Consider the following 57,516-nt stretch of genomic DNA (forward strand, 5'->3'; position numbering starts at 1 on the left):
TCCATCTTTCCCTTTCTTGCAGCCGTTGCGCTTACCACAAGTTCAGGCAGGCTTGTGCCAAGAGCAATAACCGTTGCTGCAATGATACCTGTGGCTATATGAAGTAGTTGCGATAGTTTGATAACATTTATAATGGTGTATTTTGCACCAAAATTCAGAAGCACAATACTTGCAATTAAAATCAGCGGATCTTTTATGGTTGGTGTGGTGTTTTCTATGTCAACCTCTTTTTTAACCTTTAAGGCATAGGTTATATAAACAGTTAGAGAAATAAGACTGAAAAATCCTTCAATTAAACCAAACCTGTTGCCCAAAAAAGCAAAGTAGATAAACAGCGTTGTAAAAAGCAGAACGGGATAATCTATCAATAAAGCGTCATACTCGATATAATTCTTTTTTGCAAAAATAAAAGTAACGCCCAAAACAAGCAGTATATTTGTAATATTTGAGCCTGCTACATCTGCTATCACGATTTCTGAGTGGTGTTTTAAAACGGCGGCTATGCTTGTTACAAGCTCTGGAAGGCTTGTGCCGATGCTCAAAATTATTGCGCCAATAATAAACGGTGAAAGCCCTAACCATAAACCTATCCGCTCTGCTGAGATGGTAAAATAGTCTGCTGATTTTACAACGACAGCTAAAGAGATAAAAAAGATAACAGCATTTGTTAATATTTCCATGATGGCTATTCTAACACAGCCATCTAACTCTTGACAAGGTGTAAAAAATAAGTATATTGCTATGTGTTCAGCCGAGGTGGTGGAACAGGTAGACACGCCATCTTGAGGGGGTGGTGGGAGTAATCCCGTGCGGGTTCAAGTCCCGCCCTCGGCACCAATGAAAGTAATTAGCCGATAGGGCAATAGCTCTATCGGCTTTTTTTATTGCTTGAAATTTTTAAAAATCGGTATAAAAATAAAAAAGAGGAGAAAATTATAATTTATAAATTTTTTCCTTGACAAAAAATTATATTTGCAGTATATTTAACCTGAAACTTGAGGAGGTGAAGCAATGGGATGCGACAAACCAGTTGAGGCGATTGAGGAAAAAGAACAAAAACAAGAAATTGAAGAGGAGGTAGAGAAAATGGAAAGGACACAGGCAGGCGTACTGGTATTGAGGAAATTACCGGAATTTAAGATGGATGCTTACGATCCAAAAACAGGAAAGTACATTACTGTTTCAAGTGATGATTACAAAGGCAAATGGCTTGTAGTTTGCTTCTATCCAGCCGATTTTACATTTGTATGCCCAACAGAGATTGCAGCAATGAATGCAAAGTATGATGAGTTGCAGAAGATGGGTGTTGAGGTGCTGGCTGTCTCAACAGATACAAAGTTCTCACACAAGAGATTTGCAGAGACCGAGCCTTTGCTTAAGGATCTAAAGCTTGTAATTGGCGCTGACCCAACAGGTGAGGTTTCAAGAAAGTTTGGCGTCTTAATAGAGGAAGAGGGCCTTGCTTTAAGGGGAAGATTTTTGATTAATCCAGACGGCGTTGTTGTTGCAGAAGAGGTTCAGGGACCATCTGTGGGTAGAAATGTCAATGAGTTTATCAGACAGATCCAGGCATGGCAGCATGTTTACAAAACCGGTGAGGTATGTCCGGCTAACTGGAGACCGGGTAAGAAAACGCTTCCTGTTAACACAAAAGCCGAAGAGCTCACAGGAAAAGTTGGTGACTATGTAACTCTTGATGAGCTGCTTTCATAAAGCAAAATGGGGGGGCTTTGCTCCCCTTTTTTTATTTTAACAATTCTTTTAGTTTTTTATTCACTTTTCTAAAGCAGTATTTTTCATATTGAGCATAGTTGTTTGGAAAATTTTTGTAGTATTTTTGATGGTAGTCTTCTGCTTTGTAGAATTCCTTTGCCTTTAAAATTTTTGTTGCAATGGGTTTTTCAAAGATATTGAGCGTTTTTATTTTTTCTATTAGCTCTTCGGCTGTTTTTTTCTGCTCGTTGTTAAGATAAAAAATGGCCGTTTTGTATTGATCTCCCACATCGCAGCCCTGTCCTTTACTATCTGTTGGATCTATAAAACTTAAAAACTCAATAACTAATTGTTTGTAGGGGATAACTTGTTGGTCAAATATAACCTCAACAGCTTCGTAATGCCCTGTATTGAGATTTAATACCTGCTTATATGTGGGGTTTTTGAGTTTTCCTCCTGTATAGCCGCAGGTTGTTTTAATAACACCATCTAAGGAGTAAAAAAACTTTTGAAAACTCCAGAAGCAACCGCCAGCAAATATTGCTTTTTCCATTTAAAAAAGTGGGATTAATTGTTTTTTTGCAAGATTGGCATTTGTGAATTCCTTAAGATGTGTTACTTCCTTTATAATAACGGGTTTAAAAATCTCTGCCATCTTAAAGTTGTTAGCATCATCAAGTGAGTCAAACTCAACCTCAACAAATACTAGACCCTCTAAATTACCCTTAAACTGGTCAAACTCATACCTTAATCCTTCAACCTCGACGATAAATCTTGTTTTTTGTAGTGAGTGGAGATTTTGAGAGCTGGATGTTATGTTTTTATAAACCACCTCCTGAACTTCTGTTTCATATTCCTCTCTAATAAGCCCTTCACCTTTTTTGAGCGTGATAAAGTATTTGTCTCCATATTTTCTGATTCTGCCTGTCTGATTGTCTCTTTCAAAATAATGTTGCTCTATTTCAACAATTATCGGTTTAAGATGGAGATGTTTTGTCAGGTATGGTTTTACCTGTAGGGGTAGAACTAAAAACTTCCTTTCAATCTCATACGCCATATAAAAATTCTATACAAAAAAGAAAGTTTTGTCAAAGAAGGAAGGGGGCTTTAGCCCCCTGATTTTAGTAGCTGTTTTTTGGTCTGTAGATATGCAAGTTGTTTTTGAGTTTAAGATTTTTAATGTTTAGTCTTATTGTGCCAAAATTTCTTATAGCTTTCAGTCTGTTTCTCTGAAGTAATCTTGCTGCTTTAGACATTGAGCCGGAGGTTCTCATTATACGCTTGGCAAGAACGATATTTCTTCCGTAGATAAAGTTTGTAAGCTGCTGAGGCACATAAGGTTTCTTTGGTGGTTTGAACCTGTTGGCTTTTAAATCCTGTGTTGACACTAAATCAAGTTGAATCTGCTTGAATACGATTTTTTTGCACACCAAATTATCATCTTTGCCTTTTCTATCTGCCTCACAAACGATGTAGTCTAAAGTGCCCAGACCGTTTCCAAATGTTTGATCGCCTCTTGGGCCTCTACCAGTCATTTCATCGATATAGCCGTTTGCATAACTTCTTCTTGTCTTAAATCCATATCGGGCAAAATATCCTGCAGCAGGTGGAATATGCCTTACAAGAGGTGTTTTTATGCCTCGACTGCGTCGATTGAATGTGCAGTATTTTAAGTTTGAATCTATTTGAACGCCATATTCTGCCGGATGGTCAAGATCAAATATTACAGCCTCGCCCATCAACGCCCATGCAGACTCACCTTTCATTTTAGCAACAATCGGCATCCTTTTTGAGCGTTTTCTTTTCCACTCAATTCTTGCAAGTGAGATGTAGGCCTTTAGCCTTCTGCCGTCAGGCTTAACATTCATTACAACAACAATTCTTGTTTTGCTGCTTCCCCCGCCACCTTCTGCATCGCCGTGCACGCGTTGCTGTTTTACATATTCTATTGTTGATTTTAATTTCTGCAGGGCTGCATCTGGTAGTATTATTGGTGTTTTGCAGTCGCTTAAGTATTTTTCTGGCATTACTGCATCCCACTCATCGTAGAAATTCCTGTAGTTTTTGTAATATTCTGCAAGTTTCTGACATTTTTTTGTAAAGTTTTTATTGCACATCTTGGTAGCTTTTATAAGCATATTGAATTCTTTTATCCACATTCTTTTATAAGCTTTGATTGTCTGAATATGCATGTTTCTAACCCTGTTTATCGTGCCAAGTGCAAAAAGTTCCTGTGTCGAGCGTGATAGCACCATATTTGCATCCTCTATGCCGCCTTTTAAATCCCACAGAGATGTAATTAAGATTCCAATGTATTCCTCTTTCGATGTTGCCTGTAGAGGGTTTTGAGCAGGAAAGTCTTCAAGCATGCTGTAGGGCATTAAAACATATTTTATGATTCTTTTTCCGCCGCTTTCCTTTAAGAAGTTTTTGTAATAATCTGTAAGTTCATCGATGGTTGTTGGATTTGTCATGGATGAGCCTGTTGAGTAGGTTTTGATCTCTATCTGGTTTGAGCCAAAAGCCCTCTCCATTGTTTTTGCAAGTTGCGTTCCTACCTTTGCATTACCCCATGCTCCTTTTGCTGAAATGTTTGCCTCGTTTGCAAACTTTGTCCAGCTTTTGAGTGTCTGTTTTTTGACTGTAGCAACACCTAAAAACTCTCTACCCTTTACAACACCGATAACAAATGTATCGCCGCATCTTTGTCTGAATTCACCCAATCCACCGGGTTGAGATAATAGTTGTTTATATCTGTCTTTTAGCTGAATTGTTGAGATGTCTATGTAGCTTGGTTTTGTTAGATAGGCTGTTGCATAGAGTGATTGATTGAAGGTGCTTGTTTTTGTGCCACCAATAATGCTGAGTTTATCGTTTGCCTGATATGTCGTTGTAGTCAGGATTTTTAAAGAAGCATTTACGCTTAAGTTAGACTCCTTTGCCATATCGTAATTTGTTTGAACCAGTTTAAAAACCGTGTGTTCATGTTCGTTATCCATCTCCTGAATAGAGTTTCTGTCATAAACCACGCAAGGTGTTTTAAAACTACCTTTCCTTGTGTCGTATCCCCAGCCGTAAGAAACTGGTTGCTCACCCATCGGTTCAACGGTTGGAAAGTTTGCCGATTCTGAGTATGTGGGTTGTGGATTGATTGCTGCTGCTGACAAAATTAGAAAAAAGGACAAAAATAGTAAATAAAACCTGCCATAACGCATACACACCTCCAAAATTTAGTATTATATTATTTTTTACCATAATTTATTATATCTGTCAACAAAAAAGCCCTGCATGAAGCAGGGCTTAAAAAGGTGTGCGGGGAAGGGAGGCTATACCTTAAATATACTTACAGCTTCAGTAATTTTGTTAGACATTTCGTTGACCTTTTCAGAAATTCTTGCAATCTCTTCAACGGCTTTTGCATTTTCTTGAGATGCCTCTACAATTTCGTTGACCTGAGCATCAATTTCTGCTGCCGTTGAAGAGAGTTCTTCTGTTGCAGCAGATACAGAATTGAGCTCCTCAATAACGCCGTTTGCCTTTTCTACAACGGCCTCTACTTTCTTTTTATCCTCCTGAGATTTTTCAGCCTCATTGAGAATCATATCACCTGCTTTTTGAGTTTTTTCAACAGCAATATTGGCATCTGTTTGCATCTTTGCAATCATGTTTCTGATTTCTTCTGTTGCCCTCTGCGTTTTTTCTGCTAATTTTCTGACCTCATCTGCCACAACGGCAAAACCTCTTCCTGCATCACCAGCACGGGCTGCCTCTATGGCAGCATTTAGGGCAAGCAGGTTGGTCTGGTCTGCAATTTCACTAATTACTCCAACGATCTGGCCGATCTGTTTGCTTGCATCGCCAACGGTGTTGATCTGCTCCATTGCCTCCTGAGCCAGTTTGGCGTTGTTTCTCATCCTTTCCACTCTGTCGATAATGTCGTTTAAGATATCACCATTAACCTCACCCATCTCCTCTGCGAGCATATTTACATGCTCTGTTGATTTTGCAACATTGTCTATTGCCTCAACGATATCTTTTACGGCTGTGCCAAGCTCCTCCGTGTTGCGGGCGGTTTGTTCAACTGTGGCAGAAATCTCTGTGGCGGTTGAGGAGAGCGAGTTTGCATGGCTTGATAGTTCATTGGCCTCCGATTTCATCTGACCTATAAGTTTTCTCATTGAGTCAATCACCGTATTGATGCCGCTTTTTAATTTTCCTATCTCGTTTCCTGTAATAACTTCAAACTTTGAGGTAAAATCACCCTCTGCTAATTTTAGCGTCTTTTCATTTGCATTGAGAATCGGGATAATGATGTAGTGTTTTACAACAAAATACAGGCCGATTATCAAACCAAGTATAATGAGCAAACCAATGGTTACAAATATTAAACTATCAACTGTTTCTTTTCCTATTAATAACAGCTGTGAGCTTACTATCTTTGCCTCTGCTTCTGCAATCTGCTGCGATATTTCTCCTATTGCATCAACATAACTATCAAAAGCCTCTATTGTTTTATCCTTGCTGTTTGAGCCGTTTGTCATAACCTTTTTTCCTGTATCGACCATATTTATGAATACATTTTTGAGCTTATTTAGCTCTGAGTGCAGTTGCGGGTTTGCTTTTTCTTTCTCGATAGCTTTGTTTATGTAGCTTTCTGTTTGTTGAACGACACTGTTGAATTGTGCTTTAGCATATTTATCCCTCAAAGCCCTGTTTATGAGTTTTTCTGTTTCTGTTATACCAACAGTTATTTTATGTGTAAGTTTCAATGTTGCAAGGTCAATATTTCTTGTATGGTTTATGTGGTGTTTTACAGATGTAGCGATAAAGAAATTTGATGCAATAAGAATAATAGAAACGATAAATACAACAGCCGTTGAATAAAAAAATAATTTACCTAAACTGACATTTTTCATACGCCCTCCTTAAACAATCTTTAATATCTCATCAAGCGGCATAGGCTTGGCAAAGTAATACCCCTGATACAGATCACATCCAAAACCCTTTAAAATTCTCAACTGCTCATTTGTTTCAACGCCCTCTGCAACAGAGCCAAAATTAAGCTTTTTTGCAAGGTTTATCGTTGTCTGGACAATGGATTTTACCTTCTCATTTTCTGTTATCCTCCTTATAAAACTTATATCTATCTTTATGGCGTCGATGGGCAAGAGGTGTAGATAGCTTAGTGATGAATAACCTGTTCCAAAATCATCGATCATTACTTTAAAACCCCTATCCTTGAGGTTTTTTAGCATATTCATAGCTGAGTCAATATCGTCTGCAAACATACGCTCTGTTACCTCTAATATGAGGTGTTTTCTGTATTCATCGCTAAGCTGCTTTAAAATATCAAAAATCCTGCCCTCTTTCAGGTTTCTCATTGAAAGATTGATACTGATTGGTATAAATTTGCCTGCCTTTTTGTGAACTGAATCTAAATATTGCGGAATTGTGTTTATAAGAAACTCTTCAAACTGCACAAGATAGTGGGATGTTTCAAGCTGATCGATAAAGAAATAGGGCGATAATAAGCCTTTTTGTGGATGGTCGATTCTTGCCAATGATTCAAATTCAGCAATCTCTTCATTGTTGTTGTATATAGGCTGCAAGAAGAATGTAAAGTATTTTTTTGTGAGTGATTCTGAAATGAGGTTTAATGTTTCGTGATCTTTGTGAATAATCTCGTTAAGTTGAGGATTGTAAACTTTAAAGTTGTTAGCCCCCTGTTGTTTGGCTGCTGCCATGGCGGTTGTAGCATGCGAAAGCAGTGTTCTTATGTCTAATCTATTCTCTGTATCAACAGCAGCCCCTATGTTTATATGGGTTTTTATTTTGTAGCTATCCACATCTATGGATTTTGAGAAAAATTCAATTATATTTGCTATGTCGTTTTCTATTTCCTTAAGGCTTGAGTAGAAGTTAAACATGGCAAACTCATCATCTCCAACCCGTCCTACTACAAGGCCTTTTTTTGTTAGTTTTGAGGCTATCTCTTTAAGCAGCCTATCGCAGGTATATACACCATAGATGTTGTTGAGTTTTGAGAAGTCAAATATATCGATGGTTATGATACCTTTTTGCTTGTCTTTGCTTAAGCTCTTTTGTGTTAATTTTTCTGCTTCAAGCTCAAAACCCTTTTCGTTAAGAAGGCCTGTAAGTTGATCGTAGTATTTAAATTTCCTGATTTCTTCCTCTAAATACATCTCTCTTGATATATCCTTTGATATGGCAACAAAGTGGGAAATCCTGCCAGCTTTTTGTATGGGAACAATGGTATGGTAGAGTTGATATAACTCACCGTTTTTATGTCTATTTACTATAACGCCTTTAAATGCTTTACCCAGTGTTATTGTATCCCACATACTTTTGTAGAATTCGTTGTCATATAAACCGGATTTAAAGATAGAGGGTTTGCTGCCTATTAGTTCCTTTTTTGTATAGCCTGAGAGTTGTTCAACAGACTCATTGACATAGGTGATATTGCCATCGAAGTCTGTAATTAAAACCCAATCCTTTTGCTGGATGGCTGTGTAGAAGATATCTTTAAAAAACAGTTTTTCTATATTGCTAAGTGCAAAATTCAAATCGTTTTGCATTTCTTTTAGTACATCTATTATGTAGCTATCAAAAAAAAATGGTATGGATGAATAAATACATAGCATATATTTGCCGCCTGAATCGCTCAGTGGAATATAACAGCTTGATCTAAATCCAAAAGAAAGCATATCTATTTTCCAATCAGAGACCTCTGGGTTTGAGTCTGTGTCGGGGTTTATGTGGATGTCTGATGTCCTGAAGGCCTCAAAAAGCGGTCCGTAGTTGATTGTTTTTATGACATCGGAGGCATTTTTTATGAGATTTTCAACATATTTACCCCTTCCTGCATAGTTTTCAACCTTTACCATATTTGGTTTGATTGAAAGTACAACAACAAGCTCTATGTATTTTTGAGAGATGAGTTTTTTGCTTATATCTTCAAAAAGGCCATCCTTTGTTGTGCTTGTGATGATGGAGTTGTTGATTTTACTTAAGAGTTGATAGAATGTCTTGAAGATTTCTTCTTTGGTGATATCGCTTAAGATTAATAAGTTAACGGGAGTGTTGTTTACAAAACTGCTTTCAACAGTTGCTTTTAGAATCTTTATAGCTTTAGATTTTGTTTTTATCTCTAATGTTATTGAACCATCTTCATCAAGTTGTTTTTCGATGTTGTCTAAACCTTCTTTTGAAAAAATCTCATCGGCTGTTTTTTGTTTTAGTTCTGCTTTTGAGAAATCTAATAGTTTTTCTAATGATTGTGAGATGTCTATTATTTTTCTTGATTTTGTTTCGTAGGATAGGTAGAAAATGTGCTGAAAAACATTGGAACTTAACAAAATTTCCATTCTACGGTCTGCCTCCATCAGCGCCTCCTTTGAGATTAAAATAAAAAAGACACTGTTAAATTTTACTTAACTTTTACACCCGTATTTACATTTTGTCAAACAGTAATTTCTTTATATGTTATATTTTCTCGATTTTTTTTTTTTCATTATAAGAAATAATTTTTAAATTAAATATAATTAAATTATTTATACTTTCATGTTTTGATTTGTTGACTTTTTTTTATGAGGATGTTATTTTTTAACAAAGAAATATTGAAGGAGGTAGCAATGGGAGAATACAACACAAAACCCAATTCAGAGGTTGATATTGAGAATGGTGAACTGCTTTATGATGACGGTGAGCATAAATTTATCTGGCTTGGATGGGGGCAGGCTGAAGAAGGAATGATTCAAACCAACCAATACCTTATTGTGGATAACGGCAGGGGCATCTTGCTTGACCCGGGTGGCATCCACATCTTTCCAAAGGTTGTATCCAATGTGACAAAATATATAGACCTCGATGATATAGATTTTATATTTTTCTCCCATCAAGACCCAGATGTAAGCTCTGGTATTCCTATGTGGTTATCTGTAACAAGTGCCGATATCTATATCTCTGAGCTGTGGGTTAGGTTTTTGCCGCATTTCGGTATTACCGATCTAAGCCGCATAAAAGGTGTTGGTGATGGTGGTGTATCTGTTGCAGGCCTTGATATAATCCCTGCACATTTTATGCATTCACCGGGTAATCATGTGGCTTTCGATAAAAAATCTCAGATTCTGTTTAATTCTGATATCGGTGCAGCTGTTTTTGGCTCTCAAAGGTATCTATTTGTTGATGATGATAACTTTAACTCACATGTATCAATAATGGAAGGGTTTCATAAGCGATATATTGCCTCATCAAATGTATGCAAACACTATATAAACAGGGTAAGGGCTTTAAATCCCAAAATGATTGCACCACAGCATGGGGCTGTTTTTAGAGGCAAGGCAGTGGATATGTTTTTAAACTGGCTGGGTTCTTTGAGATGTGGCGCTGACATAATCGATGAGATAAGCAGGTGATAGCCATGATGGTAAAAGATGCAAAGACCGTTAATGCAATAAGAAAACTATCCAAAGGTGTGGTAAAAAGCTCATTTGTTTCTACGGCAACACTTGAAAGTTTTAAGATTATTGCGCACGACATAGAGTTTTTGGAAGATCAGATGAAGACCTTCTCTGCCTCGCTTGAGGAGATGGAGGGCAACCTCAAGGGTATGGCAAATAATGTTTCAAAGATAAACAGCGACTTTGAGGAGTTTAACCTCAATGTAAATGATGTGGCAGGTAAGGTTGCAACAAGAAACGAAGAGATTGAGGGTAGAACAACCGAGATTGAGGATTTTGTTAAAAGCATTAAGGGTTTGACATCGATTACGGAGGATATCAATAAAGCAGCAAGCAGTATATCCGATATTGCCAAGCAGACAAACCTGCTTGCACTAAATGCTGCAATTGAGGCAGCAAGGGTTGGTGAGAAGGGCAAGGGCTTTGCCGTTGTTGCAGATGAGATTAAAAAACTTGCCAATAAAACGGATAGCATTACCGATAATATTCAGGATGTATTATACGATTTCAACAACAAGCTACTCTCCACAGTGGAAAAGGTTGAGTCTGTTAAAGGTTTTTTAGATCAATTGAGGCAGGATTTTAATGACTTTGCCGATATTTTCTTAAAAATCAATGATAAATCAAATGAAATAGCAGAGTCTTTAAATGAAAACAGCCTTGCCATTAATGAGCATGCAGAGGTGATCGATGATTTGACAGCAAGGATTGTTAAGATTTATGAGCTTCTCAATACCGTTATTAGAATTGTTAATACGCTGCAGGATGCAAATCTCAAAATTGAGCAATTAATACAGTTATAAGGGCATATTATGAAGGTTGCCATTGTTGCGGGTAGTTTGAGCGATCAAGAGATTGTTGATGCTGCAAAAGAGATTTTAGATGAGTTCAATGTTGATTATGAAACATTTATAACATCAGCTCACAGATCGCCTTCTTTAACTATAGAGGTGGCAAAAAAAATTGATGATGAGTTTGAGTGTGCAATTGTTATAGCGGGGCTTTCTGCCGCACTTCCAGGCGTTATTGCAGCATACACTTCTAAACCGATTTTGGGTGTGCCTGTTGCAAGTGATTTGATGGGGCTTGATGCGTTATTTTCTATAGCACAGATGCCGCGTGGCATACCTGTTGCAACATTTGGTATAGGCAAAAAGGGCGCAAAAAACGCCGCTTTGTTTGCCATACGCCTTTTATCGCTGAAGGATAGCAGCCTAAAAGATAAACTTCTTGCAAAAGCCAAAGAAGAGGAAAGAAAACTCAGAGAACTTAATGGTATGTAGCCTTGATATAGAAAGGGCATATTACTCCAGCAGAACTGTCATTGAGGATATTCATTTTAATGTAAATGAGGGTGAATTTTTTGCAATTGTTGGAGAATCCGGCGCAGGCAAAACCACCATTGGCAGGATTTTAAGCGGACTGTGGCGTTTTTATCCTTTAAAATTTGACGGTGTTGTTAAAGTCAAAGAGAGAATTTCTTTAATCCCTCAAAATGTTTCAGATTCGCTTGATCCGCTTTTTAGAGTTGAGTCTCAACTGAAGGAGATAATAAAAGATTTAGATAAAATCAAAGCCGTTTTGCATGATGTGGGGTTTGATGATGTTGAGGGTGTGTTAAAATCCTACCCTCCGGCCTTAAGCGGTGGCATGAAGCAGAGAGTGCTAATTGCTTCATCCTTGCTTGTTTCGAATGTGATTCTTGCAGATGAGTTTACATCAGCGCTTGACAATCTCACAAAATTTAAGATTATAAAAACATTGAAAAAACTCAATGAAAAAAACTCAACAACGGTGATTTTTATTACACACGACCTTGAGCTTTTGCCTTTTAGTGATCGGATGATGGTGATGTTTGACGGTAGAATAGTTGAAATGGGCAAAACAGGAGATATTTTAAATAATCCTTTTCATCCATATACGGCTTTTCTTGTTAACTCGATGCTTGACTTTGATATGAATTACAAACAGACAACGCTTGATGTGTTAAAGATTGATATGAGCTTTGCATGCCCTTTTTATAGATCGTGTAAAAAGGCAAAAAATATATGTAAAAACAAAAAACCACCACTTAAAACCATTAGTGGCAGGAGCGTTAGATGTCATTTTTAAAACATAGAAATGTAGTTGTGGCTGTTGCACTTCTTTTAATTGTTTTGTTAACGAGTTTTAAGTTTGTTAACGATAATGAGGTTGTTGGACTAAAACACCCAGAAAGCATAGCAATCTATAACGGCTATCTTTATGTTTCTAATATCGGATCATCGCCTGCAAATCCAGATTTGGATGGATTTATTACAAGGCTTGATAGATACGGCAATATCCTTGAGTATAAATTTATTGATAAACTCAAAGCACCAAAGGGTTTGTTTGTTTATAAAAACAGTTTGTTTATTGCCGATTTAGACAGGGTGTGTGTTGTGGATCTGATAACAAAAAAGAGAAGCTGTTTTGATATCAAAGGGGCAAAATTTTTGAATGATATCTATGTGATTAATTCCACTGCATTTGTTACCGATACAGCAAACGATGTGGTTTATGCTTTAAATAATGGGAAGGCGACTATTTTTTGCAGGTTTGAAAAAGGTTTTGAGCCAAACGGCATAACCTATTCAAAAAAACTCAACGCTTTTTTGGTTGTTTCATTTTCAAGCCCTGTGATAGATGAGATTTCTGTTGATGGAAAAATTCTGAAAAGCTTTAGGCTTAATGGCTTGAGTGGATTTGACGGCATTTCAATTTACAAGGATAAGATTTTTCTGTCTGATTATAGAACGGGCAGGGTTGTGGTTATGGATTTTTCTTTTGATGGTTTTAAAGTTGTTAAAGATTTTCACACACCTGCAGCTGATATTTTAGTTAGCAATGCAAAACTCTATGCCCCGCTTCTTGAAGATAACAGGCTTGTCATAGGTAAACTTAAATGAGCTTTTCCTTTGAACTTATAAAAACCGACGGTGAGGCACGAGCCGGTGTTATCAAAATTGGTGGCATTGAAATAGAAACGCCTATCTTTATGCCGGTTGGCACAAACGCCTCTGTAAAGGCTATTCTTCCCTGTATGCTTAAGGCTGTTGGTGCAAAGATCATTTTGTCTAACACATATCATCTCTATTTAAGGCCGGGGATTGAAACGATAGAGAAACTTGACGGTCTGCATAAGTTTATGGGGTGGAATAGGGGCATTCTAACTGACAGCGGCGGTTTTCAGGTGTTTAGCTTGAGTGATTTTAGGAGCATAAACCCAGAAGGTGTTTACTTTAAGTCTCATTTAGATGGCTCAAGCCATTTTTTCTCGCCTGAGTATGTTGTGCAGCTGCAATCCCGCTGGGGAAGCGATATTGCAATGGTTCTGGATGAATGCCCGCCTTATACGATGGATAAGGATTATGTTAAAAAATCTCTGGATATAACGCTAAACTGGGCAAAAAGATCTCTAAAAGCAAGAGAGGATTTTCCTCTAACGGCGTTGTTTGGAATAGTGCAGGGTGGCGTATTTGATGACTTAAGAAAAACTGCTGCCTTAGAGATGTCTGAAATGGATTTTGAAGGTTTTGCTATAGGTGGCTTGAGTGTGGGTGAACCGGTTGAGGATATGTATCGGGTTGTGCCGATTGTAAATGAGATTTTGCCGCAGAACAAGCCCAGGTATGCTATGGGTATTGGCAAGCCTGAAAATATAGTGGAACTGATAGGTATGGGTGTGGATATGTTTGATTGTGTTATGCCCACAAGAAACGCCCGAAACGGAACACTTTTTACAAAATACGGGATTGTGAATATTAAAAGGCTTGAATACAGGTTTGATGATAGACCGATTGAGGAGGGTTGTGGCTGCTACACCTGCAGGAATTTCTCAAGGGGATATCTAAGGCATCTGCTTAAGGCAAAGGAGCTATCGTTTTATACACTTGCCTCGATCCATAACCTGTATTACTACATAAACCTTGTAAAAAAAGCAAGAAAGGCTATACTTGAGGGTAGATTTAAAGCATTTAGAGATGAATTTTACAGTTTAAGGGGTAGTCAATGAATGAGTTTGTTGAGCAGCTGAAGAATGAGTTTAAAGAGCGATTGATCAGCGTGGGTTTGCACAACGTAGGTGTTACATCATTTATCAATAAAAACGGCGTATTTATCGTGCTTGATAGGGTTGAGCCTGAGGATCTACTTGCAATCAAAAGAATTTACAAAAAATTTAAGAAAACCTACTCCACGCCGCTTGTGGTAAATGAGCGTTTTTTTAAAGATGCCGCTGATGTATTCTGTATGGAGATGCTGGAGTTTAAAGAAAACGGCGAAATTCTTTATGGCAAAAATGTTTTAGAAGATATAGATGTTAATGATGAAAATTTGAGGCGACAGATAGAGTTTGAGCTTAGAAGCAAACTGTTAAACCTGAAAGGGGCGTTTATCGATTTGCCGCTTGAAAGAAGAATAGTCGACAACATTGCATACCGTTCGATGTATAACTTTCTGTTGATTTTGAGAAACCTTTTAAGACTTAAGGGTAAACTCATAAACGATGCTACATTGATTGAGGTGTTTGAAGAAACCTTTGGCGTGAGTCTTGAGGCTTTTAAGATTTTGAGGGATTCAGAGAAGTTGCCGTTTGAGAGGTTGCTTGAGGTGTTTAAAGGATATTTGAGGGAGGTTGAGCAGCTTGTTGAGATATCTGACAAGATTTTGTCTTAGTATATTTTTGTTATTGTTTGTTGCTATAGCTGCAATTGCTTACGAAATTCCACAGCCTGTTGGTTTTGTAAATGATTTTGCTTCTGTTTTAAAGCCGCAGACCAGAAAGAAGCTTGAGATTTTATTAAGGGAGCTTGAGCAGAAAACATCGGTTGAATTTAGCATTGTGACAATAAAAAAACTGCCGCCTGATAGTGATATATTTGACTATTCTGTTGACATGTTTCAAAAGTGGGGAATTGGCAAGAAAGGTAAGGATAACGGTGTTTTGTTTCTTGTTGATATAGGCGATAGAAAACTAAGAATTGATACAGGCTATGGGATGGAGGGGATCTTGCCTGATGGATTGCTTGGCAGGATCAGGGATAACTATATTTTGCCCTATTTTAAAAAGGGTGAGTATGATAAGGGGATTTTTAATGGCACGATGGCAATTGCAAAGATTATTGCCGATGCCTATCATGTTAAGTTAACCGGTTATCTAAAACCCAAAAAAGTAAAAAGCGGAGGTTTAGATAGTATTGATATTTTTCTATTGATAGCCGTTTTATTTTTTCTTGCACCAACGATTTTACCGTTTATACTTGTTGGTGGCAGGGGTAGCTACAGAAGCGATTGGGATAACACCTTTGGCGGTGGCTTCGGTGGTGGAATGGGTGGCGGATTTGGTGGTTTTGGTGGAGGCACAACAGGAGGAGGAGGCGTTGGTGGTAGCTGGTAGAAAAACAGGAGGTGAAGGTTTATGAAAGGTGTGCTTGCCGCAATTTCCGTATTGCTGTTTTTGGTGATTGTTGTAGGGGTTTACTACTATTCGACCTATAATAAGCTTATAAGACTGCAGGAGGAGGTTGAAGCAGCCTGGAGCGATGTTGATATACAGCTGAAAAGAAGGGCTGATTTAATACCTAATTTGGTTAATGTTGTAAAGGGTTATGCCCAGCATGAGAAGGAGATCTTTGAGTATGTGGCAAAAGCCCGATCTCAACTAATCAATGCAAAAACGCCGCAGGAGGAAATCAAAGCCAGCAACAATTTAGAGGGTGCAATTGGCAGATTGTTGCTTATTGTTGAGCAATATCCGCAACTTAAAGCCAATGAGGAGTTTACAAGGCTAATGGATAATCTTGAGGGCACAGAGAATAGAATCGCTGTTGCAAGAAAGAGATATAACGATATTGTTAAAATTTACAACGCCACGATTCGCTCTATTCCTGCAAATATCATAGCTGACAGGATGGGCTTGAAACCGTATCCATATTTTAAAGTGCAACCAGCTCAAACCAAACCACCCAAGGTTAACTTTGGCAATAGCACATCGATGATAGGGAGTTTTGTATGCGCAGGCTGATTGTAGTTTTGTTGCTTATTTTTTTCTCAGTCGATGCTTTTGCCTATAACTACAATCATTTTAAATTAAAAAACGGCCTTGAGGTTTATTTGAGAAAGGATAGTTCTCTGCCTATTGTCAATGTGACGGTTATCTACAGGGTTGGCTGCGTGGATGAGTATAACTCCATCACAGGGATTTCTCATATGCTTGAGCATATGAATTTTAGAGGGGCAAAACATCATCCTGATGGCTATATCGATAAACTTACGACACGATACGGCGGCATCGATAACGCCCAGACATCGTTTGATTATACGATTTATTTTACGACGATATCAAAGAAGGCTTTGAGTGATGTTTTAAGTTTTTATGCGGATAATATGGAGCATTTAAATCTTGAAAAGAGTAAGTTTTTGAAAGAGCGCAGCGTTGTTTATCAGGAGCGGCTCTGGCGTATAGACAATAACGCAGACGGCTTTTTGTATTTTACGCTTCACAACATCGCCTATAAAGCATCACCTTATAGATGGACACCTATCGGCTTTGCATACGATATAAGGCATTATACAATTGATGAGTTAAGAGGTTATTACAGGCACTACTATGCACCTGATAACGCTGTTTTGGTTGTTAGCGGTGATATAGATATCAAAAAAACTATTGATGAGATTAAAGATATTTTTGGGGGCTTAAAACCAAAGAAGATTGTGCGGCACATAACAAAAGAACCTGTGCAGCTTGGAAGAAGGATTGCATATATTACAAAACCAGCCAAATTTAAAAAAATTGCAATGGCTTTTAAGATTCCACCAATTTATGATAAAGATACACCTGTTTTAGATGTTATAAGCTATATCCTGTTTGATAGCAAAACAGCACTTATGTATGATCAACTTGTTAGAAAAGAGCATATTTTTGCTTCGATAGATGGTGGCAATGAAGGCAGGATTTACGATAAGGGTTTATTTGAGATTTTTGGTGATATATCGGATAAATACAGCTTCAAGGATGCAAGAGAGGCGATTTTGAAGGTTTTGGAGAAGATCAAAAAGGGCAATTTTCCAAATAAGCTTATAGTAATAGCAAAACAGAAGGCAAAGATGGATTATCTTTTATCAAACGAAACATTGGGCAGCAGTAATTACAACGAGGCGTTTTATGCTGCATTTGGTCTGTTGGATTATTATAAAAACTACATGAAGATTATAGATAAAATAGACAAAGCAGAGATTATAAAGGTGGCAAATAAGTATTTTATTCAAACAAAAGAAACCGATGTATATCTCATTCCGCAAAAGGTTAAATTTAATGCAGCTTTGCCAGCCTACAGGGGGAGTTTAAGATGAGAAAAATCGTATTTTTTTTGATGCTATTTTTCTTGATCGGGTTTAGTGCAAAAGCTGAACTTATTGAAGGAACATTAAGCAACGCTTTAACATACCGCATCTATCCAAAAAAGGGTTTGCCGCTTGTTTGTGTGAACATAAAGATTAAGGCTGGTAGCATCTTTGATAAAAAAAGCAAATTTGGTGAGGCTTATCTTACAGCAAAATCACTTGAAAATTGCGATACAAAGCATTTGAGTTATGATGAGTTAAAAGAAAAGTTTGATGAGGCGGGCATTGTCAGTGGAATATCTGTTTCAAAGGGGTTTATAACGATTTCTGCTGTGGTAGAGAAAAGTAAACTCGACAGGATGATGTGTCTTTTGAGTGAAATATTAAAATCGCGTTTTGATAAGAAGAATTTTGAAGAGGTAAAAACAGAGGCGATCAATAGCAAAAAGGCATTGCTTAACGATAAGGATTACCTTGCAATTCATGCAGCTTTTGTAGGGCTGATAAGACAAAAAAGCATATCTCACAGCTCCATTGGCACTATTGAGGGTTTGAAAGCAACGACTGCTAAAGATGCTAAAGCTTTTGCAGATAAATTTTTCAGATCCAACAATATGGTGATTTCTGTCAGTGGAGATGTAGATAAAAATATTGTTGATAAGATACGACTTTACTTTTCCTTTTTGAAGCCTGCAAAAAATATTGTTACATTTGAAAAAACCCAATTTAACGATAGCTCAGTGGTTAAAGATATTGTAAAACCAACCAAGCAGAGCTACATATACATAGCGTTTCCTTCTGTGGGTTGCTGCAAAAAAGAGTATTATGTGGCAAAGATTCTTTCGTATCTGCTTGCAGGAAATTTAGATGCCTTCTTGCCGCATGACATCAGAACACTTCATGGCTACGCATACTCTGTTTTTGCTTTTAACTATCCATTACCGGATGGTGGTGTGTTTGTTATAGGACTGCAAACACAAAATAAATTTACACTTGATGCAATAGATAGGATTTTTAAGGATATAAAAGCCTTTGATAAATATATAACGCCCAAAAAGGTTGAGACAGCAAAAGAGTTTTTTATAAACAGCAAGTATATTTCGCTTCAGACCCCTCAATCTATTGCAGCAGCACTGTCTGATTCATATATGAGAGGCGTTAAAGATCTGCCGTGGATTTATGCAACAAAAATGATAAATAGTGTTAGCTATCAGGATGTTAGGGATTTTGCAAAAAAACTTTTTAAACAGCATGTCAGTATAGGTATTGTTTCTAAAAAGGATTATTCAGATAAAATCAAAGCTATTTTGAAAAAATATGGCTATAGATAAGCTTGTTGATGAGTTTATCTTTCATTTAAAGCTAAAGGGTTTAAGCAAAAACACAATAGCCTCATATATGGCAGACTTAAAGGAGTTTGCTGTCTTTTTTAGCGATATGGATTTTAATAAGGTAAATATCAGTGGTTTTGTGGATGAGCTTTTTTTGAAGGATTACAAACCTGCAACGATAAACAGAAAGCTTTCATCTATCCGCTCTTTCTTGAAGTTTTTGCTAAAAGAGGGCAAAATCGATTTTGAGGTTGAATTAAAAAATATCAGGCACAACAGAAAACCGCCTTATTACATACCCTTTGAGGTTATTGCATCTGTTTGTGATTCAAAAAGGGATGGTTTGATAATAGAGCTTATGTATGCCTGTGGTTTGCGAATTTCTGAGGTTGTATCACTGAGGGTGAAGGATATAATATTTGATGCAGGTTTTATAAAGGTTAAGGGAAAAGGTGGCAAGGAGAGATTTGTGCCGGTGGCTTTAAAAACACTGGAAAAGCTGAAAAGCTATATTTTAAATGAGAGATCCCGTTATAAAGGCGCTTTAGAAACTGACTTTCTGTTTATCTCAAACAGGGGCAGACCTTTTAGCAGGCAAGGGATCTGGAAGATAGTAAAAAGGAAATTCAGGCAGAAAGGCTATGATATCCATCCACACCAATTAAGACATATGTTTGCCACGCATTTGATTGAAAACGGTGCAAACCTAAGAGCCGTGCAGGAGATGCTGGGGCACAGCTCAATTACGACCACCCAGATCTATACACAGATTACCGATAAAGCAATGGAGGATGCTTTCAGAAAATTTAAGGTTTTAGAATGAATATCGGTAGTGTTATTGTTGCTGCAGGCAGTGGCAATAGATTTGGTGCAAAAAAACAGTTTGCTAAAATTAAGGATGATAGAATTGTGCTTGATTATAGCGTTGAATTATTAAAAGGGTTTGGCGATGTGGTTGTTGTGGTTAAAGAAGAGGATGTTGAGTTTGTAAAAAACAGATACGGCGATGGTGTTGGAGTGACAAGAGGCGGAAAAGAGAGAATGGATTCTGTTTATAACGGTATAAATGCTTTAAAAAGCGAGTATGTTTTAATTCATGATGCAGCAAGACCCCTGATAGATAAAGCCATTGTGCAGAGACTGATAGATGCTTTAAAAGATTATGAGGCTGTTATTTGCGCCTATCCTGTTTTTGAAACAATAAAGCATGTGGAAAACGGCTTTGCGTTGTATAGCCTTGACAGAAGCAGGATTTTTATCTCCCAGACGCCTCAGGGTTTTTTAAGAAAAAAGCTTATAGAGGCTATGGAAGAGGCTACTAAAAAGGGTGAGTATTATTCAGATGAGGCTGGATTGTGGGAAAAATATTTCGGCTCCGTAAGGGTAGTGGAAGGTAAAAGAACAAATATTAAAATTACTACAAAAGAGGATATAGAAATAGTCAGATGTCTTTTAGGGTAGGCTTTGGATACGATGTGCATAGGTTTTCTGAAGGATATCCGTTGATTTTGGGTGGTGTATGTATCGATTATGAATACGGCTTAATCGGGCATTCGGATGCAGATTGCCTTGTTCATGCTATATGTGATGCCTTAATTGGAGCTTTGGGAATGGGCGATATTGGTGAGCTTTTTCCCGATTCAGACCCAAAGTATAAAGGTATAAAGAGTTTATTTTTTCTAAAAAGGATAAAAGAAGCTATAGAGGAGGCTGGTTTTTTTGTGGAAAATATTGATGCTACTGTTGTTTTGCAAAAACCCAAAATTTCACCTTACAAAAAGGCCATGGAAAAAAATATAGCAAATGCATTAGAAATAGATTCAAATAGGGTTAATGTAAAGGCCACTACTACAGAATTGCTGGGTTTTGAAGGAAGGGGTGAAGGTGTTAGTGCCTATGCAGTTGTGTTGTTGGAGGACGGTTATGAGCGAGTTTGGTAGGATGTTGATAATTATAGGTGTTTTATTTATCGTTATGGGGCTTGTTGTAGCCTATCTTCCGCAGATAACGAAACTCCCTTTTGGCAAGTTGCCCGGTGATATTGTCATAAAAAGAGGAAACTTCACATTTTACTTTCCACTTGCAACAAGCATTATTTTAAGTATAATCCTAACGGTTATTTTTTATTTACTTGGAAGAAGGTAAGGAGGGTTTATGTTTGATCTAATTCCAGCTGCATATGCTGCAGGCAGTCCACATCAGCCAGGCATGATTGCACAGATTGTTCCACTGCTACTAATTATCGTTGTTTTTTATGTGTTTTTGATTCTGCCCCAGCAAAAACAGAGAAAAAAGCATAAGGAGTTTATAGAATCGCTTAAAAGGGGAGATAAGATTATCACCTCAAGTGGCATTTATGGCACTATTGTAAAGGTTAATGAGGATAATTTTGTTATAGAAATAGCAGATGGAGTTAACATAAAAATTTCAAAAAATAGTGTAATGTCAAAACAGTAGGGGTAGGCTATGAAAACTTCTACTTGGATTAAACTTGTTATTGTATTAATCATCGTTGCAATATTTGGCGCATACACGCTGCCTACAATTGTTGGCAAGAAGAATGCAAAATATATCTCTGAGCTGTTTGGCAATCTTTTGCCCACAGATACAATCAATTTAGGACTGGATCTTAAAGGTGGAATGCATCTTGTTCTGGGTGTTGAAACTGATAAGGCTGTTTTTGCAAAGGTTTCAATGGCGGCAAACAATCTTCAGCAGGCTTTAACAAACGCAAAAATTGCAGCTGATCAGGTGATACCGGGCAGTGATGGCAGCATAAGGATTCATCTTGTCGATAGCAAAGACTTACAAAGAGCCATCAACCTTATTATGTCAAATCTCCCCAATTATCAGATTGTGTCTGATAACAATCCTATAGTAATTAAACTCAAACAGAAGATTGTTCAAAAAATAAAAGAGGAAGCTGTTCAGCAGGCTATAAGTGTAATCAGAAACAGGGTAAATCAGTTTGGTGTGACAGAACCTACAGTTGTTAGAGCTGGAGAGGATCATATAGTCGTCGATCTACCAGGTATTAAAAACGCCAACAGGGCGGTAAGATTACTTGGTGAAACAGCACGGCTTGAATTGCACCTTGTTGATGACTCTGTCAGTGTTGCAGATGCGTTAAATGGCAATTTACCACCAGATGATGAAATTTTATATGAAATCAAAAGGGATCCAACCACTGGAGAAGTCACAAAAATACCGTTTGTAGTAAAAAAGGAGCCTGTTATTACAGGTGATATGATAACAAACGCCTCTGTGAGATTTGGTGGCACACTCAATCAGCCCTATGTGGCATTTGAGCTCAATTCTGAAGGTGCCAGGATATTTGCTAAATTTACAGCAACCCATATAGGTAAGAGATTGGCTATTGTGCTTGATAATGTTATCTATTCAGCACCTGTAATTCAAAGTAGAATAGGTGGCGGTAGGGGTCAGATTACTGGTAATTTTACACTTGAAGAAGCGCACGATTTAGCACTTGTTCTAAGAAGTGGGTCATTGCCAGCCCCCGTTAAAATTTTACAGAAAGTTACAATCGGGCCATCGTTGGGTAAGATATCGATAGAAAAGGGCAAAAAGGCAATGATTTTTGGAGCTCTGGCAGTAATTATCTTTATGATTTTTTACTACAGGTTATCGGGTTTGCTTGCCGATGTTGCAATGGCGTTAAATATTGTGATTATCTTTGGAGCTATGGTTATGCTTAATGCAACATTAACCTTGCCAGGCCTTGCAGGTATTGCTTTAACGGTGGGAATGGCCGTTGATGCCAATGTGCTTATTTATGAGAGGATCAGGGAAGAGCTGTTGATCGGCCGCAGTGTGCATGATGCTGTAAACACAGGATACGATAGGGCGTTTATTACGATTCTTGATGCAAATATTACTACATTGATTATAGCCTTGATTTTGTATCAGTTTGGCTCAGGACCGGTTAAGGGTTTTGCAATTACGATGGCAATAGGATTACTTGCCAATATCTTTACAGCCGTAACATTTACCAAGACTGTATTTGATATTGTGCTTTATAAATTCAGACCACAAAAGTTAAGTATTTAGGAGAATGCCATGATTCAGATTGTCAAACCAAATATTTTCATAGATTTTGTTTCAAAATTTAAGGTAGCTGCGGCACTATCGCTTTTGCTTATCATTATAGGCATTGGAAATTTGGTTATTAAAGGCCCTAAGTTTGGAATAGAGTTTAAAGGAGGCACATCTATTCAGCTTGCCTTTGATAAACCCATCCAGATAACAAAACTAAGAGATGCCATTAAGGATTCAAAGATATTTAAAGATTCAAAGATTCAAAATATTGGATCGTCCAATAAGAGGTTTATTATCTATACCAAGGTCTCAACATCATCCACCACATCAAGCATCGAGGCTGTATTAAAAAAGCTTTTAGATCCCGTATTTGGAAGTCATTATAAAATTTTGGAAGTGGATATGGTTGGCCCAAAGATTGGCAAGGAGTTCAGGGATAAGGGAATTATAGCTATTGTTTTATCGCTGCTTGCTATCTTGATCTATATAACGATTAGATTTCAATACAGGTTTGCTGTGGGAGCCATAGTTGCTTTGATTCACGATGTTTTGATTACCGTTGGATTTTTATCGTTATTTGGATATGAGTTTACATTGGATGTTGTGGCGGCTATTCTTACTATAGTTGGTTATTCTGTAAACGATACAATTGTTATTTTTGATAGAATAAGGGAAAAAGTCAGACAGAACAGGAATCTATCCAACGAAGAAGCTATAAATAGAGGTATAAGTGAAACATTATCCAGAACCGTTTTAACAGCTGGCACTACGCTGTTTGTCGTTATTTCACTATTTCTGTTTGGTGGTCATGCGCTAAAGGGTATGTCTTTTGCTCTGCTTGTGGGTATAATTTCTGGAACTTACTCCTCGATTTTTATTGCATCTCCAATCCTGCTTCTGTTTAAGGGCAAACTGATGCCTGAGAAAAAAGAAGTGGAATCAACAGAGGCATTCAAAAAGAGAATTGAGCAGGAAGTGAGATTTTAGAGGTGATGAGCTGTTAAACTAAAGCAGCTTATAGATATTTTTGAGGATAAAAAACGGGCCTACCGCATTATACTTCACATAACATCTGTATATGGTTTAAAATGGGAGCTTGAGGCTTCCCTTTCTGTTTTTCTAAAGGCTTTTGAAAGGTGTGCCCAGCCTGACAAAGCAATCTCCTACTTTGATGACTTTATAAAGAATTCAACAGCAAAATCCACTGTCTTTGAACTGATTATAAGTTTTCCCGTAATTGCAGATATACTGTTTGGTATTTTCTGCCAATCAAATACACTGTCTCTTTTTTTGATAAACAATCCAGAGCTTTTATTCTGGTTGATAGAGAAAGATACACTTGAGAAGTTGAAAACAAAGGATGTTTACTTAAAAGAAATAAGTGAACTTCTCAAATCAGCCAGAGATGTAAAAAAACAGGAATATCTTTTGAGATATTTCAGAAAAAGGGAGTATCTAAGGATTGCAACAAGAGAAATTATCAATGTGTGCGATTTTGTAGAGATTTTAGAGGAGCTAAGCAATCTTGCTGATGCATTAATTGAGTCTGCTGTTGATATTGCTATCTCAAAGCTAAAACTCAATAGTGAATATAAAAAAGGTTTTTGTGTTATTGGTCTGGGTAAACTGGGAAATAGAGAGCTAAATTTTTCAAGCGATATAGACCTATTGTTTGTTCACAAGGAAAAGAAAAAGTCTGAGATTTACAATAAGCTTGCAGCACATATTGTCTCAATTCTATCCGCAAATAAAGAGGGTGGTTTTGTTTACAGAGTGGATGTCAGGCTAAGACCCGGGGGCAATGCCTATCCGCTGTCGATGAGTATAGACCAGTATGAAAACTACTATGAAACATTTGGTCAGCCATGGGAGCGACTGTCTTTAGTTAAAGCAAGATTTTCTGCAGGGGATGAAAAGGTAGCAAAGGAGTTTAAAGAAAGAATTGAGCCTTTTGTTTATAGAAAATCGATAGATATTGAGTATATAGATCAGATTAGAAGCCTGCTGTTTAAGATTAAAAAGTATACACAAACGCCTGTTGAAAGCATAATCGATCCTGCAAAGATCGATGTTAAAAAAGGCAGGGGGGGCATTAGAGAGATTGAGTTTATTCTTAACTATTTTCAGCTTATTTTTGGTGCTAAATTTGATAGGCTTAAACATATATCAACCGTTGATGGGCTTGTTTTGCTAAAGAGTTTGGGTTTTTTAGAAGAAGGTGAGAAGCTAAAGGATATCTATCTTTTTTTAAGAAGAATTGAGCATAAATTGCAGCTTGAGGATGAAAAACAGACGCAGAAATTACCAACGGATAGAAAACGCCTCAAACAGTTGGCAAAGAAAATGGATACAACAGTTGATGATTTTATAGAAAAATATGAAAATGATACCGAATTTGTGCATGATGTCTTTAAGAAGATTTTTGTGCTTGATAGAGGTTTGCCTGTTTTTTCTGAGATTGATGATTTGGAAGGTTTTTTGTTTGAAAGTGGCGTTGATGATGTAAAAACCACTGCCAATATGATCAAAAGTGGAATAAAGAAGTTTCTGGCAGCAGAGATTAAGGATGAAACAATCCAGGGGATATACGATAGAGCTTTTTTGGTAGCAGTTAAACTCAACAGGTTTGATAGGGTTGCAGGCTTTTTTGAAAAACTCAATCCTGCCTATATTGCCTCTGTATTTGAAAACAAAAAACTCTTTGAGGTTTTTATAAAACTACTAATAATTGATTTTGGTGAATATTTTTTGAAGCATCCGTTTCTTTTAGATTACTTTTTAGCCCCTTTTGATATATCGAATTATTCAGCTGAGGAGAGAAAAGCTGCTGTTGAGCTTGATATTGCTATAAAGCTTATGGATGGTTCATTCAGGCATAATGATTTGAAAAGATATACACAAATTGCCATAGACTATGTCAGGGATACAGTTAGGGAGTTTGATAAAAACTCAGAGCTTGCTGTGATTGGATATGGTAAATTAGCAATGGGTGAGCTTTTTAAAGGTAGCGACCTTGATATAGTATTTTTATGCAAAAAAGATGCGTTTAATTATATCAGCGTTGTTCAAAAGATTATAAAAAAACTCAAGCTTCTATACGATGTTGATCTGAGATTGAGACCGTATGGTGAAAAAGGAATGCTTGTGGTTGATGTTGATTTTCTTAAAAACTACTTTCAAAAAGAAGCCTCAGGCTGGGAAAAGCAGGCAGCGTTGAAGTCGGATATTATCTATAGCGGTTTTGATGGGCAAATTGTGAAAAATTTATATGGAGATTTTATTTTTAGTAATCCCCCTAAAAAGTGCGAGATCTACTCCATGCTAAAAAAAATCATTGAAAATAAGGGTGAGGGTTTTGATATTAAAAGCTCTATTGGTGGGCTTACCAATATAGAATTTTTACTTCAGGCGTTATGCTTTGAAAATAGATGTGCCTTTTATCCTTCAACAAATGTGGATTTGTTAAAAAAGGCTATAGGGTTGAAATTGATAGAAAAAGAATTACTTGATTATTACTTCTATCTATCAAAAATTGCAAATATGTTGCGATTAAGTGGGTTTGATTTAAAGCTTGATAAACAAAAAGCGGAGTTTGTAGAGCAGATTTTTTCTATTGATAGCGTCTATGAAAGGGTTTTGGGTATATTTGAGTATGTTGAGCGTATAAGTGAGGAGTATTTTGTATGCTGATTCTTGCAACTGCATCAATAGCAAGAAGGAAACTCCTAAGAAAATGCAAAAGGAATGTAGTTTTTAAAGTATCGAATGTGGATGAAAAAAGATTTAACAATGAATCAATATATGAGTTTCTTTTGCGTGTAAGCTACTTGAAGGCAAGTGTGTTTTATAAAAATGGGATGGATGTGGTTGGTGCTGACACTGTTTTGATGGTTGATGATAGGATTATCGGAAAACCAAAAAATAAAGAAGATGCAAGAGAGATTTTAAAACTTTTAAGTGGCAGAAAACACCTCTGTCTGACAGGTGTGGCGGTTTTGAAGAACGACAGCTGGATTGGTTTTATTGAAAGGGCTGTTGTAAAGGTGGATAATTTAAGTGATGATTTAATAGAGCAGTATTTAAATACTAATGAATGGATGGGTAGAGCTGGAGGTTATGCCATTCAGGGCAGGGCTAATGAGTTTATGAGAGTTGTTGAGGGTGATATTACAACGGTGATTGGCCTGCCCATGAAGAGGCTGTGCAGGATTATTTGATTAAGTTTTAAAACAACAGTATAATTAAGACTCAAAAAAGAGGTTGGAGGTTTTGGATGCTTGATTTTTTAAGAAAAAACATTAAGAAGTTTGCAATTTTTTTATGGATTGCAGCAATCGCTTTTATTGTTGGTGGTGCTTACCTGTTTATAAGAGGCCCGTTCAGTATGGGCTCAAACACAGCCATAGAGGTAGGTGATATCAAAATCTCGATGCCAGAGTTTCAAAAGACATACGACAGTGTTTATAACTTCTATGTTAATATGCTCAGTCAGCTAAAAGGTGGCAATATCAGCGATGAGGATATAAAACGGTTAAATATAAAGCAAAAAACTATCGACATGCTGGTTGAGCGTGCCCTGCTTCTAAATGAGGCAAAAAAAGAGGGGATTAAGGTAACAGATAAGGATGTGTTAAAGGCCATTGAATCGAATAAATATTTCTGGGTCAATGGTCATTTTTCTAAAGAAAAGTATCTTGCGATTTTGAAGGCTAACAATATCAACCCAAAGGATTATGAGGCATCTTTGAAGATTCAACTTTATATAAACAAGCTTAAAAGCAGGTTATTTAAGAATGTTAAAGTAACTCAAAAAGAGGTTAAAGACTTCTTTGAGAAGAATTACTCAAAAGTGGATCTAAAGTATGTTGTGTTTAATGCAGAAAAATATAAGAAGCTTGTGAAGGTGGATGATAAAAAATTAAAGGCTTTTTATGATAAATTCAAAGAAAAATACAGAGTGCCCACGCAGATTAAATTTAAATATATCGTTGTTCCACTAAGCTATGTTGAGAAAAAGGTTAAAGTCACAGATAACGATACACTTGCCTTTTATAACAACCATCCAGATTATTTTATGGTGCCTTTGAGGATCAAGGTGGCGCATATCTTGATAGCAAAAAAAGACAATGAGTCGGATAGCAAGCTCAAGGCAAAAGCAGAAAAAATATACAACATGATAATCTCAAAGAAGATTACATTTTCAGAGGCTGCAAAAAAATACTCAGATGACACCTATTCAAAGAATGTTGGTGGGGAGCTTGGCTATGTAACAAAAAATATGGTTGTTGATAAATTCTGGGAAAATATTGTTAAGCTTAAAAAAGGAGAGATATCCAAACCGTTTAAAACGCGTTTTGGTTATCACATTGCAAAGGTTGAGTATATTCAAAAGCCGTTTAAAAGGGCGTATAAGGATGTTAAAAAGCAGATTGAGGAGTATATTAAGCAGGCAAGGGCAAAGAAGATCTGGTTTGTTGAGGCTGATAAGATTTATGTAAAAGCAAGGGATTCTAAAAAACCTCTGGATGTGGTTGCAAAAGAGTTTGGCTTGGAAGTCAAAGAATCACCGTATATGTCTTTAAAAAATCCAAAACCACCATTTAGCTCAAAGATAATTCAAAACGCCCTGTTGAGCAACAAAGGGGCATTGCTTGGACCGGATTTGACATTTGCAGGCTATATTATCTACAAAGTAGAAGATAAGAAACCATCCTATATTCCGTTCTTCGATAAAATCAAAGATAAGGTGAGAAAAGATTTTATTAAATACGAAGCCTTAAAGCTTGCAAAAAAGAAAGCAGAAGAGTTTATCTCCTTAAAGGATAATTTTGATCAACTTGCAAAAAAAGCCAATTTAAAGATCCATTTAGTTAAAAACCTGACTAAACTTACACCTAATGATGATTTTCCATGCAGCTACAATCAGGAAACTGTAAATGAAATCTTCAATAATACCAAGAGTTATAAGGGGTTGTGCAAAGCAAAGGATAGCTTTTATGTGTTTGAGATAGCAGATAAGAAGTTTGATAACAAAGAGTTTGATAAGCTCAAAAAGAGCATAAAAAATCAGCTTTTGATGGAGAAAGAGGATAAGATATTAAGAGAGCTTATCTCAAAACTCAAAAAAGAGGTTAAGATAAAGATCAATCCAAAATTATGAAAAAAGATGACATCGATGAAGTTATAAAAAGACTAAGGGAGATCTATCCAGCATTAAGGGAGCCTGTGGTTACAACAATTGCAAAGGATAACGACCCTTTTAAGGTGCTTGTTAGTACAGTTTTAAGCCTCAGGACTAAGGATGAAACAACGTTAAAGGCTTCCTATAGGTTATTTGAAAAGGCCTCAAATGTTGAGGCCTTGGATAAGTTTGATGTTGAAGAGATAGAAAAACTCATATACCCTGTGGGTTTTTATAAAACAAAGGCAAAGAATTTAAAAAAGATAGCATCTATACTTATCAACAAATATGGCGGCAGGGTGCCATGTGAAATGGATGAACTGTTAAAACTACCCAATGTTGGCAGAAAGACGGCAAACCTGGTGCTTGCCAAGGGTTGCAATAAGGATGCGATCTGTGTTGATATTCATGTGCACAGAATCTCTAACAGGCTGGGTCTTGTTAAAACAAAAACTCCTGAAGAAACAGAGTTTGAGCTAATGAAGGTATTGCCCAGAAAATACTGGATTGAGTTTAACGACCTGCTTGTGCCTTTTGGTCAGAATATATGCAGGCCGATCTCTCCATTTTGCTCTAAATGCCCTGTGTATGAATTTTGCGATAGGGTAGGAGTTGAAAAACATAGATGAGCGAGCTTGAGGAGTATATTAAAAGCGGCAGGAAGTTAGCCTGGCTTGCGTATCTGGGTCTTTTAATGATAATACCGGCAATTGCTCAGAAGGATAATCCATACACTGTTTTTCACATAAAGCAGGGGCTTGTTTTGCTTTTTGCAAGTATCATCGATACCCTTTTTGTGTTTATACCATCAATTGGTGCTGATATTGCAACTATAGCATCCTTCTTTTTGTTGATTTTAAACATTATAGGTATTTACAACGCTTTGGCTGGAAAACTCAAGCCGTTACCTGTAATCGGTGGTTTTGCAAATCTTTTTGATTTTTAGCCCTTTATGACGGCAAGCGGCGTAAGCTCTACCACTGGCTCTATTAAATCCAGCTGGTTATTTATAACCTCTGATATATCTTTATAGGCAGAGGGTGCCTCATCTAAGTCTCTTTTTGATTTAAGCGAATGGATAATACCCATTTTATTGAGTTTTTTTATCTCTTCGGTGAGTGAAAGATTTTTTCTTGCTTTATGTCTGCTTAAAACCCTGCCTGCCCCATGAGATGAGCTTTTAAAGCTATCAGGATTGCCTTTTCCTGTAGCGATATAGGATTTTGAGCCCTGCGAGCCCGGGATAATACAGATATCACCCTCAAAGGCTCTAATTGCACCCTTTCTGTGTACCCATACCTTTTTTGAGAAGTGTTTTTCATAGCTTGCATAGTTGTGGATCACATCGTATTCTTTATCCACTATATCCTTTTTTGATAAAACCATCTCAAAAATATCTACAATTCTATTTGCCATCAGTTTTCTGTTTGATTTTGCATACTCTATCGCAAAATGCATCTCCTCAAGGTATGATTGACCTTCTAATGAATTTGTTTCTAAATACGCAAGCTCCCATGATGGTGGAATGGGGTAGCCTGCCTTTTCGTTAATCTTTTTTGCTATGTTATTGTAGTGGTCTGCTATCTGTTTGCCTAAATTTCTACTGCCTGAGTGGATCATTATCCAGATAAACCCATCGCTGCCTTTCTGGATTTCTATAAAGTGGTTTCCTCCACCAAGTGTTCCCAAGGAGTATAATGCGTTGTCATATTCTTTAAAGCAGATAAACGATCTGTTTAATTTTGATTTTTGTTTGGGCATCAGATCCTTATTTTGGGCTGTTTTGTGTTTTTCAAATCCAACGGGAATTGTGCCTTTTATTAGTTTTACAATAGCCTGAAGTGATCTTTTATCTATTTCTGTAAGAATTGTTTTTATTGCATGCATGCCGCATCCTATATCAACACCGACTGCATGAGGGATAACAACATCCTCAAAAGCAGCAACGGCACCGATGGGCATGCCAAAACCCTCGTGGACATCGGGCATAATGGCTATGTGGCTAAAGGCAAATGGCAGATTTGAAAGGTTTATAGCCTGTTTCAGAGCCCCCTCTTCGATTTTTTCAGTCCACAGCTTTATGGGAATTCTACCTTTATTTATAACTAACTTTATCATTCAATAACTCCAAAAGCCTGCTAAATACCTCAATGGGAGTTATAAGTTTCATGCAGGCTAAATCACCCCTTCTGCAGGAGTTTGAACCATGAAGACTGCACGGTCTGCAGGATAGCTGTTTTTCAATAACGATAGATCTACCTCTTGGTGCAAAACCAAACTCCTTAACAGTTGGCCCAAATATGGCAATTACAGGGATATTCAATGCAACGCCTAAATGCATCAGTGCAGAGTCGTTTGAGACAAATGCTATTGTTGATGCCATTTTTTTAGCTGTTTCTGATATGGATAATTTTCCTGCAAAGTTTATAATCTTTGAATTATTGTTTTTTACAAACTCGGCTATTGTTTTTTCCTCTTTTGAGCCAAAAAGCCAGACTTCAAAAGAAAGGTTTTTGACTATGAGGTGGGCAAGTGCACGGTAATACTCTTTAGGCCAGATCTTTGTTTGCCATTTTGCCCCCACGCCCATGCCTATGGCGTGTATCTTTTGTTGTTTATTAACTTCAATACGAGGCAGCGCGTTTTCTGAATTTATTCCTAAAAGCCTAAACTGGTCTTCTATGTTATCCTGGGTTTTTCTTTTAAAGATACCTGCTAATGTTTTATTTACCACAAGCAGACGTCTGTAAAATGAATGCTTATCTGCTGTTTTTTTGATTTTTGCTTCAACTAAATGCGAAAGCGTAAGACTTTTTGGGTTTTTTTGTAGATCTAGGATTATATCTACAGCCTTGATCGCTTCAGCTAAATCTTTAATATTTGAATCCTTTAATAAGAAAAGCTTATCGATGTAGCTTTGATCTTTTAAGATCCCTGCAAACTCCTCTTTTGTGGCAAAGTAGAGTTTTAAAGCAGGATAGTGAGATTTTATAAAATAGGCAAGCGCTGTTGACTGTATTATATCGCCTAATGATGAAAATCTAATCAATAACAGTTTCATAACAACTGCAAAGCTGTATCTATAACAACATGAGGTTTAATGTCTCTCATGCACTTAAAATGCTTTTGCTTGCAGCTTACACTACCATGTTTGCCGCAGGGCCTGCAGGGTAGGTTTTCAATCTGGATAATTTTGCTTTTTGAACTTAGAGGATAGAAGCCAAATTCAGGCACAGTAGGTCCGTATATCTCAATCGTAGGTGTGTTAAATGCACTTGCAATATGCACGGGGGCAGAATCGTTGCTAATTAGAAGCTTTGCCCATGCGATCAGATAGAATAGATCCTTTATACGGGTTTTGCCGGTTAGATCAATAATTCTATCATTGTTGTTTTTTACAAAATCTGCAATGGCTATGTCGTTTTGGGTGCCAATTAAGACAACCCAGTAGCCTTTTTTGGTAAGTTCTTCGGCTACCTCTTTGAAGTATTCTTTGGGCCATCTCTTCGTTGGCCATACAGATGATGGGTTGATAACAATAATCTTATCGCTACTGTTTATGCTGTATGCCTCAAATATCCCCTCGATAAAGCGTTTATTTTCAGCCGACCAGTATAATCTGATTTCGTTTATGTATTCTTTGAAGTTAAGTGGCTCAAGTAATTCTAAATTTTTTTCTACCTCATGGACTCCTGCAGGTTTTTTTATTCTGTGTGTATAAACAAAGCTTAGGTCTGCCTCTTTAAATCCAATTCTTGTTGGAATTTTACTAAAAAAGGCTATTGTGGATGTTCTAAAGCTTGTATGGGGAGCTATCAGGTAATCGAATCTGTAACCCCTGATTGTAGATACGAGTTTTTTTAAACCCAAAAAACCGTTATCCTCGCCATGTTTATCATAAGGAATGATTACATCGACTTTGGGATTTAAGCTGAAAACATCAACATTTGACGGTATTACTACAATCCCAATAAAAGCATCCCTGTCGTTGTGTTTAATTGTTTCTATTAAGGGCTCAGTTAGTATCGCATCCCCCAAAAAGGCAGTTTGAATAATCAAATACCGTTTTGACATCCCAAAAATAATACAAAAACACAGCTATATTTTCAAAATGTTTGGTTGTGCTATTTTGGAATGGCTTTGGATAGCAGAATGGCTTTGTCTGTTTTAATTAATACATCATCTTCAATTCTTATACCGCAAGAGTACAATTCTTCTAAATTTTTCTGATTGATAAATTCTTTTAAATTGGTTGATAGTGCTTGATTTATGAGGTTTTTGTTAAAGTAGATACCAGGCTCAATCGTGACAACATTACCTTCTTTTAGTTTTTTGGCAAGACGCAGACGCTTCAATAGCGGTTTATCTGAACGTTTATATGTTTCATTGTAACCTACTAAATCCTCAGAGAGCCCCTCCATATCGTGAACATCCAGTCCCAGCATATGACCTAAACCGTGAGGATAGAATACAGATATAGCTGAACTTTCAATAATTGCATCTATACTGCCTTTTAAAACGCCAAGCTGTTTTAGCCCATCTGCTAATATCCCTGCAGCCAAAAGATGTAGATCTACAAAAGCCACATCCTCTTTTGCTCTCTTAATGGACTCTTCATTTGCTTTCTTTGCAATATCGTAGATTTCCTTTTTTGTCTGGCTGACAGAATCAACAAAGAAACTGCGGGTAATATCGCTTGAATAGAACTCACTGTTTTCTACACCTATATCAACTATCAAAATATCACCTTTTTTAAGTGTGTGGGAATAGCTGGTATTGTGCAGGATTGCTCCTTTTGTAGTGATAATTGGTGTAAATGATGGTGTTGTGTTGTTTTCTATCGCTACTTTTACCATTTCCGCTAATAGTTGTTTTTCACTGATACCATCTTTTGCAAATTCTTTAATTCTATCAAAAATTTTAGCAGTTGTTTTGATTGAGTTTTCTATCTGCTTAACCTCCACCTCTTCCTTTATTGACCTTAGTTCAATGATAGCTTTTGTGAGTTTAATGCTTGAGAGATTTTCTACTTGTCTAAAGTCTATATCAAGCAGTGATGCTATTTTTAAGATTACATTATTTCTGATGGGCTTGGGGTAATATATCTGCTTGCTATGATGGTTTTTTAAAAAGGCTTGAAGTTTATCAAAGGGTAGTATGTTTTTTACACCACTTCGGTTTATAATGTAATCCTGTGTTAATGCGTTATCCATCCACAACCTATCCTCATCTGTTGGAAAGTTTATAAATAGGTATTCTGAGTCATCTGAAATATCTATTACAGCAGCAACAGAAGGAATATTTAGTCCAAAGAAGTATAAAAATGAACTATCCTGTCTGAAAGGATAGGGGTTTGCTTTAAAATTGTAAGCTACATCGTCGTTGCCTACAAACAGCAGCAAGCAGTTTTCATTTTTAAAGTATTGTTTGAGTTTGTTTCTCCTTGTAGTGAAAACTTCTTTACCAAACATATCTACTCCACAAGCAGTATGCCATATAGTACGGGTTCTTTAAAGTTGATTTCAGTTATACTTGAAAGCTCTATACCTATGGCATCTATTGAAGGTCTCAAAAATTCCCTTTTTGTACAGATGCCGTTTGTTTCAAAATTACAATCTGAACATATATTGCATGAGCCAGGAAAAAGTGCAAGGGCGTATATGTATGAATGTTTAAAAAACTCCTTTTCCTTTTTAAGCAGGAAAAACAGGATTTTTCTTTTTTCATTTTCAAAATCATTCATGTCTATTTCAAACTTAAATAGGATAGCTTTATGGTAATGCTTAAGTAGTTCTTTTGTTTGAGTGTAGTCTGGGGCAAAAGGAGGGCATCCTGCCCTTTTTGAGTAGTTTGAGCAGCTAAAGCATTTCCATACAGGTCTTGGAGAAACAACAATATTTGATGCAACTATCGTTTTTTCAAAAATCAGTTTCACTCTCATATTATACGCCTATGATTCTTGCTATTCAATATCTGCTGTTGTTGATTTTTTTAACACCTCAGGGTATATTTTTCTAAAGCTTGCAGGCGGAGGATAATGATGAAGGGGTTTAGCTATTTTGCACCGCTAAGAATAATATTTGAAACAGGGGCAATAAATAAGATCGGTCAGGTATGCGCAAGAAACGGCAGGCGGGTTTTGCTTGTAGTGGGTAAAAATCACCTGTTTAGAAACGGTGTTATAGATGTTATTTTTGATGCATTTAAGAGAGTCGAAAAAATAGAGGAGATTGAAGTTTTTAATGAGACACCTCAAAATCCGGATAGTGAGTCTGTTGAGAAGGCAAAGCAATTGATTTTATCAAAACAGCTGGATATTGTTGTGGCTGTAGGTGGTGGCTCTGCAATGGATCTTGCAAAGGCAGCCTCAATATGCGCAAAAAACAATTTAAATTTTATAGATGTTTATAAGCATCCACGGCTTCCCCTTCTGGATGCCTATCCTATTGTTTGTTCGCCAACCACATCAGGCTCAGGCAGTGAGGTAACAAAATATGCAGTAATTAACGAAAACAGCTTAAAGATCAAAGTGGCAATAGGCTCAGAGGCGCTGTTTCCCAGGGTTTCATTAATTGATCCACAACTAACATACACGATGCCCAAAGAGGTTATTGCGAACACGGGATTTGATGCACTATCCCATGCAATAGAGGCGTTTAGCTCAAAATCATCATCGCCCATCACTGATGCCTACTGCAGAGAGGCTATTTCGATTATAGGTGTTCATCTACCGCAGGCTTTTAATAAAAATAAAGAATCTATGGATAATATGTCTTTGGCTGCCATGTTTGCTGGAATGGCTTTGAATGTTGGCAGGGCGAGCCTTCCCCATGCACTTGAACATGCACTAAGCGCCTACAACCCTTCTCTGCCTCACGGTTTGGGTTTATCCATGGTGATGCCCGGGTTTTTAAAAAGGGCTTATAGGTGTAATTTAGAAAAGTTTGCCCAGGTTGCCTACCTGCTTGGGGAGGATATCTCAAACAAAAAGCTTGATGATGCTGCAAAACTGTGTGTTGATGCGGTTGAAAAACTAAAAAGCAGGATTGGCTTAAATAAGAATCTTAAAGATTTTGGTTTTGATAAGAAAACAGTTGATGAAATGGTTGAAAACACGCTCTGGACGATGGAACATGGTATAAAAAATAGTCCGTGTGAGTTTAGTGTTAACGATATTAAAAACATTTACTATGAGGCTTTGGAGGAATAGATGAAGTTTATTGTTGCCTTTATGCTTTTTGCATTGCTTGTCAGTGCCTCATCCTGCACCCCATTGGTTGTGGGTTCTGCGGCAGCAGGTGGAGCTTATGTGGGTTATAAATTGGGTCAAGAAGGCTACTCTATCAAGATTACAAAACCTGTAAAAGGCACAAAGCCAGAGGGCTCTCAAAGTCAGGTTAACAAATAATGGGTATAACAGACTGGATTATAAAATTACAAAATTCAAAGTTTGCCCGCAGATTTCAGTATGAGCCCTATATTATAAGGTCTGTTGAGTTTGTTGATCCAAAGGGTAGTGAAAAAATACTTGTAGTCTACAGAGAAGTTGACTACTTCAAATCCCTTGCCGTTAGACTGATGAAGAATGAGGATAATTATTACGGTGTTGATATTGAGCAGTCTGGTGAGATAGAGGAAAACGGATTTGATAAAGTTGTTTTTTTTGTTAGCGTGTATTATGCAACACCTCAGAAGATTAAGCAGCTTGCCCTGAAGGCAAAAAATGGTGGAAAAATATACTGCATCTGCTTTCTGAAAGGGAGTTTGTTTTTTGAAACAACACTAAAGATTACCGATAAGTCGGCCTTCAATCTATTGGGTAGGGAGATTGAGCTTTTTGAGGGTTTTAAAAAAACAGAAGAGGTGGATTTTAAAAAAGAGCATATAAAGATAGCTGTGTTTGAGGTGTGATATGAAGATAGGAATATTCACATCAGGTGGAGATGCAGCTGGGATGAATCCGGCGATTAAGGCTTTTGTTGAGCTTGCAATAGAAAACTCCTTTGAGCCGTATTTTATATACGATGGACTGGAGGGATTAATAGACGGTAAGATTGAAAAGGCGGATTTTCATATGGTTGCTGGTATTTTGCACAGGGGAGGAACGATATTAAGGTCCTCTCGTTCAAAAAGGTTTTATGACAAAAAATACAGACAAAAAGCTTTCGATAACTTAGAAAAACACGGTATTGAGCGTCTGATTGTGCTTGGAGGTGATGGCTCGTTTAGAGCAATGGATGTTTTTTATAAAGAGTTTGGAATAAATTTTGCAGGGATTCCTGTTACAATCGACAACGACATATATGGAACAGACTACTGCCTTGGTGTGGATACGGCGTTAAATGTTATAAGGCATCTGCTTGATAATATAAGGGATACCGCATCATCTTTTGGAAGGGCTTTTGTTGTTGAAACAATGGGAAGAAGCTGTGGATATCTGGCTATTGTTTCGGCTATTGCAAGCGGTGCAGAGATCTGTATAGCACCTGAGCTTGAGGTTGATTTTGAAGGCATAAAAAAGAGGCTTAAAAGAGAAATTGAAAACGGTAGAACTTATATTCTTGCTGTTGTTGGTGAAGGGAGCAATATGACTGAAACAGTCAGAGATTTTTTGTTGAATGAACTAAAATTTGATACACGTGTTACTGTGCTTGGTCATGTGCAAAGAGGGGGAAATCCCACAATATTTGACCGCTTAATGGCTTATAAATTCGTTGAATGTGCAATTGAACATATAAAAGAAAACATTCACCATATGGTTGGCTTTAAGAATAGTAAATTTTATCTTATTGATATAGATAGTGTAGCAAACAACAAATATAAGTTAGATGACTTTCTTATAAAACTTGCCCAGACAAAAGCTGTTTAGTTATTTACAATATTTATCCTTTTTTCTATAATGGTGAAACTTTCTTTTGAGGGGTGGCTGATGAAGGAAATTGGTTTACACGGTCGCGGAGGACAGGGAGTTGTTATGGCAGGTGAATTACTTGCCAATATCTATTTTTATGAAGGCTATGAGGTTCAGTTTATGCCTTCGTATGGTGCAGAAAGAAGGGGGGCTCCATCCAATGCATTTGTGAGAGTGGATAACAAAAAGGTTTTAAACCGTTATTCTATTCTGGTTCCCGATGAGATTATTGTTTTTAATATAACATTGCTTAGTAACTTAAAGCTAAAAGATAACGGAGTTGCCTTATTGAACTATCCAGATGGATTATCAAAGAAAGTTTCTGATGCTAAGATTTTTTGCGTTGATGCAAGGTCCATTGCAAATCAACTTAAACTTGGAACAGCTGCTATGCCACTTGTCAATACGGCTATGCTTGGGGCATATTGCAGGGTTTCTAAAGATTTTTCTTTTGATACGCTTAAGAGGGTGTATGAAGATAAAATGGGAAGCAGGGCTTCGTTAAATATCAGGGCAGCAGAATTAGCCTATGAAAGTGTGAGGGAGATATGAGCAAAAGAGTAGTTTTAGGTGGAAATGATGCAGTTGCTTATGCTGTTAAACAAAGCTATGTTGATGTAGTAAGTGCATATCCAATAACACCACAGACATCGATAATTGAAAAGATAGCGTCTTTTATAGCAAAGGGAGAGATGGATGCAACTTTTATAAGAGTTGAATCTGAACATTCTGCAATGGCAGCTGCTATGGGTGCCTCTGTTGCTGGCTCAAGAGTATTTACAGCAACAAGCTCTCAGGGTTTACTTTTAATGCATGAGGTGTTGCACTGGGCAGCAGGCGATGGTTTGCCGATTGTAATGGCAAATGCAAACAGAGCTGTAGCACCTCCATGGAGTATATGGGCTGAGCAGACAGACTCATTATCCCAGAGGGATACAGGCTGGATTCAGTTTTATTGCTCCAATGCTCAGGAAGTTTATGATTTAGTCTTTATTGGATTTAGACTTGCTGAGGCTGTATCCAATCCTGTTATGGTTTGTATGGATGGATTTTTATTAACACACACCAAAGAGCCTGTAGATGTATTTGAGGAAGAAATAAAACCTTTTATACAGAAGAAAGATAAATGGAACATCCTTGATGTTGAAAATCCACAAGCGATTGGTGCTTTGGCTTTTCCAAACGATTATATGCCTATAAAGATTCAGCAGAACAAAAGAATTCTTTCAGCATTAGAGAAATTTGATGAGATTTCAAAAGAATTTGAGGCTATTGCAAATCGTAGACATGAAAAGGTTTATATATATCCAGATAACACAGCCGATGTTGCTGTTGTTACAATGGGATCTTTGGCTGAGACAGCAAGAATAGCTGTTGATAATTTAAATAGCTACGGTATCAAATCAAAATTGGTTAAGATAAACATGTTTAGGCCATTTCCAAAAGAGGAGTTAAAAAAAGCCATAGGTGATAGCAAATATGTTGTAGTGTTTGACAGAAACATATCTATGGGTAAAGGTGGTATTGTCAAGGATGAGGTTGCAGGCAGTTTGGGTTTATCAAACGCCATAGGTGTTGTTTGCGGCCTTGGTGGTGTGGATGTTACAGAAAAAGATATAGAGAAAGTAATAAAAAAAGTTGTTGATGGAAAGATAACAGAAGATTTTATTTTGTGGGGTGAGATATGAAAATTCCTCAAAGAGAGATTTTAAAACCCAACCATCTGGCATGTCCTGGATGTGCCGCAGCTTTGGCTATGAGACTTGCTTTAAAGGCTTTGGGTGATAAAACGATGATCGTAATACCAGCATGTTGCTGGACTGTTATAAATGGAACCTGGGGCAATAACTACGCTGGTGTTCCTGTGTTTCATGCACCGTTTGCAACAACTGCCGCGGTTGCTGCAGGCATTAAGGCTTCATTAGATAAACAGGGCAAAACAGACATAACGGTTATGGGCTGGGCAGGTGATGGAGGCACATTTGATATAGGTCTGCAGGCGTTAAGTGGTGCAGCAGAAAGAAACGATGATATTATTTATGTTTGCTACGACAATGAGGCTTATATGAATACAGGCATTCAGAGGAGTTCTGCTACGCCTGTGGGAGCTGAGACTACAACAACACCTGCGCCTATTGTTAAGCAAAGACCAAAGAAAGATTTAATGGAAATTGTTGCAAGCCATTTTGTGCCGTATGTTGCATCTGCCACTGTGGCATATCCCACAGATTTGATTAAGAAATTTGAGAAGGCGAAGTCTTTTAAAGGATTTAAGCTTATACACATTTTTTCACCATGTCCGCCAGGGCATAAGTTTCCTGAGAATAAATCTATAGAGGTATCAAAACTTGCAGTAGAAACAGGCGTTTTCCCGCTTTATGAAATTGAGTATGGCAAGTATAAGATCAATAAAAAACCCAAGTTCAGACCGCTTGAGGATTACCTTTCCCTGCAGGGTAGGTTTAAAAATATCACTCAGAAAGAGATTGATGAACTGAAAGAGTTGATAAAGGTTAGATGGGAAAGGATAAACGAAAGAACTCAGGGTAGCCTATAGGGGGAGCAGTTGAAGTGCGAGATTGATGTAATCATAGATAGAAAAAACAGATGGACGATTAAGGAAAAGCTATCAGAAAGCGGTATTCAGATAAAAGAGTGGTTTATAGAATTTTCAAGCAATAACACTATTGTTTCGTTTGAAGTGGACGATGGGGATACAGAAAAACTAAAAGATATCTTTGAATTGTTAAAGAATAGCTCATCAAGCAGGATAATACTACCCGATGGCAAAAGAATTAACCCTTTAAAAGAGGAGTTTGAGAGTTTTTTTAAAGAGGTTTGCAACTATATAGGGCAGGAGTAGCTCATGGCTATAAATAAACTTAATTATAACGATATTAAATTGACATTTGACATCAAAGAAGAATCGATAGAAAGTGAAGATTCTTTGATTTTCCAAAAGAGGATTGAGCTTGCTTTAAAGAAGCTTACTGAGGTGTCAAGTTATGACCACAATCTGTTTATCAGTGGTGATTTAAGCAGGGATGATAAATTTACCATCGTAAATATCCTGAAAAATCTATCAAAAGATGGTGATAAACTGTGGGATTATTGCTATGTAAATAATTTTAAAAACCCCAAACAGCCAAAGATAATCAAATTAAAGCCTGGCGATGGAAAAGAATTTAAACAATTAATGGATGATTTAGTAGATTATCTTGTAAAAAGTGTTCCCAATGTTTTTGAAAGTAAGGAGTATGAGGAACGCATCCAGAATGTTGTAAAACACTACGACGAGCAATACAAAAAACTCTACGACGAATTGCAAAAAAAAGCCAATGAGCTTGAGTTTGTTGTTAAGTTTTCCCAAATGGGCGTTGTGATAAACCCCGTTGTGGCAGGAAGGGTTATAACTGAAAGGGATTTTGCAAATCTTTCTGATGAGATGAAAAAGGAGATTGAAAACAGACGCAAGGAGCTTGAAAAGCATATTGAGGAATTTTTGGATAAAACAAGGCAGCTTGATAAAGAAAAACAGGATAAACTCAAAAAAATCAACGATGAGATGAGTCTGTTTATTGTTTCACCAAAGATAGATGAAATAAAAAAAAGATTTTCTTATAATAACGATGTTTCAGACTATCTTGATGATGTTGAGGATTATACGCTTAAAAATATAGCAATATTTCTGCCGCAAAAAAATCAGGGGTTTCCCTTTTTTCAGGTTCCCAATAGATACACCGAATACAGGGTAAATCTGTTTGTTGATAACTCCCAGACGAATAATACACCTGTTATCTACGATGAAAACCCCACTTATTATAATCTGTTTGGCAAGTTAGAAAAGCAGGCCTATTTCGGTGCTTTTATAACAGATTTTACGCATATTATTGCAGGCTCCATTCACAAAGCCAACGGCGGATATTTAGTTGTTGATGCAATAAATCTTTTAATAAACCCCGGTGTGTGGGATACGCTTAAAAAATCATTGTTATCAAGAAAGAGTATCATAGAAGAGTTTGCCGAAAAATACGGAATTATCGCATCAGAAACACTAAAGCCTCAACCAGTTGAACTTGACTTAAAGGTTGTAATAATTGGCGATGCATTTTTATATGAGTTGTTGTATGAGTATGATAACGATTTTAAAAAGCTATTTAAAATAAAAACGGATTTTGATTATGCTATACCAAAAAAGGAATCCATAACTGCCAAGTATATTGCAAAGATCAACGAATATTGCGAAAAAAAGCAGCTAAAAAAACCGGATATAAGTGGTTATGAGGCTTTACTTAAATACTCATGTAGACTTGCTGATGATAGAAAAAAACTGTGGGCTTACATGGATGATGTTTTTGATATAGTTAAAGAAGCGCAGGTTATAGCAAAGAGCGATAAATTAAGCTACAGTGACATAAAACTTGCAATTGATGAGAAAAAATTCTTAAGGGATTTAATAAAAGAAAAGCTTTTTGAAATGATTGAGGATGGTCAGATTATTATTGACCTGAAAGGTAAAAAAATCGGTGAGATAAATGGATTATCCGTTATTCAATTTGGAGATTTTTCTTTTGGTAGACCCAATAAAATAGTGGCAAGAACATATATCGGAAAGGATGGTATAGTAAATATTGAACGGGAGAGTAAGCTTTCAGGCAGGATATTCGATAAGGCATCACATATTATTGCAGGTTATATAAATTCAACCTACGGTTATAATAAAACATTGAGTTTTTCAGCTTCGCTTTCGTTTGAGCAATCGTATTCTATGATTGAGGGGGATTCTGCATCGGTTGCTGAGGTGTTGGCTATTCTATCTTCGCTTGCAGGTGTGGGTCTTAAGCAGAATTTGGCTGTAACCGGTTCAATTAATCAAAACGGAGTTGTGCAGCCTATAGGTGGCTTGAATGAAAAGATAGAGGGTTTTTTTGATGTTTGCAAACTTACGGGTAATCTTGAGGGCAGTGGCGTGGTATTACCCTCTAAAAATTTGAACAATCTTGTCTTAAACGATGAAGTTGAAGATGCTGTTAAAAAGGGTATTTTTCATCTCTATGCAATCGATACGATAGATGATGCTATAGAGATTTTTACAGATATAAAAGCAGGTAAACTGCTTAAAAAAGGCTTTGAAAAGGATAGTTTTCATTATCTTGTGGATAGGAAGCTAAAGAAAATTAATGAGATGATTAAAGCGGAGAATCAGGAGTAATGTTGAGATTTCTTGATGGCGGTGAATCACACGGAAAAGCCCTTGTTGCTATTATTGAAGGTTTTCCAGCGAATTTTGAGGTAGATTTGGATTTTATTAATAAGAATTTGCTTCTAAGACAATCAGGCTACGGAAGGGGCGGCAGGCAGAAAATAGAGCGTGACAGGGTTGAGATTTTAAGCGGCGTTAGATTTTCAAAAACACTAGCTAGCCCAATAACGATGCTGATTCCCAATAAAGATTATGAAAACTGGCAAAACATTATGGCGGCCTTTGGGGAAAAAAGCTATAAGAAAAGAGTAACAAAGCCACGCCCGGGTCATGCAGACCTTGCAGGATATCTGAAATACAACTTTGATGATATGAGAAATGTGCTTGAGCGCTCAAGCGCCCGCAATACAGCCATAAGGGTAGCTGTGGGTAGTTTGTGTGAGCAGGCTTTAGAAAAACTTGGTATTAAGCTGGTTGGTTTTGTTGAATCTATAGGAAAAATTAAGGCAAATATAGATTATTACGACAACGAAATAGAAAAGAAGACCTTAAAGTCACCGGTTTTTTGCCCTGATGAGTCTGCGACATTTGAAATGATAGCAGAAATAGAGAAAACAAAGCTGAAGGGTGATACATTGGGCGGTGTTGTTGTGGTCGTGGCAAAAGATGTGCCGCCAGGTCTTGGTAGTTATGTGTTTTACGACAGAAGGCTTGATGGCAGACTTGCCATGGCTTTAATGAGTATTCAGGCAGTCAAAGCCGTTGAGATAGGTGATGGTATTAAAAACGCATTTCTAACAGGTAGCGAAGTGCACGATGAAATTATTTATGAAAATGGTCAATACAAACGGCTATCAAACAGGGCTGGTGGCATTGAGGGTGGTATGTCAAACGGTGAGGATATTATCGTAAAAGCGTATATGAAACCGATTCCAACACTCATAAAGGGTTTGAGATCTGTTGATGTTTTAACAAAGGCCAAAAATATCGCAGCATTTGAGCGTAGCGATGTTTGTGCTACTCCTGCATTAAGTATTGTTGCAAAAAGCGCTGTTGCAATAGAGCTATTTAACGCTGTGCTTGAAAAATTTGGTAATGACGACTTTGAGGCTTTGAAAAAAGCTTTTATTGATTATAAAGAAAGTTTGAAAAATAGATGAATGTTGTGCTTGTGGGTTTTATGGGAGCCGGCAAAACAACAATCGCACGCATACTTGCCAAAAAGAAAAACCTGCGTTTTGTTGACACAGATAAACTCATAGAAAAAGAAACAGGACTAACAATTAAAGAAATCTTCAAAATTAAAGGAGAAGATTATTTTAGAGATTTAGAAAGACAGATTATCGATCGTTATCTATTGTTCTGTAATAATTGCGTCATAGCAACAGGTGGTGGCATGCCGTGTTTTTTTAACAATATGGAGAAGTTAAAAAAAATAGGTTTTGTTATATATGTTAATGTGGATTTTGATAGAATAGTAAAACGAGTTGGTGATTCTAACAGAAGGCCGTTATTTAGCAATCTTTCAGAGGCAAAAAGACTTTTCAATGAAAGGATTAAGTGTTATCATAAGGCTGATTTTGTTGTTGATGGCAACAAAGAAAAGGAAGAAGTTGTTCAAACTATAGAAAAGCTTGTATGGTAGGTGAAAATGAAGATATCTATTAAGCAGCTTGTTGATGATACAAAGGAAAAGCTTAGTTTTCCGCAAATTGCAATGCGGATTTTAAGGTTGTTTGAAAACGATGATTTAAGTGCATACCATCTTGCTAAGGTTGTTTCATTGGATCCTGTTTTAGCAGCTTATATTTTAAAAATTGCAAACTCTGCGTATTACAACTTTCCCGGTAAGGTAAAGACTTTATCTGATGCCATAACGATTATCGGTTTTGAGGAGATAAAAAAGATCGTTATTATGATCAGTGCCAAGAATGCATTTAAGGTTAGCGATGAATACGATAGGCTGTTGTGGGAGCATTCGCTTGCTGTGGCTGTTGCATCATCTGTGATCAATGCAAAAGTCAATATAACAGAGGATGGTATAGCCTACATTGCAGGTCTTCTGCACGATATTGGTAAGATAGTGTTTAAAAAGAATGAAACAGTGGGTTATAAAGAGCTGTTGAAGGAAGCTATAGAAAACGATGTAGATATGCATTTACTTGAGGAGAAGCAGTTTGGTTATAATCACGCCGATGTAGGTGGATATCTTTTGGAGGAGTGGAATTTTGATCAGGAGATTATAGATGCTGTTGCATTTCACCATCTAAATTTTACCATCAAAAAGGCATCGGATTTCTTAAAAAAAGCAGCTTTAGTTAATGTTTCCGATTTTATAGTTAATCGTTTTTTAGGTATTGGCAGGGCAAAAATAGAGGATTTTGGTGTTGTGTTTGAGTTGCCCGCATCCAAGACAATAGACTTTAATATAAGCGATATAGCATCACTAATTGATGAAATCTATCAGAAATTTGAAATTTTAAAAACGACGATGGAAGAAGAGGCTGCATGAGGATTTTTATAACCGGAGCCACGGGATTTGTTGGTATAAATACGGTTTTTGAGTTGTCAAAAAATCATGAGCTTTTTTTGTTGGTTAGGAATATAGATAAAGCCAGGCTCTTTGAAGGTTTAAGCAATGTCAGGTTTATAAAAGGTGATGTTGTAGACTTTAAGGCTGATATTAGTGAGAATTTTGATGCTATCATTCATATAGCAGGCAGAATCAAAGCCGATAACCTACAAAAGCTTTATCAAACAAATGTTGATGGATGTAAAAATATTGCATTATTTGCAAAACAAAAGGGGATTAGGAACATTGTTTATCTTTCAAGCCTTGCAGCAAGAGGGCCTGATGAGAGAGGCTATCCCGTCTCCCATTACGGAAACTCAAAACGGTTAGGGGAGCTTGAGTTTTTAAAGTTACATTTTGACTCAAATCTGAAGATTTTAAGACCACCAATTATCTATGGACCGTATGATAGAGGTATGCTGGATGTCTTTAGAATTGCAAAAACAGGGTTTTTCCCGGTTTTAGAAAGAGTCTATAGTCTTGTGCATGTTTTTGATGTTGTTAAAGCTATAGAAAAACTGCTTTATGTAAATAGGCAGAGCGCAAAGGTTTATTATATATCTGGCGGTGATCTTACTATGGAGCAGCTGGCTAAAAAGCTGTTTGAGGTATTTTCAAAAAAGGGTAGAATCATTAAAATACCAGAAATCGTTATACCTTTATTAAGAGTATTATCGCATGAAGGTTCACCTCTAACAAAGGACAAGCTAAGGGAGTTAAAGGCCACAAAATGGCTGTGTGATAATACAAAACTCTACAGGGATACTAATTTTCTACCAGAGATCTACCATGACGATGGTTTAAGAAAGACTGCTTTGTGGTATGAAGAGCATGGATGGTTATAGTCCTATAATTGTTAAAGATTCAGATGATATTTTGCTGCTTGACCAGAGAATACTCCCGCAGAAAAAAGAGTATTTAAAAGCTGTTGATTTAGATGATTTTGTTTATGCAATAAGGGAGATGGTTGTAAGGGGTGCACCTCTAATTGGTATTGTAGCTGCATTTGGTTATTATGTAGCTATCAGGGATGCCGGCAGCAAAAAAGAAATCAAAATCAGGGCAAGAAAGGCAAAAGAAAAACTCTCCCGGAGCAGACCTACAGCTGTAAATCTGTTTTATGCACTTGATATAATGGAAAAAACATTAAATGAAAAAATCGATATACTGCCTTCTGAGAAACTTAAAAAGAAACTCAGAGCTGTAGCATTTGGATTGTGGGAGTCTCAGAAAGAAGAAGACCTTGCAATAGCATCAAACGGTGTTGAGTTTTTTAAAGATAAAGAAACGATTTTAACCCATTGCAATACAGGCTCACTTGCCACAGGCGGCATCGGCACGGCGCTGGGTATCATAAAGATGCTTTTTAAAAAGGGCAGTTTGAAGATGGTTTATGTGGATGAAACAAGGCCTTATCTACAGGGTGCAAGACTGACGGCTTTTGAGCTATCCAACGAGGGTATTCCTTACAAAATTATAACTGATAATACCGCCGGATTGCTTATTGCAAAGGGTATGGTGGATGGTGTCGTGGTAGGTGCAGACAGGATTGCGGCAAACGGTGATGTAGCAAACAAGATTGGCACCTACATGGTGGCTTTAGCTGCAAAGCAAAACAATGTGGATTTTGTTGTTGCAGCACCTGAGTCAACAATCGATAGAGATATAAAAGATGGCAGTGAAATAGTTATAGAGCAAAGAAGTGAGGATGAGGTGTTGAATTGTGGCAAATGTAGAATTGCCCCTGGGGATGCCCATGCTCTACACTACGGCTTTGATATAACGCCATCTTATTTGATATCTGCAATTATCACGCAGAAGAAAATCTACAGGCAGCCTTATGAATTCTGAGTTTTTGCTTTATGAGAAGGACAAAGATATAGGAATTTTAACGCTAAACAGGGCAGATAAGCACAACGCTATCAGCAAAGAGTATATGGATCAGCTTGAGGAGTTTTTGCGTTATGCAAAAAAAGAAGAGATAAAAGCTCTCATTGTTAAGTCTGCAGGTGAGAATGTATTTTCAGCCGGAGGCGACATCTCATATTTTATAACGCTTAAATCAAAAGAGGATGCATACAGCATGGCTTTGAGGATGCATAATATTTTAAGCGACTTTGAGGATTTGCCATATCCTACGATCTGTGTTGTAAACGGCTCTGCTGTCGGCGGAGGGGCAGAGATTATACTTGCATTTGATATACGATTTGCCCGAAGCGATATATTTATTCAGTTTAAAGAAAAGGCAATGGGCGTAACCACTGGATGGGGTGGAACATACAGGCTTGTGAGACTTGTTGGGTATTCAAAGGCTCTGGAGCTGTTGCTTTATGCTAAAAAGATAGATGCAAAAGAGGCAAAGGATATAGGGCTTGTTAATGAGATTTACGATAAAAGTATTTTGTTTGAGAAAGCAATGGAATTTTGTTATGGACTTAAGGATGATGATGTGCGACTTATCCGTTACATAAAAAAGCTATCAAAGGAATCTGCTCATCTAAACAGGGATAGTGCCATGCAGCTTGAAAGAGAGCTGTTTAAGGAATCGTGGATGTTTGGAAAACGCCAAAGGATGATGGAGAAATTTCTAAACAAAAGGGATTAGGTTATGGGTTTTTTGAAGAGTATTTCTGAAAAACTGTTTAAAACGAAAAGGGGCTTTACAGAAAAGATTCATGAGGAATCAAAAAAGGATGAGCCGATAACCGATGAATATTTGGACTTTATTGAAGAGCTTTTGATAGAGGCAGATTTTGGTGTTAAAACAACAATGAAAGTAATGGAGGCAATAGAGGAAGGGATTGACAAAGGTGATATAAAGACAAGGCGTGATGTAGAGTTAAAGATAAGAGAGGTAATTTTAGATATCTTAAAGCAGGTTGAAAAACCGCTTGAGATAAGAAAGTCAAAGTTTGTAGTGATGGTTGTAGGTATTAACGGCTCAGGTAAAACAACAACAATTGGCAAGCTTGCAAACTTTCAGACAGACAGAGGTAAAAAGGTTTTGCTTGTTGCTGCAGATACCTTTAGAGCTGCAGCGATAGATCAGCTTGAGGTGTGGGCTAAAAGGGTTTCAGCTGATATTGTGAAACAACAGGAGGGTGCAGACCCTGCTGCGGTTGCATTTGACGGCGTTACAAGTGGAGTTGCAAAAAATTACGATGTGATCTTTGTTGATACAGCAGGCAGGCTTCATACGCAAAAAAACCTGATGAATGAGGTGATTAAAATAAAAAAGGCGATCACAAAGGCCTACAGCGAGGCACCACATGAGGTTTTACTGGTTTTAGATGCTACAATCGGCCAGAATGCGATAAATCAAGCACGTGAGTTTAACAGGGCTTTAGGTATAACAGGTATTGTTCTTACAAAGATGGACGGCACTGCCAAAGGTGGCATTATTGTGGCAATAAGTGAAGAGTTTAAGATACCGATTAGATATATCGGTATAGGTGAAGGTATGGATGATTTAAAAGCCTTTAATGCAAGAGATTTTGTTGAGTCTGTTTTTGTTCCCTAAATAGATGGAGGTGTAAAAATGGGAGTTATAGTAGATGTTTATGCGCTTGAGATTTTAGATTCAAGGGGCAATCCAACAATTAGATGTACTGTTAAAACAGAAAACGATGTGGTTGGTGTGGCTGAGGTGCCAAGTGGTGCATCAACGGGCGATAATGAGGCTATAGAGCTTAGGGATAATGGCGATAGATACAGGGGGAAAGGTGTTTTAACAGCTGTTTCAAATATCAACGAGAAGATAGCTGATGAGATTATCGGCATCGATGTGTTTGAGCAGGCAGAAATAGATAATACAATGATTGAGCTTGATGGCACAGAAAACAAAGCCAACTTAGGTGCAAATGCTATTCTGGCTGTTTCTATGGCAGTTGCAAGGGCTGCAGCAAGTGAGCTGAAGGTTCCTTTATACAGGTATTTGGGCGGTCTTCATGCAAATCTTTTACCCATACCGATGCTCAACATCTTAAACGGCGGAAAACATGCGGATAACAATGTAGATTTTCAGGAGTTTATGATAACACCGATTGGTGCAGAAAGCTTCAAGGATGCTATGAGAATGGCATCAGATACATTCTGGGCACTCAAAGGGATTTTAAAAGAAAAGGGTTTGTTTACAGGCGTTGGTGATGAGGGTGGTTTTGCCCCGAATCTTTCAAGTAATGAGGAAGCCATAGAATTGATTTTGCAGGCTATAGAAAAGGCAGGCTACAAACCCATGGATGATATTGCTTTATCGCTTGATCCGGCTGCAAGTGAGTTTTATAGCGATAATTATTATAAGATTGGCAATGAAAAACTTTCAAGCGATGATATGATCGAGCTATATAAAAAGCTGTTAGAAAAATATCCGATTATATCAATAGAGGATGGACTTGCAGAAAACGACTGGGATGGTTGGGCGAAGCTCACCGAAGAGGTTGGCGATTATGTGATGCTTGTTGGAGATGATATTTTTGTAACCAATACAGAGTTGATTAATAAAGGAATAGAAAATGCTATTGCTAATGCGGTGCTGATCAAGTTGAATCAGATCGGCACACTAACCGAAACGCTTGATGCGATCAGACTTGCAGAGGATGCAGCTTACAACTTTGTAATTTCCCACAGATCGGGGGAGACAATGGATACATTTATAGCTGATCTTGCCGTTGCAACAAACAGCGGCTGGATTAAAACCGGCTCTGTCTCAAGAGGCGAAAGGATTGCTAAATACAACAGGCTTATTGAGATAGAGGATGAGATGTTCCCTTATGGAGAATATCCAGGCTGGTAAGCTGTTCAATATAATTATTGCCATATTTGTTATTGTTTTTGCGGGTTTGACAGCCAAAGGTATATATTTGAGGCATAAACAGATTGAAAAACTAAAAGCCGAAAGCTCTATCTTGGATAGCAGGATCTCGATGCTAAAGAAAAATATAGAACATATCAAAAGGCAGATCAATTTAGCCAAACAGGATCCAAACTACATCAAACATAAAGCTACAGAAAGATACCTTATAACAAACGATAAAAACGAAACGATTCTAATATTCAGTCCAAAAGATAGATAGGTTGTTTATGGAAGTAAATATCGTTGGTGGCGGCCTTGCAGGTGTTGAGGCCGCCTTTGCTTTAGCAAATAGGGGTGTAGCAGTTAATCTTTTTGAAATGAAGCCAGAATTTTTTAGTGATGTTCACAAAAGTGAGTATTTAGCTGAAATTGTTTGCTCAAACTCCTTTGGTAGCAAAAAGCTTACAACGGCAAGTGGTGTATTAAAAAAGGAGATGGAAATATTAGACTCTATTTTGTTAAAGGCTGCGCACAAAGCAGAAGTGGAGGCGGGCAATGCTTTAGCCGTTGATAGAGTGCAATTTTCAAAACTTGTTACGCAATGGGTGCTTGAAAACAAAAATATAAAGCTAAAAAGGGAAATTGTAGAGAAATTGGATAATAACCATATCTGGATTGTAGCCTGCGGGCCGCTGTGTCATAATAGATTGGTCGAATGGATAAGGCACAATATCCTTGATGGTGAGTTTTTATATTTTTATGATGCTATTGCGCCGATTGTATATGCCGATAGCGTTGATTTTTCAAAGGGTTTCTGGGGTTCAAGATACAGTGATGATAAGGATTATTTTAACTGTATATTGAATGAAAAGGAATACGATGTTTTTTATAACGCTTTAATTGAGGCAGAAAAGATTGAATTTAAAGAGTTTGAAAAAAACTATTATGAGGCATGCCTTCCCATAGAGGAGATTGCAAGCCGTGGTAAACAAACACTACTTTTTGGACCACTAAAACCTGTTGGTTTAAAATACAAAGGTAGGCAACCATTTGCCGTTGTACAGTTAAGAAAAGAGAATAAACAGGGGAGTCTTTTATCGATTGTTGGTTTTCAAACAAAGCTTACATATCCTGAACAAAAAAAGGTTTTTAGACTTATACCAGCGTTGAGGAATGCAGAGTTTGCAAAATTAGGCAGCCTTCACAGGAATACCTATTTAGATGCCCCGCGCGTTTTAAATGTTTTTCTGCAATCAAAAAAGATGGATAATATTTTTTTTGCAGGTCAATTAAGCGGGGTTGAGGGTTATATGGCCTCTGCTGTTACAGGGATTTATGTAGGTATGAATGTAGCCTTGCTTATTAAGAAAGATAGAATGCTTAAGCCACCTGAAAATACGATGTTTGGCGGTTTGATAAGGTATATCACATCAAAAGAGGAAAAACTTCAGCCGATTGGTGAAAACTTTGGATTCATAGATATTGGAAAGATGAAAAATAAAAGACAAAAGAGGCTTCTTCAGGCAAAGGAGGCAATAGAAAACACAAGAAGATGGAGAGAGCTTTATGAAAGTGAGTTTGCTTAATTTTACTCAAGACCCAGACATGACAGCGGCGATTTCTGCCCGCAATTGCTATTCATCAACACCACCAAGAAAGCTAAACGATGATGAAATAAAAAGAATCTTAAGACAGGTGATTGGCTCTGGTCATCTGTCGGTTATAGAGCATGTGAGTTTTACATTTCTTGTTGAGGGCATAAGCAGGGTTGCCACGCATCAGCTTGTAAGACACAGACTTGCAAGCTACTCCCAGCAAAGCCATAGATACACAAAAATCAAGCAGGAGAGTTTTGTTATACCGCCCTCTATTAATGATAATGAAGAGGCAAAAAAATTATTCAACGAAGTTGTTGAAAAAAGTCTTGAGGTTTATGAGAAACTGATAGCAATGGGCATAAAAAAGGAGGATGCGCGTTTTGTTATCCCGCAGGCTGTATCATCAAATATCGTTATTACGATGAATGCAAGAGAGCTTTTGCATTTTTTTACTTTGAGGTGTTGCGTCAGGGCGCAATGGGAGATCAGAGCTCTTGCTATAGAGATGTTAAAACTTGCTAAAAGCAAAGCACCTGTGATATTTGAAAAAGCAGGACCAGCCTGCATAAAGGGTAGATGCCCCGAAAAACAACCCTGTGATAACATACCCCAGATCAGGGAGTTTTTTAAAAACCTATGAGCGGCAAGCTGTTTGTTGTTGCAACACCCATAGGCAATCTAAAAGATATCACCTTCAGGGCTGTTGAAACGCTAAAAAGCGTAGATTATATCCTTGCAGAATCACCTCACCATTCAAAAAGGCTGCTTGAGACTTATGCAATTAAAACAAAAACAGTCAAATATAACGATGATTATAATGTTGAAAAAATTATAGAAAAAGCTGTTGAGGATTTAAAAAGTGGTCTTAATATTGCATTAATTAGCGATGCAGGTACTCCAACAATTTCAGATCCAGGATACAAAATCGTTCATAGATGCAGGCAGGAAAATATCGATGTGGTTCCAGTTCCTGGGGCAAATGCAGCGATTGCAGCTGTTAGCGTAAGTGGCCTGCCTACCGATAAGTTTGTTTTTCTGGGTTTTCTACCAAAGGGTAAGCTTAAAAAAGAAAAGATGCTCAAAAGTTATGATGGTGATGCCACGATTGTGCTTTATGAGTCGCCTCATAGAATCCTTAAAACGCTAAATGCAATTAAGTCAGCTTTAGGCAGGCGTTATGTTGTTGTGGCAAGGGAGATTACCAAAATCCATGAAGAGTTTATAAGTGGTTTTGTTGATGAGGTAGAAGAGATAATTGCAAACAAAAGCTCGATTAAAGGCGAGTTTGTAGTTCTTATCAGAAAAGCTGATGTTTAAAAATGCTCAGATTATAGCTTTTTTTACCTTTATAAGCAGGATTTTTGGGTATATAAGGGATCTTTTTATAGCATCATACTTTGGTGCAAATTTCTATACAGATATTTTCTTTATTCTTTTCAGGATTCCCAATTCATTCAGGAGATTTATAGGCGAAGGGGCTTTAAACTCCTCTGTTGTGCCGGTTTTAAGTAAGCTTGATAAAACGCAAAAAAATCAGACCATTAACAGCCTTCTGTTTTACTTTTCTGTTATTCTTTTATTTGTGGTTATTATTGGCGAGCTGTTTCCTAAACTGTTTATAGCTTTATTTGCAGCAGGTTACCTTCAAAATCCTCACATTCACATGATAGAGAATCTTTTTAGACTGATTTTTCCTTATCTATTCTTTATCGGCTTAACGGTTCTTTTGATGGGTATTCTAAACAGTTTCAAAAAGTTTGCTATTCCAGCATTCTGTCCTGTTTTGCTCAATCTAAGCATAATTGCAAGCGTTGTTTTTCTGTATAATTTTTTTAAAAACCCTGTTTATGCCCTTATTATTGGAGTTCTGATTGGCGGGGTTTTGCAGCTTTCCTTGTCGTTTTTTGATTTTTTAACGCTTAAAATTCCCTTTAAACGCCCCATTATCAATGAACCTTTAAAAGAGATCTTCAAACTGCTTGGTTTGTCAATTGTTGGCAACTCGGCCTATCAAATATCATCTATGGTTGATACTGTTGTGGCAAGCTTTTTGGCTGCTGGTAGTTTTTCTTTTATATTTTATGCAAACAGGCTGTTTCAGTTTCCCTATGCCGTATTTCTGCTTGCAGTTGCACAGGCTTCGCTTCCGGATTTATCACGACTATCGATAGAAAAGCTATTTGTTGTCACAAAACGGATTTTAGAATTTGTAATTATAATCGGTATTATTATTTCAATTTATACGATTATTTTTTCATTTGATATTGTAAAGTTGATCTTTATGCACGGCAGATTTTCTTACTCTGATGCTATAAATACATCCATAGCCCTTCAGATTTTTATTGCAGGTTTTGTTTTTTTTGGTATATCCAAGATACTTTCAAACAGCTTCTATGCCATAAAGGATGCCAAAACCCCTCTAAAAGCCTCTGTTTTTTCTTCCGTAGTTGCTATAGTTTCCTCTGTTGCTTTAGGCTTTTTGCTTGGTTTTAAAGGCCTTGCTTTATCAACTACTATTGCTGCAGTTGTAAATGCAGGCTTTCTTTTTTTTAAAGCAAATCAAAGATTTGGTAGATTTGGTTTTAAGGATATTGTTAATCTCAAAATTTTATCATCTGTTTTTGTTTTGTCTTTGTTGTTTGTTGTCCTAAAGCAGTTTAAATACGGATTCTATGTGTCTATTTTTGTGGTTTTACCTGTTTTCTTTTATATTTTTTTTGAGTATAAAAGAATCTTTTCAGCTTCCTTTAAATCGCTGTAGTTGTTGATATTAAAGAAAATCATTTCATTATCGGTTTTAATTGTTTTAACGCCTATGTTTTCTATCAAATCCAGTATCCTTCTGTTTGAGCAATCCATTTTTAAGATTTCTTTATCAGGATCACATATTACTATCGGCAGGGTTTTAAGTTTATTGTTTTGTTTGTAACATACAGCTATAGGTTTTTTATCGATTGCATCAATTAATCTTGAAATATGCTCTTTTTTGACAAACGGCATATCGGCAGCAAGAAAAACATAAATATCAGCGCTAACCTCTTTTATTACATTGGCTATTCCACATGCTGGACCTAAAAACGGCTTTTGATCTTTTATAATTTTGTAGCCTTCAAATGTTTCGTTATGCCTTGTACTTATATAAACATCATTGGAAATTTCAAAAGCTACCTGAAGTGCATAATCTATCAATTTTTTACCGTTGAGGGTTGCAAAACGCTTATCATTGCCAAAGCGACTGCTTTTTCCACCGGCTAATATGCAGCTAACTGTTTTCATAGTAAACCCTTTCTATATTTTCGCTCATGATAGCGGAATTTATACTATTTATCTTGCCATTTATTCTTATATTTGTGAGTTTTACATAATTGCAATCTGTTATATTTATGTTTCCTTCAACACTTGAACTATAAATTCTTAATTTTGAACTATCAAAAAACAATGAATTTTTTAAGAAATTACACCCCTCTATTGTGAATGTGGAATTTTCAAAAGACTGTATGGCTTTTGAATTATTTGATACTGTCGAGTTTTTTATCTCTACTGTGGCGGTTTTTGAAGCGTATATACCTGTAAAACCATTTTCAATCCTGCAGTTATTGATTAAAACATTAGCATTATTGATGGTAATCTGTGCAAAATCATGCTCATCGATGTTATCTGTTAAAGTGGTGTTTTCCAATTTGCAGCTGCATCCACCGTCTATAAAAATACCTCTTTTATTGTTTTTTATCGTGCAGTTGATAATTTCAACTTTTGAGCCAAGTTGCATATTAATGGTAAAAGAGTGAGTGTTTTTTATTGTTGAATTTTGTATTATGCCTTCTGATGCTGTTAGAGAAATATTATTGAATAATTCACTATCAGAAGCGTTGTTAACAATAAAAGAGTCTCTTATAAAAAAATCAACAGATTCACACAGTATGGCATAACCGGAATTGTTTTCAATCAAAGTTTCTATTATTTCTATTTCTGAGCTTTCAGCCTCTATACCACAAAAGTTTAAACCATTTTTTATGCTTGAGTTTTTAATTGAAGTTTTTGTGTTTTGAAAAAGCAGTTGAGGCAGTATTAATTCATCACTAAAATTGTTATCGAAGATGCAGTTGTTTATATAAATTTCTGAGTTTTCAGCCGTGATTGCAGTGGTTTTACAGTTTTTAAAAAAGCAGTTGTTAAATGTAACAGCTGAGTTTATTAAAGAAATTGGACTATTAAAACGACAATGATTAAACTCTATTCTTCTATTTTTTAACTCAACATCATCAGTGATAATCTTATCGTTAATTATTTCTGTTTTCATTGTTGCATTTTTCTTTTTAAACCTTAAAATAATCTCAACCATTCTATTGCTTTAGTAAAATTTTTCAAGGGAGGAATGCGTGAGCTGGAGATTAAAAGATGAAAAAAAGATAATAGAAATAGGTAGAAATTTTTGTGTTGCTCCATCTAACTACGACACAGACAGGATAAAAATTACCCTTACAGATGGCTATTCATTTGGCACAGGGGTTCATGAAACAACAAAAAGCTGTATGGCAATAATGGAAGAAATAGACTTAAAAGGCAAGAGTTTTTTGGATGTTGGTATCGGCAGCGGTATTTTATCCATTGCTGCATTAAAATTGGGGGCTTTGGAGGCTGTAGGTTTTGATATACACAGGTTTGCTGTTGAAGAATGCATAGAAAATGGCAGACTGAATAATGTGAATAATTTACACTGTTTTGTGAGCAACAGGTTAAGCTCAATAAAAAGGTCATTTGATATCATAGCTGCCAATATCTTTGGCGATATTATTCTTTCAATGGGTCAGGATATAGTGAGACTTTCAAAACCCAACGGCTATCTATTGCTTTCTGGTGTAATAGTTGAGGATAATTTTGCAGTTAAAAAATTTTTTACAGAACACGGATTTAAAGTTATTAGAAATCTATATCTTGAAGAATACACAACTTTATTATTGAAAAAGGTTTTTTATTAAAATCTTAGATCTTTCCTTTTTATAGAGTGGTGATGTTAGTTTTTCAAGCTCTTTTTTTGTAAGTTTTCTGCCATTTATAACCATCCCTTTAAAGAATTCTTCTACAACGGTTCCTTTATAAAAATCTGGATTTAATTGAAGTTTATTGTTGTGGCATGCCTCACAACTTTTACCGTAAATACCTATTGTATGGGGAGAATAACCCATTACAATCGAAGCAGTACTTTTATTATCAAACACAACAGTTCCATTTTCATTTACATAGGTTAATTTATAGTTAAATATTTCTCTGGCTACTGAGTATTTTCCGTTGTTATCAACGATAAGTATAAAGGGCA

General features: G+C 36.9%; 61 protein-coding genes and 1 tRNA gene (2 of these 62 running past the window's edge). 48 read left to right on the forward strand and 14 right to left on the reverse strand.

Annotation, left to right across the window (positions count from 1 at the left end; all coding sequences use genetic code 11):
• Positions 1-680, reverse strand: partial view of a calcium/sodium antiporter gene (locus EK17_RS05445; protein ID WP_084675092.1) — the 5' portion only. Its footprint begins 238 nt before the window's first position; the window shows 680 of its 918 coding nt (coding positions 1-680); it begins with the start codon at positions 678-680; its stop codon lies off the left edge, out of view.
• 70 nt (positions 681-750) lie between these two features.
• Between EK17_RS05445 and EK17_RS05450 the strand changes: the two genes are divergently transcribed.
• A tRNA-Leu gene (locus EK17_RS05450) sits at positions 751-837 on the forward strand.
• 174 nt (positions 838-1,011) lie between these two features.
• Positions 1,012-1,713, forward strand: a complete 702-nt coding sequence (locus EK17_RS05455; RefSeq protein ID WP_035588330.1) for a peroxiredoxin — start codon at positions 1,012-1,014, stop codon at positions 1,711-1,713.
• A gap of 31 nt (positions 1,714-1,744) precedes the next feature.
• Here the strand turns inward: EK17_RS05455 and msrA are convergent, their stop codons facing one another.
• The 5 genes from msrA to EK17_RS05480 form a co-directional block, all read right to left on the reverse strand.
• Positions 1,745-2,266, reverse strand: coding sequence for a peptide-methionine (S)-S-oxide reductase MsrA (gene msrA, locus EK17_RS05460; protein WP_035588332.1), 522 nt, complete (start codon positions 2,264-2,266; stop codon positions 1,745-1,747).
• Entirely contained in the window at positions 2,267-2,770 is a 504-nt protein-coding gene (locus EK17_RS09410) for a CYTH domain-containing protein (RefSeq protein WP_051904455.1), read from the reverse strand.
• 64 nt (positions 2,771-2,834) lie between these two features.
• Positions 2,835-4,928, reverse strand: coding sequence for a hypothetical protein (locus EK17_RS05470; protein ID WP_035588334.1), 2,094 nt, complete (start codon positions 4,926-4,928; stop codon positions 2,835-2,837).
• A gap of 111 nt (positions 4,929-5,039) precedes the next feature.
• Positions 5,040-6,629, reverse strand: coding sequence for a methyl-accepting chemotaxis protein (locus tag EK17_RS05475; protein ID WP_035588336.1), 1,590 nt, complete (start codon positions 6,627-6,629; stop codon positions 5,040-5,042).
• 9 nt (positions 6,630-6,638) lie between these two features.
• A complete protein-coding gene (locus EK17_RS05480) occupies positions 6,639-9,116 on the reverse strand; it encodes a bifunctional diguanylate cyclase/phosphodiesterase (RefSeq protein ID WP_035588338.1) in 2,478 nt (825 codons plus the stop codon).
• A 249-nt stretch (positions 9,117-9,365) separates the two neighbouring features.
• On the opposite strand from EK17_RS05480, the gene EK17_RS05485 reads away from it, so the two are divergent.
• From EK17_RS05485 to EK17_RS05595, 23 genes are all read left to right on the forward strand, one after another.
• Complete coding sequence (locus EK17_RS05485) at positions 9,366-10,148, forward strand: oxygen-binding di-iron domain-containing protein (RefSeq protein ID WP_051904456.1); 783 nt, start codon at positions 9,366-9,368, stop codon at positions 10,146-10,148.
• Positions 10,149-10,153: 5 nt separating this feature from the next.
• Entirely contained in the window at positions 10,154-10,996 is an 843-nt protein-coding gene (locus tag EK17_RS05490) for a methyl-accepting chemotaxis protein (RefSeq protein WP_035588340.1), read from the forward strand.
• Between the two features lie 9 nt (positions 10,997-11,005).
• Positions 11,006-11,476: a 5-(carboxyamino)imidazole ribonucleotide mutase gene (purE, locus tag EK17_RS05495; RefSeq protein ID WP_035588342.1), complete on the forward strand. Its 471-nt coding sequence runs from the start codon at positions 11,006-11,008 to the stop codon at positions 11,474-11,476.
• Entirely contained in the window at positions 11,466-12,305 is an 840-nt protein-coding gene (locus EK17_RS05500; protein WP_035588344.1) for an oligopeptide/dipeptide ABC transporter ATP-binding protein, read from the forward strand. The genes purE and EK17_RS05500 overlap by 11 nt, the downstream gene beginning before the upstream one ends.
• Positions 12,293-13,120, forward strand: a complete 828-nt coding sequence (locus EK17_RS09045) for a hypothetical protein (RefSeq protein ID WP_051904457.1) — start codon at positions 12,293-12,295, stop codon at positions 13,118-13,120. The genes EK17_RS05500 and EK17_RS09045 overlap by 13 nt, the downstream gene beginning before the upstream one ends.
• A complete protein-coding gene (gene tgt / locus EK17_RS05510; protein ID WP_035588347.1) occupies positions 13,117-14,226 on the forward strand; it encodes a tRNA guanosine(34) transglycosylase Tgt in 1,110 nt (369 codons plus the stop codon). Before EK17_RS09045 ends, tgt begins: the two co-directional genes overlap by 4 nt.
• Entirely contained in the window at positions 14,223-14,888 is a 666-nt protein-coding gene (locus EK17_RS05515; protein WP_035588350.1) for a hypothetical protein, read from the forward strand. The genes tgt and EK17_RS05515 overlap by 4 nt, the downstream gene beginning before the upstream one ends.
• Positions 14,889-14,895: 7 nt before the next feature.
• A complete protein-coding gene (locus EK17_RS05520) occupies positions 14,896-15,609 on the forward strand; it encodes a TPM domain-containing protein (protein ID WP_198018151.1) in 714 nt (237 codons plus the stop codon).
• Between the two features lie 21 nt (positions 15,610-15,630).
• Positions 15,631-16,236 carry a LemA family protein gene (locus tag EK17_RS05525; protein ID WP_035588353.1) on the forward strand — a complete coding sequence of 202 codons (606 nt, stop codon included), beginning with the start codon at positions 15,631-15,633 and terminating at the stop codon, positions 16,234-16,236.
• Complete coding sequence (locus EK17_RS05530; RefSeq protein ID WP_035588355.1) at positions 16,224-17,564, forward strand: M16 family metallopeptidase; 1,341 nt, start codon at positions 16,224-16,226, stop codon at positions 17,562-17,564. The genes EK17_RS05525 and EK17_RS05530 overlap by 13 nt, the downstream gene beginning before the upstream one ends.
• Positions 17,561-18,886 carry a M16 family metallopeptidase gene (locus tag EK17_RS05535; RefSeq protein ID WP_035588358.1) on the forward strand — a complete coding sequence of 442 codons (1,326 nt, stop codon included), beginning with the start codon at positions 17,561-17,563 and terminating at the stop codon, positions 18,884-18,886. The genes EK17_RS05530 and EK17_RS05535 overlap by 4 nt, the downstream gene beginning before the upstream one ends.
• Entirely contained in the window at positions 18,873-19,709 is an 837-nt protein-coding gene (locus tag EK17_RS05540) for a tyrosine-type recombinase/integrase (RefSeq protein ID WP_035588361.1), read from the forward strand. Before EK17_RS05535 ends, EK17_RS05540 begins: the two co-directional genes overlap by 14 nt.
• Positions 19,706-20,347, forward strand: a complete 642-nt coding sequence (gene ispD / locus EK17_RS05545; protein WP_035588364.1) for a 2-C-methyl-D-erythritol 4-phosphate cytidylyltransferase — start codon at positions 19,706-19,708, stop codon at positions 20,345-20,347. Before EK17_RS05540 ends, ispD begins: the two co-directional genes overlap by 4 nt.
• Positions 20,332-20,826: a 2-C-methyl-D-erythritol 2,4-cyclodiphosphate synthase gene (ispF, locus tag EK17_RS05550; RefSeq protein WP_035588367.1), complete on the forward strand. Its 495-nt coding sequence runs from the start codon at positions 20,332-20,334 to the stop codon at positions 20,824-20,826. Before ispD ends, ispF begins: the two co-directional genes overlap by 16 nt.
• Complete coding sequence (locus EK17_RS05555) at positions 20,810-21,031, forward strand: DUF2905 domain-containing protein (RefSeq protein ID WP_035588369.1); 222 nt, start codon at positions 20,810-20,812, stop codon at positions 21,029-21,031. The genes ispF and EK17_RS05555 overlap by 17 nt, the downstream gene beginning before the upstream one ends.
• 9 nt (positions 21,032-21,040) lie before the next feature.
• Complete coding sequence (gene yajC / locus EK17_RS05560; RefSeq protein WP_035588371.1) at positions 21,041-21,343, forward strand: preprotein translocase subunit YajC; 303 nt, start codon at positions 21,041-21,043, stop codon at positions 21,341-21,343.
• A gap of 9 nt (positions 21,344-21,352) precedes the next feature.
• A complete protein-coding gene (gene secD, locus EK17_RS05565) occupies positions 21,353-22,954 on the forward strand; it encodes a protein translocase subunit SecD (protein WP_035588372.1) in 1,602 nt (533 codons plus the stop codon).
• A 9-nt stretch (positions 22,955-22,963) separates the two neighbouring features.
• On the forward strand, positions 22,964-23,929 hold the full coding sequence (gene secF / locus EK17_RS05570) for a protein translocase subunit SecF (RefSeq protein WP_051904459.1): 966 nt from the start codon (positions 22,964-22,966) through the stop codon (positions 23,927-23,929).
• 270 nt (positions 23,930-24,199) lie between these two features.
• Positions 24,200-26,632 carry a [protein-PII] uridylyltransferase family protein gene (locus tag EK17_RS05575; RefSeq protein WP_269557962.1) on the forward strand — a complete coding sequence of 811 codons (2,433 nt, stop codon included), beginning with the start codon at positions 24,200-24,202 and terminating at the stop codon, positions 26,630-26,632.
• Positions 26,626-27,159, forward strand: coding sequence for a Maf family protein (locus EK17_RS05580; protein ID WP_035588376.1), 534 nt, complete (start codon positions 26,626-26,628; stop codon positions 27,157-27,159). Before EK17_RS05575 ends, EK17_RS05580 begins: the two co-directional genes overlap by 7 nt.
• Positions 27,160-27,215: 56 nt before the next feature.
• A complete protein-coding gene (locus EK17_RS05585; protein ID WP_035588378.1) occupies positions 27,216-29,102 on the forward strand; it encodes a peptidylprolyl isomerase in 1,887 nt (628 codons plus the stop codon).
• Positions 29,099-29,752: an endonuclease III domain-containing protein gene (locus EK17_RS05590; protein ID WP_035588380.1), complete on the forward strand. Its 654-nt coding sequence runs from the start codon at positions 29,099-29,101 to the stop codon at positions 29,750-29,752. Before EK17_RS05585 ends, EK17_RS05590 begins: the two co-directional genes overlap by 4 nt.
• On the forward strand, positions 29,749-30,069 hold the full coding sequence (locus EK17_RS05595; protein ID WP_035588383.1) for a hypothetical protein: 321 nt from the start codon (positions 29,749-29,751) through the stop codon (positions 30,067-30,069). Before EK17_RS05590 ends, EK17_RS05595 begins: the two co-directional genes overlap by 4 nt.
• On the opposite strand, the gene EK17_RS05600 is transcribed toward EK17_RS05595, so the two are convergent.
• Genes EK17_RS05600 through EK17_RS05620 form a run of 5 tightly spaced genes read right to left on the reverse strand, consistent with a single transcriptional unit; the run spans position 30,066 to position 35,058 of the window.
• The gene (locus tag EK17_RS05600; RefSeq protein ID WP_035588385.1) at positions 30,066-31,241 is read right to left on the reverse strand and encodes an RtcB family protein; all 1,176 of its coding nucleotides are present in this window, start codon (positions 31,239-31,241) and stop codon (positions 30,066-30,068) included. The two genes, EK17_RS05595 and EK17_RS05600, sit on opposite strands and share 4 nt — an antisense overlap.
• Positions 31,219-32,184: a glycosyltransferase family 9 protein gene (locus EK17_RS05605; RefSeq protein WP_035588388.1), complete on the reverse strand. Its 966-nt coding sequence runs from the start codon at positions 32,182-32,184 to the stop codon at positions 31,219-31,221. The genes EK17_RS05600 and EK17_RS05605 overlap by 23 nt, the downstream gene beginning before the upstream one ends.
• Positions 32,181-33,197 carry a lipopolysaccharide heptosyltransferase II gene (waaF, locus tag EK17_RS05610; RefSeq protein WP_035588390.1) on the reverse strand — a complete coding sequence of 339 codons (1,017 nt, stop codon included), beginning with the start codon at positions 33,195-33,197 and terminating at the stop codon, positions 32,181-32,183. Before waaF ends, EK17_RS05605 begins: the two co-directional genes overlap by 4 nt.
• Positions 33,198-33,247: 50 nt before the next feature.
• A complete protein-coding gene (locus EK17_RS05615; RefSeq protein WP_035588595.1) occupies positions 33,248-34,594 on the reverse strand; it encodes an aminopeptidase P family protein in 1,347 nt (448 codons plus the stop codon).
• A 2-nt stretch (positions 34,595-34,596) separates the two neighbouring features.
• Positions 34,597-35,058, reverse strand: coding sequence for a DUF2284 domain-containing protein (locus EK17_RS05620; protein ID WP_035588597.1), 462 nt, complete (start codon positions 35,056-35,058; stop codon positions 34,597-34,599).
• A 105-nt stretch (positions 35,059-35,163) separates the two neighbouring features.
• On the opposite strand from EK17_RS05620, the gene EK17_RS05625 reads away from it, so the two are divergent.
• From EK17_RS05625 to murJ, 22 genes are read left to right on the forward strand one after another with little or no spacing between them, the layout of a single operon-like run.
• Positions 35,164-36,333 (forward strand): iron-containing alcohol dehydrogenase, encoded by a 1,170-nt coding sequence (locus tag EK17_RS05625; protein ID WP_035588393.1) that lies wholly within the window; start codon positions 35,164-35,166, stop codon positions 36,331-36,333.
• On the forward strand, positions 36,334-36,531 hold the full coding sequence (locus EK17_RS05630) for a hypothetical protein (protein WP_035588396.1): 198 nt from the start codon (positions 36,334-36,336) through the stop codon (positions 36,529-36,531).
• Complete coding sequence (locus tag EK17_RS05635; protein ID WP_035588399.1) at positions 36,531-37,034, forward strand: hypothetical protein; 504 nt, start codon at positions 36,531-36,533, stop codon at positions 37,032-37,034. The genes EK17_RS05630 and EK17_RS05635 overlap by 1 nt, the downstream gene beginning before the upstream one ends.
• 1 nt (position 37,035) lies before the next feature.
• A complete protein-coding gene (locus EK17_RS05640; protein WP_035588402.1) occupies positions 37,036-37,992 on the forward strand; it encodes a 6-phosphofructokinase in 957 nt (318 codons plus the stop codon).
• 60 nt (positions 37,993-38,052) lie between these two features.
• Positions 38,053-38,586: a 2-oxoacid:acceptor oxidoreductase family protein gene (locus tag EK17_RS05645; RefSeq protein WP_035588405.1), complete on the forward strand. Its 534-nt coding sequence runs from the start codon at positions 38,053-38,055 to the stop codon at positions 38,584-38,586.
• Entirely contained in the window at positions 38,583-39,722 is a 1,140-nt protein-coding gene (locus EK17_RS05650) for a transketolase C-terminal domain-containing protein (RefSeq protein ID WP_035588408.1), read from the forward strand. Before EK17_RS05645 ends, EK17_RS05650 begins: the two co-directional genes overlap by 4 nt.
• Entirely contained in the window at positions 39,719-40,591 is an 873-nt protein-coding gene (locus tag EK17_RS05655) for a 3-methyl-2-oxobutanoate dehydrogenase subunit beta (protein WP_035588411.1), read from the forward strand. The genes EK17_RS05650 and EK17_RS05655 overlap by 4 nt, the downstream gene beginning before the upstream one ends.
• 9 nt (positions 40,592-40,600) lie before the next feature.
• Positions 40,601-40,897 (forward strand): hypothetical protein, encoded by a 297-nt coding sequence (locus tag EK17_RS05660; RefSeq protein WP_035588414.1) that lies wholly within the window; start codon positions 40,601-40,603, stop codon positions 40,895-40,897.
• A 3-nt stretch (positions 40,898-40,900) separates the two neighbouring features.
• Positions 40,901-43,246 carry a Lon protease family protein gene (locus EK17_RS05665; protein ID WP_051904461.1) on the forward strand — a complete coding sequence of 782 codons (2,346 nt, stop codon included), beginning with the start codon at positions 40,901-40,903 and terminating at the stop codon, positions 43,244-43,246.
• Complete coding sequence (aroC, locus tag EK17_RS05670; protein ID WP_035588417.1) at positions 43,246-44,397, forward strand: chorismate synthase; 1,152 nt, start codon at positions 43,246-43,248, stop codon at positions 44,395-44,397. The genes EK17_RS05665 and aroC overlap by 1 nt, the downstream gene beginning before the upstream one ends.
• On the forward strand, positions 44,394-44,882 hold the full coding sequence (locus EK17_RS05675) for a shikimate kinase (RefSeq protein WP_035588420.1): 489 nt from the start codon (positions 44,394-44,396) through the stop codon (positions 44,880-44,882). Before aroC ends, EK17_RS05675 begins: the two co-directional genes overlap by 4 nt.
• A 6-nt stretch (positions 44,883-44,888) precedes the next feature.
• Positions 44,889-45,749: an HDOD domain-containing protein gene (locus EK17_RS05680; protein WP_035588423.1), complete on the forward strand. Its 861-nt coding sequence runs from the start codon at positions 44,889-44,891 to the stop codon at positions 45,747-45,749.
• A complete protein-coding gene (locus tag EK17_RS09050) occupies positions 45,746-46,654 on the forward strand; it encodes an NAD-dependent epimerase/dehydratase family protein (protein ID WP_051904462.1) in 909 nt (302 codons plus the stop codon). The genes EK17_RS05680 and EK17_RS09050 overlap by 4 nt, the downstream gene beginning before the upstream one ends.
• Positions 46,632-47,660, forward strand: coding sequence for an S-methyl-5-thioribose-1-phosphate isomerase (gene mtnA / locus EK17_RS05690; protein WP_084675096.1), 1,029 nt, complete (start codon positions 46,632-46,634; stop codon positions 47,658-47,660). Before EK17_RS09050 ends, mtnA begins: the two co-directional genes overlap by 23 nt.
• Positions 47,650-48,414 (forward strand): enoyl-CoA hydratase/isomerase family protein, encoded by a 765-nt coding sequence (locus EK17_RS05695; RefSeq protein WP_051904464.1) that lies wholly within the window; start codon positions 47,650-47,652, stop codon positions 48,412-48,414. The genes mtnA and EK17_RS05695 overlap by 11 nt, the downstream gene beginning before the upstream one ends.
• A gap of 3 nt (positions 48,415-48,417) precedes the next feature.
• Positions 48,418-49,329, forward strand: a complete 912-nt coding sequence (ftsY, locus tag EK17_RS05700) for a signal recognition particle-docking protein FtsY (protein WP_035588426.1) — start codon at positions 48,418-48,420, stop codon at positions 49,327-49,329.
• An 18-nt stretch (positions 49,330-49,347) separates the two neighbouring features.
• Positions 49,348-50,601: a phosphopyruvate hydratase gene (eno, locus tag EK17_RS05705; protein ID WP_035588429.1), complete on the forward strand. Its 1,254-nt coding sequence runs from the start codon at positions 49,348-49,350 to the stop codon at positions 50,599-50,601.
• Positions 50,579-50,881: a hypothetical protein gene (locus tag EK17_RS05710; RefSeq protein WP_035588431.1), complete on the forward strand. Its 303-nt coding sequence runs from the start codon at positions 50,579-50,581 to the stop codon at positions 50,879-50,881. The genes eno and EK17_RS05710 overlap by 23 nt, the downstream gene beginning before the upstream one ends.
• 7 nt (positions 50,882-50,888) lie before the next feature.
• Positions 50,889-52,187 carry a methylenetetrahydrofolate--tRNA-(uracil(54)-C(5))-methyltransferase (FADH(2)-oxidizing) TrmFO gene (gene trmFO, locus EK17_RS05715; protein WP_035588434.1) on the forward strand — a complete coding sequence of 433 codons (1,299 nt, stop codon included), beginning with the start codon at positions 50,889-50,891 and terminating at the stop codon, positions 52,185-52,187.
• Positions 52,168-52,839, forward strand: coding sequence for an FAD-dependent thymidylate synthase (thyX, locus tag EK17_RS05720; protein WP_035588436.1), 672 nt, complete (start codon positions 52,168-52,170; stop codon positions 52,837-52,839). Before trmFO ends, thyX begins: the two co-directional genes overlap by 20 nt.
• The gene (rsmI, locus tag EK17_RS05725) at positions 52,836-53,516 is read left to right on the forward strand and encodes a 16S rRNA (cytidine(1402)-2'-O)-methyltransferase (RefSeq protein ID WP_051904465.1); all 681 of its coding nucleotides are present in this window, start codon (positions 52,836-52,838) and stop codon (positions 53,514-53,516) included. Before thyX ends, rsmI begins: the two co-directional genes overlap by 4 nt.
• On the forward strand, positions 53,509-54,960 hold the full coding sequence (gene murJ / locus EK17_RS05730) for a murein biosynthesis integral membrane protein MurJ (RefSeq protein WP_035588438.1): 1,452 nt from the start codon (positions 53,509-53,511) through the stop codon (positions 54,958-54,960). The genes rsmI and murJ overlap by 8 nt, the downstream gene beginning before the upstream one ends.
• Here the strand turns inward: murJ and mobA are convergent.
• Positions 54,906-55,475: a molybdenum cofactor guanylyltransferase gene (gene mobA / locus EK17_RS05735; protein WP_035588441.1), complete on the reverse strand. Its 570-nt coding sequence runs from the start codon at positions 55,473-55,475 to the stop codon at positions 54,906-54,908. The genes murJ and mobA overlap by 55 nt on opposite strands.
• The gene (locus EK17_RS05740) at positions 55,462-56,541 is read right to left on the reverse strand and encodes a right-handed parallel beta-helix repeat-containing protein (protein ID WP_035588443.1); all 1,080 of its coding nucleotides are present in this window, start codon (positions 56,539-56,541) and stop codon (positions 55,462-55,464) included. Before EK17_RS05740 ends, mobA begins: the two co-directional genes overlap by 14 nt.
• 37 nt (positions 56,542-56,578) lie before the next feature.
• On the opposite strand from EK17_RS05740, the gene EK17_RS05745 reads away from it, so the two are divergent.
• On the forward strand, positions 56,579-57,178 hold the full coding sequence (locus EK17_RS05745) for a 50S ribosomal protein L11 methyltransferase (RefSeq protein ID WP_051904466.1): 600 nt from the start codon (positions 56,579-56,581) through the stop codon (positions 57,176-57,178).
• Here the strand turns inward: EK17_RS05745 and EK17_RS05750 are convergent.
• Positions 57,155-57,516: the final stretch of a cytochrome c3 family protein gene (locus EK17_RS05750; RefSeq protein WP_035588445.1), read on the reverse strand. 1,282 nt of this gene lie beyond the right edge of the window; 362 of the gene's 1,644 nt are visible here — the last part of the coding sequence; the start codon falls outside the window, past its right edge — the gene reads right to left on this strand; it ends in the stop codon at positions 57,155-57,157. The genes EK17_RS05745 and EK17_RS05750 overlap by 24 nt on opposite strands.

Origin of the sequence: Hippea jasoniae, assembly GCF_000744435.1 — a bacterium.
GTDB classification, from domain to species: domain Bacteria; phylum Campylobacterota_A; class Desulfurellia; order Desulfurellales; family Hippeaceae; genus Hippea; species Hippea jasoniae.

Excerpts from the sequence above, each read along its gene's own strand:
- EK17_RS05645 (WP_035588405.1), top strand. The coding sequence starts at position 38,053 with ATGAAGGAAATTGGTTTACACGGTCGCGGAGGACAGGGAGTTGTTATG.
- mtnA (WP_084675096.1), top strand. The coding sequence starts at position 46,632 with ATGAAGAGCATGGATGGTTATAGTCCTATAATTGTTAAAGATTCAGAT.
- ftsY (WP_035588426.1), top strand. The coding sequence starts at position 48,418 with ATGGGTTTTTTGAAGAGTATTTCTGAAAAACTGTTTAAAACGAAAAGG.
- EK17_RS05525 (WP_035588353.1), top strand. The coding sequence starts at position 15,631 with ATGAAAGGTGTGCTTGCCGCAATTTCCGTATTGCTGTTTTTGGTGATT.
- EK17_RS05455 (WP_035588330.1), top strand. The coding sequence starts at position 1,012 with ATGGGATGCGACAAACCAGTTGAGGCGATTGAGGAAAAAGAACAAAAA.
- EK17_RS05675 (WP_035588420.1), top strand. The coding sequence starts at position 44,394 with ATGAATGTTGTGCTTGTGGGTTTTATGGGAGCCGGCAAAACAACAATC.
- EK17_RS05665 (WP_051904461.1), top strand. The coding sequence starts at position 40,901 with ATGGCTATAAATAAACTTAATTATAACGATATTAAATTGACATTTGAC.
- EK17_RS05555 (WP_035588369.1), top strand. The coding sequence starts at position 20,810 with ATGAGCGAGTTTGGTAGGATGTTGATAATTATAGGTGTTTTATTTATC.
- EK17_RS05625 (WP_035588393.1), top strand. The coding sequence starts at position 35,164 with ATGAAGGGGTTTAGCTATTTTGCACCGCTAAGAATAATATTTGAAACA.
- EK17_RS05585 (WP_035588378.1), top strand. The coding sequence starts at position 27,216 with ATGCTTGATTTTTTAAGAAAAAACATTAAGAAGTTTGCAATTTTTTTA.
- waaF (WP_035588390.1), bottom strand. The coding sequence starts at position 33,197 with ATGTCAAAACGGTATTTGATTATTCAAACTGCCTTTTTGGGGGATGCG.
- EK17_RS05605 (WP_035588388.1), bottom strand. The coding sequence starts at position 32,184 with ATGAAACTGTTATTGATTAGATTTTCATCATTAGGCGATATAATACAG.
- aroC (WP_035588417.1), top strand. The coding sequence starts at position 43,246 with ATGTTGAGATTTCTTGATGGCGGTGAATCACACGGAAAAGCCCTTGTT.
- ispF (WP_035588367.1), top strand. The coding sequence starts at position 20,332 with ATGTCTTTTAGGGTAGGCTTTGGATACGATGTGCATAGGTTTTCTGAA.
- EK17_RS05600 (WP_035588385.1), bottom strand. The coding sequence starts at position 31,241 with ATGATAAAGTTAGTTATAAATAAAGGTAGAATTCCCATAAAGCTGTGG.
- yajC (WP_035588371.1), top strand. The coding sequence starts at position 21,041 with ATGTTTGATCTAATTCCAGCTGCATATGCTGCAGGCAGTCCACATCAG.
- EK17_RS05540 (WP_035588361.1), top strand. The coding sequence starts at position 18,873 with ATGGCTATAGATAAGCTTGTTGATGAGTTTATCTTTCATTTAAAGCTA.
- EK17_RS05680 (WP_035588423.1), top strand. The coding sequence starts at position 44,889 with ATGAAGATATCTATTAAGCAGCTTGTTGATGATACAAAGGAAAAGCTT.
- EK17_RS05635 (WP_035588399.1), top strand. The coding sequence starts at position 36,531 with ATGGGTATAACAGACTGGATTATAAAATTACAAAATTCAAAGTTTGCC.
- EK17_RS05590 (WP_035588380.1), top strand. The coding sequence starts at position 29,099 with ATGAAAAAAGATGACATCGATGAAGTTATAAAAAGACTAAGGGAGATC.
- EK17_RS05650 (WP_035588408.1), top strand. The coding sequence starts at position 38,583 with ATGAGCAAAAGAGTAGTTTTAGGTGGAAATGATGCAGTTGCTTATGCT.
- eno (WP_035588429.1), top strand. The coding sequence starts at position 49,348 with ATGGGAGTTATAGTAGATGTTTATGCGCTTGAGATTTTAGATTCAAGG.
- purE (WP_035588342.1), top strand. The coding sequence starts at position 11,006 with ATGAAGGTTGCCATTGTTGCGGGTAGTTTGAGCGATCAAGAGATTGTT.
- thyX (WP_035588436.1), top strand. The coding sequence starts at position 52,168 with ATGAAAGTGAGTTTGCTTAATTTTACTCAAGACCCAGACATGACAGCG.
- secF (WP_051904459.1), top strand. The coding sequence starts at position 22,964 with ATGATTCAGATTGTCAAACCAAATATTTTCATAGATTTTGTTTCAAAA.
- EK17_RS09045 (WP_051904457.1), top strand. The coding sequence starts at position 12,293 with ATGTCATTTTTAAAACATAGAAATGTAGTTGTGGCTGTTGCACTTCTT.
- msrA (WP_035588332.1), bottom strand. The coding sequence starts at position 2,266 with ATGGAAAAAGCAATATTTGCTGGCGGTTGCTTCTGGAGTTTTCAAAAG.
- tgt (WP_035588347.1), top strand. The coding sequence starts at position 13,117 with ATGAGCTTTTCCTTTGAACTTATAAAAACCGACGGTGAGGCACGAGCC.
- EK17_RS09050 (WP_051904462.1), top strand. The coding sequence starts at position 45,746 with ATGAGGATTTTTATAACCGGAGCCACGGGATTTGTTGGTATAAATACG.
- EK17_RS05470 (WP_035588334.1), bottom strand. The coding sequence starts at position 4,928 with ATGCGTTATGGCAGGTTTTATTTACTATTTTTGTCCTTTTTTCTAATT.
- EK17_RS05640 (WP_035588402.1), top strand. The coding sequence starts at position 37,036 with ATGAAGATAGGAATATTCACATCAGGTGGAGATGCAGCTGGGATGAAT.
- EK17_RS05695 (WP_051904464.1), top strand. The coding sequence starts at position 47,650 with ATGAATTCTGAGTTTTTGCTTTATGAGAAGGACAAAGATATAGGAATT.
- secD (WP_035588372.1), top strand. The coding sequence starts at position 21,353 with ATGAAAACTTCTACTTGGATTAAACTTGTTATTGTATTAATCATCGTT.
- EK17_RS05740 (WP_035588443.1), bottom strand. The coding sequence starts at position 56,541 with ATGGTTGAGATTATTTTAAGGTTTAAAAAGAAAAATGCAACAATGAAA.
- EK17_RS05490 (WP_035588340.1), top strand. The coding sequence starts at position 10,154 with ATGATGGTAAAAGATGCAAAGACCGTTAATGCAATAAGAAAACTATCC.
- EK17_RS05535 (WP_035588358.1), top strand. The coding sequence starts at position 17,561 with ATGAGAAAAATCGTATTTTTTTTGATGCTATTTTTCTTGATCGGGTTT.
- EK17_RS05615 (WP_035588595.1), bottom strand. The coding sequence starts at position 34,594 with ATGTTTGGTAAAGAAGTTTTCACTACAAGGAGAAACAAACTCAAACAA.
- EK17_RS05655 (WP_035588411.1), top strand. The coding sequence starts at position 39,719 with ATGAAAATTCCTCAAAGAGAGATTTTAAAACCCAACCATCTGGCATGT.
- EK17_RS05515 (WP_035588350.1), top strand. The coding sequence starts at position 14,223 with ATGAATGAGTTTGTTGAGCAGCTGAAGAATGAGTTTAAAGAGCGATTG.
- EK17_RS05580 (WP_035588376.1), top strand. The coding sequence starts at position 26,626 with ATGCTGATTCTTGCAACTGCATCAATAGCAAGAAGGAAACTCCTAAGA.
- trmFO (WP_035588434.1), top strand. The coding sequence starts at position 50,889 with ATGGAAGTAAATATCGTTGGTGGCGGCCTTGCAGGTGTTGAGGCCGCC.
- EK17_RS05485 (WP_051904456.1), top strand. The coding sequence starts at position 9,366 with ATGGGAGAATACAACACAAAACCCAATTCAGAGGTTGATATTGAGAAT.
- EK17_RS09410 (WP_051904455.1), bottom strand. The coding sequence starts at position 2,770 with ATGGCGTATGAGATTGAAAGGAAGTTTTTAGTTCTACCCCTACAGGTA.
- EK17_RS05710 (WP_035588431.1), top strand. The coding sequence starts at position 50,579 with ATGGAGAATATCCAGGCTGGTAAGCTGTTCAATATAATTATTGCCATA.
- EK17_RS05595 (WP_035588383.1), top strand. The coding sequence starts at position 29,749 with ATGAGCGAGCTTGAGGAGTATATTAAAAGCGGCAGGAAGTTAGCCTGG.
- EK17_RS05530 (WP_035588355.1), top strand. The coding sequence starts at position 16,224 with ATGCGCAGGCTGATTGTAGTTTTGTTGCTTATTTTTTTCTCAGTCGAT.
- EK17_RS05500 (WP_035588344.1), top strand. The coding sequence starts at position 11,466 with ATGGTATGTAGCCTTGATATAGAAAGGGCATATTACTCCAGCAGAACT.
- EK17_RS05475 (WP_035588336.1), bottom strand. The coding sequence starts at position 6,629 with ATGAAAAATGTCAGTTTAGGTAAATTATTTTTTTATTCAACGGCTGTT.
- murJ (WP_035588438.1), top strand. The coding sequence starts at position 53,509 with ATGTTTAAAAATGCTCAGATTATAGCTTTTTTTACCTTTATAAGCAGG.
- rsmI (WP_051904465.1), top strand. The coding sequence starts at position 52,836 with ATGAGCGGCAAGCTGTTTGTTGTTGCAACACCCATAGGCAATCTAAAA.
- mobA (WP_035588441.1), bottom strand. The coding sequence starts at position 55,475 with ATGAAAACAGTTAGCTGCATATTAGCCGGTGGAAAAAGCAGTCGCTTT.
- ispD (WP_035588364.1), top strand. The coding sequence starts at position 19,706 with ATGAATATCGGTAGTGTTATTGTTGCTGCAGGCAGTGGCAATAGATTT.
- EK17_RS05480 (WP_035588338.1), bottom strand. The coding sequence starts at position 9,116 with ATGGAGGCAGACCGTAGAATGGAAATTTTGTTAAGTTCCAATGTTTTT.
- EK17_RS05630 (WP_035588396.1), top strand. The coding sequence starts at position 36,334 with ATGAAGTTTATTGTTGCCTTTATGCTTTTTGCATTGCTTGTCAGTGCC.